Below are 57671 nucleotides of genomic sequence, written 5' to 3' on the forward strand. Positions count from 1 at the left end.
TTTCTCCTCTCGTGATTGAAACCAAGGCGGAACGCGGACAAGCCCAAGGAATGATCACGATTTCTAATACCAGTAAGACCCCTTCTCGTATTCGGATCTATGCTCAACCTTTCACCTATAGCCGCGATGCAGGATTTCAAACCTTATCCTCTAGTCCCAGTGACTTGACAAAATATCTGCAATTTTCACCGCGTGAGTTGACTGTCAAACCAGGAGAAGTTCGGCGGGTGCGCCTCATCAGTCGCTTGGCTCCCAATTTACCTGATGGGGAATATCGAGCGGTAGTCTTTAATGAAACTCTCACTGAATCAAAAGATGCTGCTGGTAATAATGTTACTTTGGTGGCACGAATTGGCGTGACATTATATGTCAGAAAAGGCAACCTTTCTCCCAAACTAGCAATTGATAGTGCCAGCTTTAATCCAGAGCAAAAACAAATTCAACTCTTAGTTCGGAATAGCGGTCAAGCAACTGTTCTCCCTAGTGTAAATTGGACTTTACGTCAAGGGCAAACTGTTGTCAAAACTGGGCGGGTAGATGCTAATGCTGTAGTGGCAAATAGCGATCGCAATTTCTTATTAAGTTACCCCAACAAAGACCAACCAGCCCTCAAACCCGGTCAATATGAGCTGAGTGGTGAATTGTTTTGGGGTGAAGACAGTAAAAAAAGTAAGTTGCCTTTCAATCTAAATATTACTATTCCTACACAAACGGCTGCGTCACAGAAAAAATAGTTTGTGTAACAATTCGTAATTCGTAATTCGTAATTAATAAATTCAAATTAAATCTGGCATCTGTAGCCTGATTTGGGAGAATTAGTCTTGCTGTAAAAGACAGCATTAATATCGATAATTTTGCCTGCTGCGTGGGAATTATATGTTTGTAGAGACATTACAATGCAATGTCTCTATTTTTATAAATAAATTTCCTAAGAAATGAAAAATTTGTGCAACTTCGGTTAGTAAATAGAGGCAAATATCTGCTAGCTGCGATCGCTCTGCTCTGTCAAATTATTATCACCCCAGCTAAGGCAGATACACCTGCGATTTCAAATTCCCAAACGCCCACAAGTACCCAATTAGCTAAGGATTCCGAATTTAAAGTTTTTCCCGTAGGATTGAATGTAGGGAACCGCAATGTCAATCCTAGCGTTTTAGTGCGTGGTCAAGAAGATGGTTCTGAAGCAATTGATTTTGCAAATTGGCTGTTACCCTATGATGCTGTAATTCAAGGGTTGAAATTAAATATTACTACTTTACCTGATGGTCAATTAGAAGTGCGATCGCCTGGTGTTGTGACTCGCATCGATCCAACGAAACTTCGTACCGATCCAGAATTAGGATTAGTCTTTACAATTCAAGAGTTACAAACTCTATTTGGCGTAACGGCAAAATTTGATATCAATGAATACGCCATTGTTTTGGATGTTCCAGTCCTAGATCAATCTACTGGCAAACTAATAGAAACAGAAACTCCAATTCAACTAGAAGGATTACCACACATTTCACCTAAAAGTTTTAGTGTCGCCGCAATTGAACAGAAGGTAAATGCTAGCGGTAGTGCTACCAGATCGACAAACTATAAAGGTGATTTTCTTGCTGTTGGGAGTGCTTTTGGTGGTTCGTGGTTCATCCGCACCGATCAACCAAATTTACAAAATCCGCAAACTTGGAATATTGCCGAAGCGCAGTTTCTCCGACAAACTAATTCAGCCGATTATTTTGTGGGTTCCCAGCCAACTTTTTGGCAAACTCAAGGAACAGGAGACTATTGGGGTTTTACATCCATTCAACGACAGGGATTTGTACCACCTCAACCCTTTGGTGGTGGTTCTTCTGATCCTCGTCAACGTTTACAAGCAGATTCGATTGGACGCACAATTTCTGGTAAGACTGAACCAGGTACATTAGCGCGATTAGTACAAGGTTTTGGCGATCGCGTGATTGCCGAAATTTTAGTTGATTCTTCTGGCATTTACCGCTTTGAAAATATTAAAAGCCAAAATCAGTTTTTAAACAACAATTATCGCGTTTTGCTTTATCCCCAAGGACGACTCACCGCCCAACCAGAAATTCAAGAGGCTACTTTTTCGACAGTCCCAGGACAATTACCAGCAGGTGCTTCAGCATTTATCGCTTCTGGTGGCTTACGACGGAATTCTTTGGGGAATCAAAGTCTGTTGGGCAACTTTTCTGACTTTCGGGGCGGAATTGCTGGGCGTTGGGGTTTATCGGAAAATCTGACAGTAGGCTTAGGTGGAGTGTACGACGAATCGCCTAGAGCCTTAGGAGAATTATTTTGGCGTCCTGGAAACTTACCTTTGCAGGTAGCAGTTTCAGCACTGACGGGTAATAAGTGGGATGTGAACACAGATATTCGCTACAATCCATCATCCAACTTGAGCGCTGCATTTACCAGCGATCGCTTGTCTAGCCGTTTTAATCTAGATTGGCGAGTTTTGCCTCAATTCACCTTATTTGCCAGTACTGACACAGCTGATGCAACATCTGGCGGAATGCAAATTAACTTGAGTGGCAAAGATGCCTTTACCTTTGCCCGTGTCAGCTTAGATACTAAAAACCGCCTGCGCTGGAATTTGCTGCAACGTCTTGGGAGACTAGAATTAACGCAACGCGGTAACGAAATTGGCAGTTTGTCGGAACTGACTTACAAATTTTCTAAAAATAGCTTTTCTAATAGTGGCAGCACACTGCTGTTAAATTATGAAACACAGAATCAAAATCGTAGCGACAGCTTGCTAAGTGTGAGTTGGCGGTATCGTTCACAACAACAGGCGATTGATGGTAGCTATCAGTGGGAAGCACAGTTGGGCTATGGTATTGGTTCTCAGGGTAGTGGACTACTAGCCACATTATCAACAACAGTTTTACCAGGTTTGCTATTACGGGCGCGTTATCAAGGAGTATCGCCGAGTTCCGATGAAGCAACTTTCAGCATAGATTTAGCTTCTAGCCTGAATCTACAAGGGGGTATTAGTCCAGGCGATCGCCGTTCTAATTACTTCCGTACACAAGGCGGACTGTTGATTAAGCCATTTTTTGACCGAAACAATAACGGCAAACAGGATGGAGGCGAAGAAGTTTATACAGATAACGCTGATTTATTGTTGACTTTGAACAATAAACCTCTGAAGTCGTTTTTACCACAAATCCAGGGCGAGCGCACTTTAGTAAGGATGTCTCCTGGCGTTTATCGCCTCGATCTCGATCCAGCAGGTTTACCTCCTGATTGGCAGGCTGCGGCGGAATCCTTAGCTGTTGATGTGATTGCTGGGAGTTATACCCCTGTGATGATTCCGCTAATTCGTTCTTACACGCGATCAGGGGTAGTCACGGATGCTCAAGGCCAAGCGATCGCAGGCGCACGGGTAGAAGCTATACAACCAGATCAAGGAACTCGGCGTTTTTCTGTTACCAACGGTGCTGGAGTCTATTATTTAGAAGGCTTACCACAGGGAAAATATACTCTACAAATCAATGGTAAATCTGCTGGTAGCTTGAAATTGGAAGAGTCTTCTGAACCATTCCAAGAGCTTAATTTGCAACATCCGTCAATCCCCTAAGAGACTTCCAAAAAATAAATTATCCCAAATTATTTGTCCATTAGGAGCGCAGCTAGCTGTGCAACCCAATCCATGCATTTCTGGAAAAGACATTGTGGCATGTGTAGTAAGAAAGCAAATATCACTTGATGCTCAATTTAGCTCAAGGGGGTCTAATGATTGATCGCTTTGTAAATCTAATTTTTATCGATTCCTTCGCTGTAGTAATTAACCTGACATTTGGTACATTACTTCGCACTAAAATCTGCAATTATTCATGGGATGGAGTTGTTAATGATGAGCTTTCAACATCAGAAAGTAGCGCTAGTTCTTCTGAATCTTCACCATCCTTAGAAGAAGTACAAACCACTCCTATTCCATGAATCCTGCCTGCTGTAGCGATTCCATTTGAATGAAAAATAGGCTTAGGGGCGTACATCTGTGCGCCTCTATGAGAATCTATGTTTATCTGTGGTTTATATCGATTGTCACAAGCAATAACTAGAATTTTAACGGTAATACGGTAAAATCCAGAGGCAATTTTATTGTTACCAACGCGGGTTAAGGATGGAAGCAAATTTTCTGACGGCTGTTTTTCTGCCCCTAGCTCTATTTATAATCATGCTAGGCATGGGTTTAACCTTGACCTTAGAAGACTTTAAGCGAGTTGTAATCTATCCCAAAGCAGTGGTGATTGGCTTGGTGGCGCAGTTGATCATGTTGCCGATTGTGGGCTTTGGCATTGCGTCGGTGTTTCCCCTTGACCCACAATTAGCAGTAGGTGTGATGATTTTAGCAGCCTGTCCCGGTGGCGCTACTTCTAATATGATTACGTTTTTGGCCGGGGGTGATGTTGCTCTTTCTGTGACGCTAACAGCTATTAGTAGTTTCATTACGGTTTTTACGATTCCTCTGGTAGTAAATTTGTCAATGCAGAGATTTTTGGGCGAAGGAACAACGCTACAGTTACCTTTCTTAAACACTGTGTTGCAGATTGCGGTGATTACACTTCTACCTATAGCAATTGGGATGATAGCCAAGCGGTATGCACCCGGATTGGCAGACAAGGCAGATAAACCTGTGAAGTGGCTGTCTTTATTTTTCCTGGCGGTGGTAATTACTGGAGTGCTGCTGCGAGAACGGAATAATTTTATTTCTTACGTAATAGATGTGGGCTGGGCAACTCTGGTTTTGAATGTGGTTGCAATGGCTTTAGGTTTTGCGATCGCTACTTTAACCCGATTAGGGGAAAAACGCGTTACGGCAATTACAGTAGAAGTAGGAATTCAAAATGGGACACTGGCGATCGCGATCGCTTCTACGCCTACACTGCTGAATACTCCCACAATGGCCATTCCTGGGGCAATTTATGGTCTGCTAATGTTTGTGACTGGTGCTGGATTTGCTTGGTGGGCTAGTCGTCGTCAAGGCTTGTTGAAAGCATAAAGATAATTTGCCTCATCGGTTAAAAGTATTTGTACAAATTCAATTATCCAATCTTGTGTTGTTGATGTTTCTCGCCTCTTCTGCTAAACCAATTAATGATAATCTTAATAGTTTTGTAGACTAATTGAGGCAATATACTTGGTAAATTAGCGATCATGAAAGCTGACATTTTTCGTGGTAAATTTTCAGTTTTGAGTGACTGTGTAGTATTGACAATACAGACTATATAGCAATTCTATTTGATTTGTGGAAATTGAAAGGCTTAAATTCCCAACTTCTCTAAGAAGTTGGGAATTTTATTACTGGTGGCAATATTACCCAAAATCAGCAAAGTAGCAGAGTTAAAAATGTTGTTCCTTACCAGCATTTGGGAATACTAGAAAGTCGGTCAAGTAATAATGATTAACAAAAATGGAATTATATTGAATAAGCTAAAACACATTTTTCTGGCTAAATTTTTAGGTCTATTTTTTAGCAATCTCTACGACAGGCTATGCCTACGCATTAATATTGAGCGCCTAAAAGCAGGGGCTGATAAGGTCAAAAATTCGTCATTATACGCCAAATCTGTTGATTTTTTGTTTTTAGCACTTAAAAAAATAGGTTAAAAATAGGTTAATAGAAATTTAACAAAATACCCTCATATCTTATTACTTTCTTCATAATCAATCTACATAAAAACCCGCATACTACTTGAAATTACAAGTATAAGGCAAACTTGCTTGAACAGGCATATTTACAGTATGCATTAGTCTATTTGTGTGTTAATAGGCTGTATTTTGGCTGCTTGTCTAGCCATCTCGCAAATACTTGTATTGATGTATTTACAAAAGTTTCAGCAAGCAGATAACCCAATCATTTCGCACACCAAAGAGGAATCAAATGCAAGTATTTGTTAGACAGTCATTAGCTATTGTCTCGACTGGATTGTTACTGAGTTTACAAAGTTATGGGGCGATCGCGCAAAATCGCTCTTTAACCGTCTCATCTGATAGCGTCAATCAGTCATACAGAACTCAACAGTTCAAGACTCTACCTGAAAAAGACCTTAAATCGCGGATGCCAAAAGATTCGGTTAAGGCTCCAGCCAACGCTGCTTTCAGCACGGGTATTATCACTGGTACACCGGGTGCAGTAAGACCTTCAGCTTCAGATACAAGTAACTCCAACACAAATGAGCAACTAGATTTACCAATAGATTCCCCATTATCTTTTGGAACTTCTAAAGTACCTTACTCTACTTCCCGTGTTTTAGGGGGCACTACCAATCCTGCCCAGACCGATACATACCGTCGAGCCGGAAAGTTATATATGGCTTTTGGGGGAACCACTTATAACAGTGTTTGTTCAGCCTCAATGATTGGGAAAAGTCTTCTGATTACGGCTGCACACTGTGTTCATGATTATGGAAAAGGAAGCAACGGCTGGGCGAAAAAGGTGAAGTTTGTTCCTGCAAAAAACAACTCTTCTGAACCCTATCTATCATTTGAAAGCACGCAGTACCTGATTCCTACCGCCTACTTTAATGGAACTGATACCTGTACACAGACTGGCGTTGTTTGCAACAATGACATTGCGCTTGTTGCACTAAACAATAATAGTTCAGGACAACAGGCAGGCAATCTTACCGGTTACTTCGGTTATGCCTGGAATGGCTACAGTTATACTGTGCCAGCCGCAGCCTATCAAGGCGTCTTCGGCAATAAACTATTTGCGTCTATCACTCAGCTCGGATATCCTGCCTCTTTTGACTCAGGTTTGAGGATGCAAATCAACACTGCCTATGGCGCATACTACGCTACCGGCAATCTAAAGAATACTTGGTTAGGTTCAGCTATGACTGGCGGATCTAGCGGTGGTCCCTGGCTTGTCAACTTTGGTGCCGATGCGGTAGGAGGAAATTATGGCTCTTCAAACGTCCGTAATACTGTTGTCGGAGTTACAAGCTATGGTAATGACGAGCAGCGAATGGGTTCGTCTTGGTTTGGACAAAACCAACAATTTCCTAACGCTGCTTATGGTACGCGTGGGGCGGGCAACATTGGAAAACTAGTTTATGACGCTTGCGATAACCCTGCATTAAGCGCTTGGAAACTTCAAAGTAAGGGGCGTTGCAGATAAGTAGTTAGGCTAACCCTCATTCAGGTAAGTAGAAAGCGAACTAAAATTGTAGCAGATAAAGCTATTTTCCTCTTGGTGTCTAAGTGGTGAAGAAATAATTTTTTTACCCTTTAGGCACAAAGGCACCAAGATAAATCGATTTCTAAAACTGTCACGTTAACCATCGAATTACCCAAAAGTCCTCCAAAACCTCACCCTGTCCTATCTTTAATCCCTCTCCTTACTAAGGATAGGGATAGATTTGACGTAGTAAAACCAGGGTGAGGTATATCAGGGGCTATGAGACTTAACCGTAAATGGACTCACCAAAGACTTTTGTATACATCGTAACCTCTGTAAGACGAGTGCGGGTTTCTAAGTTTATAAAAGAATGCCTCAGATTGCCCGTGAAAATATTAATTTCACTATAATAATGTTCATAACATTTCCTGATCCATCTAGAGTAAGCGATTACACATTATGCAAACGAAGATGGTTTCGCTCAAAGTTATCTTAATTCAGGTGGGTTTTGTTTTAAGCATTGTGGGGGTTGCCCTGACCTTCAACCTTGCTTTATTGGCCTGTACAAAGTCTTCTTCAACTCAATTACCTACTATGTCCTCCGAACGCCCTCCGCAGTCTCGTGTTGCTTTGAAAAATTCTTCTTGGCGACTTGAGCGTTGGGAGCGTAAAGGCTCTGCTGTTGCACTTGTGCCCCAAACAGAAGTGTCTCTGCATTTTGAGGACAATCAGGTGAATGGGTTTGGGGGATGTAATCGTTTCGGTGGCTCCTTTAAGCTGGTTGATGACCAACTTTCCTTAGGAACATTAGATGCAACTCAAAAGGGTTGTGATCCAGTCGTGATGAATCAAGAAGTCCAATTCTTATCCGCCCTCCAATCGGTACGTCGCATTGACTCAGATGCTTCGGGTCGTCTGGTATTGTTTTATGCATTGAATGCAGATGAGGGAGTGCTGTATTTTGTCCCTATGAAGTAGGCTCACAAACGACAGCTTAACTCGCATTTGTCACAAGTCTTGCGATGTCTGCGGCAAGCTACGCCTACGCATTCATCATAACCTCTACACATGCTAAGTTTCGGATATTTTTACGGGTAAGAATGTTGATACACTATGAAACGCCTGCATCTATAGTTCTGATCTGAAAGGCAATACTTCTCGGTTAATAACAAAAGCAGGGTAGCTCTCATTCGCTATTTACTCAGCAGCGTGGACAAATCGGGAGTATGTACTCCAATGTTTCCAACATAGTGCATCTACATGGAGATTTCGTTGATGTTTCTCGCTTCTTCTGCTAAACCAATTGATGACAATCTTAAGAATTTTGTAGACGAAATTGAAGCGCAAAGTCCTAGTTTGTCAGTTTTAGCAGCGCGTCAATTTCGCTATAGCTTACGTCAAACTCCTGTAGAAATAAATATTAAGGAACCACGCCAGTTTAACGTCCTCGAAGAATTTATCATCCGCGCTGCGATTGAATTTCAACCACCACCAACAGAGGATGAATTAGCCTCTGTACTTGGGCTTGATTCTGTATTTATTAAAACTACTACTGCAACTCTTCGTTCATTACAAACTCTATCAGCAACATCGCCAATTACAGTCACTCCTGAAGGCCGCTCATTTTATGAAAAAGGGTTTGTACCACAGCCGCCATATGCTGTACAAATTAATGCTATTACAGACCCCTTAAGCGAAAAAATCACATTTCAATCTGAATCCTTAAATGAGACAGTGATAAATTTGCCTGATTTGGCAGACTTTATAACTATTGATAATACAATTGCTGATATTGCTTCCTTACCGCTTGAGGAAATCCAAAAAAGTATTCAAACTTCAGGTTTAGCACTTCATATCCCAGAAGAGGGAAAAATTGTCACTTCCTATAAGGTACTAGCTTCGACTCAAAAAATTTGGAGAAAAATATCGCTTTTCATTATCTTCGATGCTCTTGAAGATAAATTGAGCATTCAAATAAAAAATGGAAAGCAAATTTTAGAGCCAGCATCGAATTGGTTAGAACTGTTACATGCTGAAGGTAAGATAACCTTGCAAACATTATGCAAATTGTCAACCGAAACCATCAATTTTCAACGTGAAGCCATTTTCAAGCAGAAAAATACTGAAATAGAAGCTAGACTCGAAAAGATTCGCCAAAAGGCGCTAGAAGCTGCCACAAAAGCTGGTGAAAAAGTAGATAACAAAGCGTTAGGTGAAGCTGTACAGTTACGCAATGGACAAATTAGCCTAGTTTTTTCAGAAGTTTTAAATTCAGCTAAAAGTCAGATTCTAATCTATTCTCCTTGGGTTAATCAGGCAGTTTTTAATGAAAAATTTCTAAATTTATTACAGAAATTAGCTAATCGTGGAGTTCGGATTTTAATTGGATATGGAATTGCACGGCTACAAGAAGATGAAGATAAACCAATTCCACCAGAAGTAGAGAAAAAAATTCGAGCGATCAAAACACCTCATGGTTTACCATCTGCACAGGTTTTTTGGTTGGGAGATTCCCATGTCAAAGAAGTAATAGTTGATAAAGAAATCTATATTTGCGGATCTCATAACTGGCTATCTTATCGCGGCGATTATCTACCACAAGGCGAGTCAGTTTATAAAGTTACAATTCCGCATCAAGTCCAGGAAGCTTATGAATTTCTCGCTAATCGCTTCCAAAATCATGCTCAAAAATTATGGAAAAATGCTCTAGAAAACCGCGACTCTAAACTGGCTATAGAGTCTTTATGTGTGTGGGGTGCGCTAGGTATGGAAGATATTGCACTCAAAGAAATACAGAAAAATAATTGGTTTGAGCTTCTGCCTGTATGGTTAAATGTAGCACTACAGGGATTGAAATCGAAAAACTTATCATGTGATTCAGCAAGTTTTAAAAGTGCACTTTCGTTGCTGAGTCAAGTTTCTACTGAAGAGGATTTTATTGAGTTATTGCAGCAGGGATGGTGTAAAGTTATCGGCGCGATCGCAATTAACAATCCCAAAACTGCTTTACACTTACTTAGTGATGAAGTATGGGCGCAGTTTCTACGCCTCAATATTGCCCAAAAGAGTGATTCACCTGAGAATTTTATTTCGCAATATACCTAAAAGAAAATAAACCTATTACGGAGCTTTTCAGTTTAAATTAGCTCTTTAGAATAACAAAATTTATGAACATAACATGTTGCCAAACTATACACTGCGTAAATTCAACTAGTGTATTTTTTAGCTTTAGTATTAATAATTCACCGAAAGACAGCCAATAAATTCGTCGTACCGATTTGGTATGAATTATCAATTAAATGATTCTTAACCTTTGATTGACTTAAAGATAGATCCAGAGATTCGTCTTATTCGATACAATTTATAGGTAGAGAGAGCCGAGGAGAACAAGGTGGTCTTATTAAAAGGCTTTGAGATTGAGATGTACACTGGCACACCTCAAGGTGAAATCGTCGGTCTCTCCGACAAAATCGTTGCGGCTTTGGATGGATTTATGCGAGAGCCAGATAGCCGCAACGTCGAATATATAACCCAACCATCCCATAATTACGAGAATTTATTGTGTGCCTTGCTGCGTCCCCGGCGGGAGTTGCGAAACTACCTCAATCGTTTGGGCGATTATACCTTGATACCGGGGAGTACTTTATCTTTGGGTGGAGGCGATCGCTTTCTGCGTTCCGATCCAGCAAACCCCTATCATGACTACATTGAAAACACCTACGGGACAAAAGTAGTCACCGCCAGCGTACACATCAATGTAGGCATCAGCGACCCAGAAGTATTAATGCGGGCATGTCGGGTGATCCGTATGGAAGCACCTCTATTTCTCGCCCTCAGCGCCTCATCTCCCTTCCTCGATGGCAAAGCTACTGGCTATCACTCCACCCGTTGGGGCGTATTTCCACAAACGCCTAGCCATGTACCGTTATTTGCCAGCCACGCAGATCATATCCAGTGGGTGGAAGCTCAACTCGTTGCAGGAACCATGCAAAACGTGCGGCATTTATGGGCATCAGTGCGACCAAATGGCGATCGCCGTCCCTATGACTTGAATCGCCTAGAATTGCGAATTTGCGATTTAGTCACAGATCCCATTGCCTTGCTAGCCATTACTGCCTTATTAGAAGCGCGTTTATTGCAAATAATCGAAAATCCCAGCATCGATCCATTAACTCAAAGTACTTTCTCTGCTGAAGAACTCGTTACCCTGACTGCTGACAATGAAGCTGCTGTTGCTGCTGGTAGTCTCGATGCTCATCTGAGGCATTGGCAAGATGGTAGAAGTATCCTAGCCAGAGATTGGATTTCTGAAATGTACCAAGATGTTTGGGCGATCGCTAAACAACGAGGTTTTGGCTGTTTCCTCTCCCCCTTGCACAAAATCCTCCGCGAAGGCAATGAAGCTCAACAGTGGTTGCAATTACACGCAGTCGGTTTTGACAGCCAGCGCGTTATCACTCAAGCTATTGTCGCCACTCAAGAGCGCGAAATCGAACTCGAAGACAAATTGTGTTCGTCCCTACTGGCATAGTCTTAAGGAGCAGAAAGGTAGGGGAGGGTGAAGGAGAAAAATTAATGCCCAGTCTCCGTCCCCTACCCACATCTTCCGTCTTTAGACAATTTTCTTGGAGATGCTACCACCCCTAAAAGACACATACACTTACTTTTTCTACATAAAACTTAATATTTTCCAATTTTAGCCAAATACCTTCTCAGGCATTGCTCTGGGAGGGTTTACGCTTCGTTTTAAAAATCTAATCGATGGAGGATGCTTGATTATTATTAACAAAACCTATGAATAGCCTCTACCTTTTGGTAGATTTAACATTGACAATATTTTTTTTTATACCATACGTAAATTATACGGACAATGCCTCAGGTAGTTTTAGTTAACCCGCAAATTCCTCCTAATACAGGTAATATTGCCCGTACTTGTGCAGCTACGGGTACAGAGTTGCATTTGGTGGGGCCTTTAGGATTTGAAATTAGCGATCGCTACCTCAAAAGAGCTGGCTTGGATTACTGGCCTTATGTCAAGCTACACTATCACGAATCGCTAGAAGCCTTTAAAAACTTACATCAGGAGCGTGGAGGCAGATGGTTAGGTTTTACTGTTGGTGGAAATTGTAATTATGTAAGCTTTCAGTTTCAAGCTGATGATTGGCTGCTGTTTGGTAGTGAAACCACGGGCTTACCACCAGAAATTCTGTCAGATTGCGATGCTACTCTGTATATTCCCATGAGCCAAACGGGGGTTCGCAGCTTGAATCTGTCAGTGAGTGTAGCAATTGGATTATTTGAAACCCGTCGTCAGTTAGGCTATCTACAATAGTTGTTTACCTTTATATTTATAAGTAATTATACTTATTGTATCTCTAGATATCTATTAGACGAATGATTTATGGCAGCAAAAAATTTCTTGATTACTGCAATAATATGTAAAACAATATACCTGAAATTGGTTTTTTTCCTAAATTGTAGTGGAAGATACTTACAAGGAGATGAAGGTTATTATAAGAAATTTGTATATAAAACTTGTGATATTGCCAAATTTGAATGATAGATTTTGATGAATTTGAAACATCCTAAATTGGGGGTAAAAACCGCTATAATCCTTTCATGTCATGAATCTGAGCGATTTTAACTCAATGAACTCTAGAAAGCAGCCCCAAAGTAGCCAATAGTTCATACGGTTGTTTTTTAGGGAATAATCAACGTAAAGTCTCGTGTTGAGAAGGCTGATTGGGTAGAAATATCTTGAAGATATCTACAGTAGGGGGCATCACTTTTCCAGAAGTCGCAACAATCTAATTCTCGGCAGCGACTATGGACTTGGCAAATAGTTTGTCCAGTCCCCGCGATTGACGCAAGACAAGCGCGGACAATGGTAAAGAGTAAAACGTCCTAAGTGGTGTTAGGAGTGGTTCGGACAAGTAAACACAGCAAAATTTAAGTTTTGCTAACACATGTGAACTTGTCTAAATCAGAGAAGCAGGTTAATCTTGCGTAAGCATCTCTGGTGAATGTGATCTTGATCTATCATTTGTTGTGATCTAAATCATTGACTAGTATCCAACTGAAAAATCGAGGTCAGTTAAGCGCTAGTGATCATAGGAGGTCGTCTTTGAAACGAGCATTAAAAAAGAGAGTAAAAGCTGTGTTGAACAATAACCCCAGCAGCGATGATGCCCCGGTAGAACTGCTAAATGTGATGAATCCAAAAGTTAACCGCCGGGTGCGGACAAAAGCCGCCATGATTGGCTTGGCAATCTCTATGGGAGCAACCAGCCTTTTGGTGACTCGACAAAGCGATCAAGCCCAAGCAGCGGTGCCAGTAGGCAGCCAAAAGGCAAGCTCAACGATTCCTGCTGTTCCTGACACTGAGGTGAAATTCGCCTCCACAAAGCTGGAGTCCCAAGCAGTCTCATCAGCGACCGTGCCGGAAAATCCTGTTATCGTGGAACCAACGGCAGTCTCACAAGTGCCTGGGCTTGAAGCTAAATGGCAAGTCGCGGCAAATGGAATGTCTTTGCAAGTTCCTGCATCAGAAACGTTTTCCCAAGGAACAACAGTTTATCAAAATTCTACCTACCTGAAGCCCCAATTGGCACAGGGATTGAACAATACCTTAGCTGAGACTAGTTTTCCAACAGTCAATAATCTGTCTGACTCTAGTGCTGATGGTGTTGGTATTACAAATGCATCATTAACTGCCCAGCCACAGACAGTGGCAATATCTGGCGCAGCCAACAGTGAAATAAATGCACAACTGAAGGCGCAACAAGAGTTCGCACTGAATCGCTTACAAGAAAAATCGAATCGGTTAAGAAATAGCCTGGCACAGTTGCGGTCTGGAGAGACCAAGGATTTATCCCAAGCTGATATGGGGTTGGCGCAGTCGGCTGTAGTTGAGAAGACTGTATTAGCCCAGTCGGACACTTTTGGTGATACAAGCAAAGCGAACTTGATATCGAAGTTAAAACAGAAGACACAGACGAGTGCACTGACACCAGCTACACCAACAGTTATTGCGTCCTCGACTCGAACAGATTACGAAGTTAAGCCTGGAGATACACTAGCAGCGATCGCCAGCAGATACAATACTTCAGTATCAGAAATAGTTAAGGCAAATAATCTCAATAATCCAAATGAACTGCAAATTAGTCAAAAACTAGTTATTCCTGCTGTTCAAGTTGAGGCAACTGTAGCGACTAAGCCCACTTTCGTAGAGACCAGCAAAACTCCAAAGGTGGCTACCTCCCCGGTGAACATTGGTAGTGCCAACTCATATCTACCTACTTCACAATCACCAACTATTGCCGATAACAGTAGTAGCATTACCGCCGCTACACCGGTAACTATTCAGGTTCAGGCAAATAGTGCGACCGACTTAGAAACAGCCCCCTCCACGGCTAGTTCTTATGGCGTCGGTGGTGACATTCCAGTGCCAAAAGCTTTTGCCGAAATGCAACAGCCTAAAACACCAGCAAATAGGGTAGCAAGGGGAAACAATAACAATAATGACCGCTTACGGGGCTTACAAGCGGAAATCCAGAGGTTACAGCAGAAATATCGCGCTCAACAGTCTGGTAACTTAGTTGTGTCGGCAGCAGCTACTGAAACTAATAATGCTGCGATGCTCACTCCTATTTCTACCCCCAATAATTTCACTGTACCCAACTCTGCTGCTCGACCAAATAGTGTAGCTATACCAATTCCAGTTCCTACACCGATTCAGTCTGTTCAGTCTAACTATAGCGCTCAACCAATTAAGGCCCAATTCCGTGCGACTGTACGCCCTAACGAAGCAATAAACCCAGAGTTCTTACCTAATCTAGGGTCTGCTAGCCAGTGGACTCCCTCTCGCACTCCATCTGCCACAAGGGTTGCAACCCCTCCTGGAAGAGTAAATGCTTCTGACTCCTTAGGAAAGATGCGGGGAACTACAGTTTCTCCACAGATAGTACCGCCTTTGGCAGCAGTGGATCAGTATCTGCCCAGACCCATTGACGAACTTACACCTCCTCCATCTTCCTCAACCATATCTTACACATGGCCAGCCAAAGGCACGCTCACCTCTGGCTATGGCTGGCGCTGGGGTAGAATGCACAAAGGAATTGACGTTGCTAACTCCACTGGCACGCCAGTTGTCGCCTCAGCTGAGGGGACGATAGAAAAAGCTGGTTGGAACAAAGGTGGTTACGGCAACCTTGTCGAAATCCGTCATCCTGATGGCAGCACGACTCGCTATGCTCATAACAGCAAGATTCTGGTGCAACCTGGTCAGCAGGTGAATCAAGGAGAAACAATTGCCTTAATGGGTAGCACTGGTCACAGTACTGGTCCACACACTCACTTTGAAATTCATCGATCAGGCAAGGGTGCTGTTAACCCAATTGCTATGTTACCGGATCGCATATAATTTCTTGCCTTTCTGTAACTAAATCATCGCCTTGTTTTGTTGAGGGAGTTTACCTCCCTCTTTTGCTTTCTATGACTTCAATAGGGATGAAAGCTGTAAGAAAATTGCAAAAATCCTAGTCTTGAGGAAATTTATATGCTATACTAGTTAATGACTTGAAGATATATGGCTCAGTAGCTCAGTTGGTTAGAGCACGGGACTCATAAGCCTGGGGTCGTTGGTTCAACTCCGACCTGAGCCACTTTAAAGTAATTCGTAGTTAAGAGGTTATTTTAAGACTATCTTTTAATGCCATCCTCAGTGTAGCTTGCTACACAAACGAGACGCATGACTCGGCTAAACATGACAAATTATACACTTCTGAACTTTTAAAAAACCCTATAAAATTTAGAATTACGAATTACGAATTACGAATTAGTAATTATTTTTGTATGTGGCGGATTACTTCAGAAACTGACCAAGCTTGAGCGATCGCTCCTCTGGGAGTGTGAGGTGAATCGCCATCAAAAATCTCAGAAATAGAACCAAGACCAGCGTCAAATAGGAAATGATCTAGCAGAGGTTGCCAATCAAAAGGCAGCGATTGTTGTGGATAAAAACGTTGCCAAGCCCGAATATATGGGCCAATTAGCCAAGCCCAAACAGTGCCTTGGTGATAAGCGCGATCACGCTGCTCTTGGTTGCCATCGTATTTCCCTTTGTATTCGGGATCTCCTGGATCAAGACTGCGAAGACCATAGGGGGTGAGCAAGCTAGCCGTTGCCAAATCTAATATCTGACACCCTTGCTGTAAAGAAAACCCACAATGGTGCAGCGACAGCGCCAAAACGGCATTTGGACGAATTTGGAAATTCCGGCGATCGTCCGGCTCAATAGTATCGTACAGATAACCTAACTGAGGATTCCAAAACTTTTGTAGCGAGATTTTCACGTGTTGTGCTTGTTGAGCATAACGCTGTGCTTGCTTAGTGAGACGCACTGGCTCACCAAACTTAAGCTGGCTCAATCGTTCTGCCCACTGACTCAGCCAACATAAAGCTGAATACCACAGCGCATTGATTTCCACTGGCTTACCGTAACGGGGAGTGACGGGATGTGCCCCAATTACCACATCCATCCAGGTGAGAGCTACACCACGAGCATCCCAACTAACTAGCCCATCAGTAGCATCGACCTGGATATTGAAATGTGTACCACCGACAAATGCTTTGTAGATTTGCTGTACTACGGGGAATTGCTCTGCCAAAAATTTCCAGTCTTGGGTAGCTTCTAAATAAAGCCCTAAAGTTTCAATCCACCACAACGCCGCATCAATACTGTTATAAATTGGTTCTCCATTGACATCAGGAAATCCATTAGGAATCAAACCGTGGCGACAATAAAGCCCAAAAGTCCCCAATACTCCTTTTGCTAGGTCAAAGCGCTGTGGAACTAGTGCCAACCCCGGTAAAGCGATTAATGTGTTGCGTCCCCAGTCATTAAACCAGTGATAACCAGCAATGACTGTAGAGCCTGCAATTGAGGCTCGATAGACGATAAACTGATCGCTTGCTTTGAGTAGTTGTTGCCAGATTGGGTATTGGTAATTACTCCTCTGCTCCTCTGCCTCTTTGCTTCCTTCTCTCCATTCAAAAATCTGTGAGAGCCTTTCTTGCTCTGCCTTTAGGGCTTCTGCAAAAGTTTCGGGGGTGAGAACACCTGGCATCAGGTCGGGTAAACCTACTCGTGCTTCTAGAGTCACTGTATCTCCTGGTTGGAGTGTGACTACCAAGTAACCAGGACTGTAGAGGTCTTCCTTGTCGCCTAATCCCCGTTTGGTCTCCTCAGGTAATCCATAGTGCCAATACCAAACTGCATCTGGTTGATAATTTCCTTGTGTCCAGCGCAAGTGCCAAGGTATGCCGAAATGCCCAGAATTGATTGCTTGGAGACAGACTTGTTGTTGCCCTAGCACTTGTGAGAACTGTAATTCTGGAGCAGTCTGCTGGTGATGAAAGTCACGTTCTGCTATCAACAGTCGCAACCGTAAAATCGCTGTATGACTTCCCTCGTAGCGATATTGGATTAAAATCCGATGGCAAAATTGGGCAGGGGCATTAGGCATGGAGCATGGGGCATTGCTTCTTCCTCCTTGTGTCCTTTGTTCCCAGTCCCCAGCCCTCACCAAACCATAAGGCATGACCAGTTGTCTGGTTAACTGCCAGTTATCTTGGCCCCAAATCCATTTTGGAACTGGTTTAATATCAAAACAGCGTAGCAGTTCGCAGCCTGTTGGCTCAATCTGACCGTTACCCCAAAAATTTGTCCCCAGTGCCACAACGCTCCCTAATATTTCCAAGCTAGCTTCTAAGTGCGAAAACAGCAAAGTCCGCTCAGAAGGAGGGTTTGTAGCGGCAAACAGCCAACCGTGATAAGTACGCGTGCGGACATCAGAAATTGTACCGCTGGCAAAACTTCCCAAGCCATTGGTAAGCAACCATTCTCTTGTATCTAAATCAAGCATTTGCTACTCAAAATCGTTATGAGTATGATATAGTCGTAACAGATCGTAATTAAACTGTGAGAGCGTGGATGGGTGAGTTTATACTTAACCCGAATTCCAACGCTACTAAACCGATAAAGGAGAATTAGGTTAATGTCCCTTACTTACGGAACCGAAGGAAGCCTCCGCGTTGGTCAACAAGCTCCCGATTTCACAGCAACGGCTGTGGTAGATCAGGAATTTAAGACAATCAAACTTTCCGATTATCGCGGTAAGTATGTTGTCCTATTTTTCTACCCACTAGACTTTACCTTTGTTTGTCCCACTGAAATTACAGCATTTAGCGATCGCTACGAAGAATTCAAGAAAATCAATACTGAAGTCCTTGGGGCTTCCGTTGACAGTGAATTCTCCCACCTCGCTTGGATTCAAACAGATCGTAAGTCTGGTGGCGTTGGCGACCTGAATTATCCTCTAGTCTCCGATATTAAAAAAGAGATTAGCGCCGCTTACAACGTTCTTGACCCAGCAGCAGGCATTGCCTTGCGTGGTCTGTTCCTCATCGATAAAGATGGTATCATACAGCACGCCACTATCAACAATCTAGCTTTTGGTCGCAGCGTTGATGAAACCCTGCGGACATTACAAGCAATTCAGTATGTTCAGTCTCACCCCGACGAAGTTTGCCCAGCTGGTTGGCAACCTGGTGACAAGACAATGAATCCTGACCCAGTGAAGTCTAAAGTTTACTTCTCTGCTGTCTAAATTTCGCTAGCTAGCAAACTCTAATCCATCCTGTTGGAGTTGAGATCAAAATCAATGAAAACCACAGATAAACAGAGATACACATTAAACAGTGTCAACCTCCGTATCTATCTGTGGTTTTTTCATAAAATGGTATTTAAATAATCAGGGATAAAAATATGCTTACTTCAACTGATTTTAGTGGATTATTAAATGAGCGATTCTTCCGCAACTTTTTACCAGTTCCAGCGACAAATCAACTCAGATTGGGAGTAGGAACGCCAGATTTTCAACTGCCTGATATTACCAACGGAACTTTAGTAAAATTGTCTGATTATAAAGGTAAGCAACCAGTCTTACTCGCCTTTACTCGCATCTTTACTGAAAAACAATATTGCCCCTTTTGTTTTCCTCACATCAAAGCCTTAAATGAGAAATACGAGCAATTTAAAAATCGCGGTATAGAAGTTTTAATGATTACTAGTACCGATGAACGGCAGAGTCAAATTGTTGTGAAGGATTTAGGCTTACAAATGCCATTATTGAGTGATCCTAGTTGTCGAGTGTTTCGTACCTATCAAGTAGGGCAAGCGCTGGGAGCACCTTTACCAGCCCAGTTCGTATTAGATAAAGAAGGAAAACTCCGCTACTGGCATTTATTTTCTTTTTTGGATCACAATGCTAGCGTTGAGACCTTGCTAGAACAATTCAATTGAGTGGAAGGTGTAAAATTGGCAATGCCCACCCTACTTATAAAAGTATGAGGTTTTATGGTGCTGACCCTTTATCATTCGCCTATTTCTCCCAACTCCCGCCGCGTCTGGATTACTCTGCTGGAAAAAGGACTTGAGTTTGAATTAGTAGAGATAAAACTAGATGGGGAGCAGTTTAAACCAGAGTTTTTGGCAATTAGCCCCTTCCATCACATTCCGGCTTTGGTGGATGATGGCTTTAATGTAGTGGAATCTTTGGCAATTCTGGACTATTTAGAGGCAAAATATCCCACACCTGCAATGTTGCCTAAAGATGCCAAGGATTTAGCGATCGCACGCATGGTACAACTGGTAACTGTGAATGAGCTTTTGCCAGCAACCACCACATTTTTACCTCAGATATTAGGCTTACCTGGGGAAGATCCAGAAAAAATCGAGCAGGCGAAGCAGAAAATTTCAACAGTGCTGAAGCTTTTTGAGAGTTTAATTGACGATCGCCCTTATTTTGGTAGTCAAAACCTAACTCTCGCGGAGGTTGTAGCTGGAACTGTAGTAATATGGCTGCCGGAAGTAGGGATTTCCTTAAGTGACTATCCCAAACTGAATGCTTGGTACAAGCGGTTAGCTGCACGCACAACATGGCAAGCTACCGAGGCTACACCGGAGGCAATGGAAGCGTTTAAGTCGATCATAGTAGCGAGAAATAGGCAGTAAATTCATACTTAAATGTAGAGACGGTAAATTTACCGTCTCTACAAAGCTAAATTTTCACAGCTTAACTTGCTGCAAATGACTGCGGGGATTATAAGTACGTATAGCCCGGATTTTTTCATAATATTCCCGCTCTTGCTGGCTAAGGTCTTTTGGTGGTGCGATCGCTACCTTCACCAACTGATCGCCACGTCCACCCTTGGCGAGGGGCCAACCTTTGCCACGTAAACGCAGCGATTGACCAGAACGCACTCCTGCTGGTAGCTTGACATTAACTGAACCATCAGGAGTGGGTACATCAATAGACGCTCCCAAGGTAGCTTCATCTGGCGTGATTGGCACTTCGCACACCAAGTTATCGCCTTCCATTTGGAAGAACGAGTGCGGCTGAAGTTCGACTTTTAAGTACAAATCCCCTCGTTGCTGAGTCATCGGGTTGATTTGACCTTTACCCCGCACGCGCAGGCGAGTACCAGGTTTAGCCCCAGATGGAATACGAACATCAATTGTTTCGTTACCTAAACTGAAGCGTTTTTGTACACCGTTGAATGCTTCAGCAAAAGTTAGAGTGATTGCTGCTTCTGTGTCCTGGGAAGTACTCGCACCTGCATCACCAAACCCATAATCGTTAAAGCCGCTAAAACCACTCGGCGCACCTGTGGAAGTGCGGTAAGAGTAATTTTGTGAGTAACTTTGTCGACCACCGCGAGGGCTAGCACCGCCAAAGCGTCCTAGTAACTCATTGATGAACTCATCAAAATTTCCGTATTGACTGAAGTCAAAGCCACCCATATCAGCACCAACACCGCCAGATGGGAAACCTTCACCAGCTTGTTTCCAATATTGACCGAATTGGTCGTATTTTTTGCGTTTATCTGGGTCTGACACAACTTCGTAGGCTTCGCTAACTTCTTTGAAGCGTGCTTCTGCCTGTTTGTTATTTGGGTTGACATCAGGGTGATATTTGCGGGCTAGTTTACGAAAGGCTTGTTTAATCTCCTCTGGAGTGGCAGTCTTACTAACTCCCAAAATTGCGTAATAGTCTTTGAAGTCGGTTGCAGCCATCTACCAGCCTCCTATAGAAATTCCCGTTATGTTTTTTTTTAAGATGAGAGATATTTAATTTGCTAGGTATAGTGCCAAGCAAAAGAATATGATTTTAAATTAACAAAGAATATAGAAAATCAAGTGTGGTTCTCGCTCAAGGAGCGATCGCAATTTCCGTACTCTAATTTTTCTGATAAGCGGATCAGCTTGTCTAGTCCCTCTTCCAGGCTTGGGGGGGCATCCCGGAGTTGACGGTGCATCCGCAAAATAATTTCTTCAGGAACCTGACGCGATCGCCTTTTATTCCGTGCTAAACACAACCAAACTGGCGTATCCACCCAAATCCCCGTAATGTGGGTAAAACCCAAGTCATGGGCTAAAGCAATAACTTCACGGCGATGGCGGCGCTGGGCATTGGTGGCATCGAAAATAGCTGTATTTTCTGTAGAAATAGCTTGCTGAAATTGCCGTCCTACTTCCCGCCAAATTACCAGCCACGGGCCCTGAATGGCTGGGGAACCGAACAGCTGCCCCCTGATGATATCTGTAGAAATCAGCGGCATCTGGGGGCATTCTGTCAGTAATTGTTTTGCCAAAGTTGACTTACCGCTACCTGGAAGACCAATCAGTAAAATGAGTTTAGTCATTAGTCCTTTGTCCTTTGTCACTTGTAACTATTAACCAATGACTAATGACTAATAACTAATGACTAAATGATCGTTCCATCGGGAATTACAGCATTTTTCAGCACTACGACAATACCACTGCGGATATAGAAACCTTGACCTTCCCGTTCAGCTTCTTGCACATTATCTTTATTGATAATTTTGACATCATGACCGATGCGGGCATTTTTATCGATGATGGCACCGCGAATGTGCGTATCTGTACCGATACCTACGGGAATGTCATTTTCTACTAAGCTACATTGGCGTTCCACAGAAGCTTGGTAAAAATCTGCACCCATGAGCAAAGATTCTTCGATGACGCAGCCAGATTCAATCCGCGATCGCACTCCCAAAACTGAATGTTGAATGCGGCAATTTTTCAAAATGCAACCTTCGCCAATAATTGATTCTGTGATCTGGCAATCTAAAAGTTTAGTCGGAGGTAAGTAACGAGCACGGGTATAAATTGGTGCGTGTTCATCGTAAAAACTAAAGGGTGGCTGGGGCTGCTGAGTCAGTGCTAAGTTTGCATGATAAAATGCCTCGATTGTCCCAATATCTTCCCAGTAGTCATCAAATAAGTAGGCTTGAACGTTGTAATCTTTCGATGCATCAGGAATAATTTCTTTGCCGAAATCAGTCCTTTCTACAGCCTCTCTTAACAATTTGAACAGAACATCTTTTTTAAAGACGTAAATTCCCATTGAGGCGATGTAGGGCTGTTGTAGGGCTTGTTCTTTTGTTAATCCCAGTACACTTGTATCAACGCGCATTTGGGTTAAAGCTTCACCTTTGGGTTTTTCGCTAAAGTCAATGATCCTACCGGAGTCATCGATTTTCATCAAACCAAAATCTGAGGCGCGGCGCTCGTCTATGGGGATAACTGAGAGAGTAATATCAGCACCCGTTTCTCTATGGCGCTGGATAAACTGGCGATAATCCATGCGGTAGAGGTGATCTCCAGAGAGGATGAGATATTCGTCTACATCCCATTCTTCCATTAACCATAGGTACTGACGTACAGCATCCGCAGTTCCTTGGAACCAATTAGGGTTTTCTGGTGTTTGCTGTGCTGCTAGCACTTCCACAAACCCCTCATTGAAGCCAGTAAAGTTGTAGGTACGGGCGATGTGACGATTCAGAGAAGCTGAGTTGAATTGTGTCAGAACGTAGATTTTGAATATTTCGGAATTTATGCAGTTACTGACAGGGATATCGATTAAGCGGTACTTTCCCGCCACTGGTACTGCTGGTTTAGCGCGTAGTTTAGTTAACGGGTAAAGCCGAGTACCCGCGCCACCGCCAAGGATGATTGATAATACTTTTTTCACAAAATTTCTCCCAGCTGCCTTTCAACTCTCATCTTCAGTTTAGGACTGTATGTGGCAGCTGGTAAGGGGGGATCAAATATTCTAAAGATAGAATTTTAGAAAATACTACTAGTGATGGATAATGCTGCTAAAAAACAATTTATTAGAACATTTGTATTATTTGGTGTGAAAGTTGGGGAGCGATCGCTATACCTGTTATCTCAACAGAAATCTCTCAAACTAACTCTACAAGCAGCAACCTTGAGTAAATGACACCAATTATATCAAACACCTAAAATGCCCATACCTATTCTCTTATTAACCAAACGTAATTGCTGCGATCGCTTCAAATACTTCACCCAAGGTTGCTCTGACAACTGGGAAATGGCATTTGGTGAGAGTGTTGCCGTGAAAATATCTTTACCACTGGTTACATCATTGACACCTAAACTTTTTAAAACAGTAGTTGCGGTAGAGTCTAGAATTGGTTCAGTATGGATAAAAACCGCCAAACTCGGTTTCTCTAGATTTTGAACATCATTCAGCGCTGTAGCAAGGGCAGCATCTAGCTTTTGATAATTCATCAGCAATTCCTTGGTAAAAAGGACGGGCAATTTTTAGCCGTTCTTAAAACCAATTTATCAAATTTATGATTTTTCATTGCCTATCTTTGTATAGACTTAATGCACAAATTTCGTATCCGCTCGATAAATGGGGTGACAAAAAAAGAAGATCGTGCTATTGAGGCAAAAGTCTCTGAGTTGCTTTTGGTTTTAGAACATTCAGAATTACCATACTAGGGCGTGTCATAAATTAAGCCAGATAACGGCAGCAGCAAGATAAATTGCGCCCAGAAAGTTCCTTGCTCGCTTATCGTAACGTGTTGCGATCGCTCGATATTGCTTAGGGCGTGTCATCAAATAGATGTCAATCTATTTGATGACACGCCCTAGACATCTCCGAAAAAGAAAGTAATGTAGAGACGTAGCAATGCTATGTCTCTACAAAGGTTCTGGATAACAGATATTTAATTTCTGGAGATGTCTACTGTCTTAACTGTCTATATATATATTTAATTTAATTCTTAAGTGTCTTAACTGTCCTTGCATTTTCATAATGAATGTAACATTATCATTATGTAGATATGAGGCTACTAACTTCCACTCAAACAGTTGTCAAACTAGATACATCAAGCCTAAAACAGTTCAGTAAAAAATAGTTGTAGGTTGGGTTAAGCGGAGCGCAACCCAACAAAACCTAACCTACATAGCTTTATGTTTTGTGCTGTAACTGAACAGTATTGACATAAAGCCAACAACTTATAACTGCTGTAATAGTATACCACCCCAGACTAACGTCTTGTGGTGTATTGTGCTGAGTTGTCTATGCGTTGACAAAAAGTGGAAAAGCCGGACTCATGTTCAAAATCTAGTAGTTTTACACTTAGGAAACAAAAGAATGGATTTCCAGAACCTTTTAGTCGTAGACCAACGCATTGGAATGGTTACTTCTTTAGACGCAGATCGCGCAAGTAATACTTGGCATCAGGTGAAATTTGATGTGCCTTTTGCTGAAGACAAGAAAGTGGTAGTTCTACCAATGACCCAAACTTACAATGGAGCTTCTACACCTAACTTAAGAATCCAAAATGTAACTCGTTTAGGTTTTGAGATCCGTATAGACGAACTCATTGGTCATAATGTTGATACAAGTCTAGCTGATGGCGCACATGCCTCTGAGGTAGTCGGCTGGGTTGCGTATGGATTTCATCCGACATCTGATTCTACATCTAATATACCTACCCCAGGAAAAGATTACTACTTAATTGCCAAGAATAGTGGCAAAGCCCTACAGGTAAATGGTGGCAACAAAGATGATGGTGCCAATGTCGATCAATGGACAAAGCAAAACGTTGATCACCACAAATGGCAGTTAAAAGATGCAGGAGATGGCTATTTCAACTTAATCGCCAAGCATAGTGGCAAAGCGTTAGCTGTGACAGGTGGTAGTACTGCCGATGGAGCCAATGTCTTGCAATGGACACTCCAACAAGTCGACCACTTCAAATTCAAGTTAGAAAATACAGGTGATGGTTATTTCTACTTAATTGCCAAGCATAGCGGTAAAGCTGTAGCTGTGACAGGTGGTAGTACTGCCGATGGAGCCAATGTCTTGCAATGGACACTCCAACAACTCGACCACTTCAAATGGAAATTTGAAGCTGTGTAGTTAAACCCTCAACAAGTCCTCTAGAGACGCGATATATTTATCGTGTTTAATATATCGCGTCTCTCAGTCTAATTACAGATTTAAGGCGTTAATCACTCCATAACCCCATTTGTCATCAAATGTGCCTGCGGGTTTTCCAGGAATAGCACTATTTTTACGTAGCAAGTCTTTCACAGCAACCGGATCAAGTTTCGGATCTCGCTGCAACAGCAGTGCCACTAACCCACTAACAAAGGGTGTGGCCATACTTGTACCAGCCATTACCACAAACTTAGAATTAATCATCGATGAGCGGTCAAAACTGGCATCGGCGGAAAGCGTGGAAACAATCATTGCTCCTGGTGCTGCTACATCAGGCTTGTGCCCATCAGTGCGTAGAGGCCCTTCACTACTGAATTCCGAAACAGTATGCAATTCTAAGCCCATTTCTCGCACTTGGTTATCAATATCTGTGTACTTAGTTCTAGTAGTATAGGCGGCAACTGTAATTGCACTACTGGCGGCTCCTGGCGAACCAATTTTTACCGCATCCTTGACACTTTTACCTGTGAAAAACACTGAGGAACTGTCATCTAGTGTCCAGACATCTAAACGTGTGTCAGTTGAAGAAGTGTTGCGGACTCGTAGCTGCCAAACACCTCCCATTACTTGTGAGGGCCCGATACCACGGATTTGCACAAAGAAATTATGGTCGCTATTGGCTTGGTCTGGCCCTGGTGTCGCTAATTGCACCCGTGCATCTGGTAACTGGTAATCTTGTGCGGGATTGTCGTCAGTAATTATTTTTTGGAAGGGGGTGACAAAACCGTTAGGACTCCGCACAGATACTTCCAATTCGCTGTCTTTGGAATACCAAGCGTTTAACCAAACTATGCCTACTTGATTCAAAGGAACATTAAAGCGCATACCACGAGTGCGTCCGCTGGGTATCGTCGCTTGACCATGAATATTGGCGTTCCCTTCGTTACCCGCAGCACAGCAAACAATTCTTCCAGGGCCAGTTTCGGCGTCGATAACTTTGGATAAAGAATCGCTACCATCATGGGCATCAGCATGTCCACCCAAGCTGAGATTCACCACTGCTGGTCGTCCCAACTCTCTAGCAATTCGGAAAATGTAACGGACACCATCAGCAATGTGGGCATCCTGTAAATCTGACCTGATAACAACTAATTCCGCTTCTGGTGCAACACCGCCATAGCTAGCATCGTCACCGACCGCAATTCCCGCAACGTGAGTACCATGACCACTAGTATCTTGAGAAACTGTTAGTTGCGCTCCCGTAAATTCAGCCCCATAGCCGCCTTCCGCCACTCCTGGCCCTGGTAGTGTTTGATCCCAAATGCGTAAAATTCGTCCAGCAAAGGCGGGATGTTTCGGATCAATACCACTGTCTATAATGCCGATAATTACTCCTTTACCAGTCAATCCGGTTTGGTTCTTGAACTCCGGTAGTTTGACTGTTCCCAGTGCAGTGTCCATCCTCAAATGAAGTTTGCGTGATGGCTTAATTCGTTGAATCACATCTTCTTCAGATAAGACATCTAAACTATCTAATGGTAAGAAAGCCGTCCGCACACTCCCAGAGTTTTGATTGACTTCAATATTATATTGTGAGAGATAACTCAAGTCTGCATCAGGATCGCAGTAGATAAAAACGACGCTCTTAGTTGGCTTTACTGGGCTTTTGTGGGCAATGATACCAAGCGATCGCTTGTGTGTAACTAAAGCTTGATCTCCTTCATGTTGATAGTCTTGAAATGCCAAAAGTAGTCCGGGAGAAAGTTTTTCGTGTCTCATTTTTACCTCAAATTAAATTTATTGGCTGAAAGGAAAGTAGCGATTATAAGTGGATAAGCCGCTCTGGAATTAACTCAAACTATGTATTTTTTCGCTTTGATTATTTGATGCGACTATAGTTATCTATCTTTTAAATAGATAACATCAAATAAGCTTAGGGGGCGGTAATTTATTCCTAAGACAATTGCTAATTCATAACTCATATTCTTGAATTATGTCTCCCTCATAGTGATTTTCTGTGGCTCATGAGACATCTTTGAGCAGCCGCATCTCAGAATTAACCAAGACTGGGGTCATTGGGTAATTTTATGAAGCTATTAAACTAATCCAGTATCTGCCTAAATCATTACGGAAAAAGATCAGAAAATAAAATTAAGAATAATTAAGTAATAAATAAAAAAGATAAATTTAATCAATATTAAATACTCAAATAATTTGTAGCCAAAATAGTTAAGACTGATAACATTTGCGTATAAAGTAGCAGGAGACAGACTAAATCGCTAATGACTACTGGCAAATGACAGATTCTCTATCATAAGTAAGAGCCATAAAGAAGCTAATATTTGCAACGATCGCTTCTGAAGGCACAAAAAGTTATTCATGCAAATTCAAACACCAGACTGGGTAAAGCACGCTGTTTTCTACCAAATCTTTCCAGACCGCTTTGCCAGAAGCAAAAAGCCACGCAAACGGCTGTTGCACGAAGCTCGTTGGGAAGATTGGGACGCTATGCCAACACTCCAGGGTTATAAAGGCGGCGATTTATGGGGCATCATGGAGGGTTTAGACTACATCCAGGATTTGGGGATTAACGCGATTTATTTCACACCCATCTTTCAATCCGCCAGTAATCACCGCTATCATACCCACGATTATTACCAAGTTGACCCGATGTTAGGGGGCAACGAGGCCTTTAAGGAATTGCTAGATGCAGCCCATCAACGGAATATCAAAGTTGTTCTGGATGGGGTGTTTAACCATTCCAGCCGTGGTTTTTTCTTTTTCCACGACGTTTTAGAAAATGGCCCCCATTCGCCTTGGGTAAATTGGTTCAAAATAGAAGGCTGGCCGCTTTCACCATACAATGGGGAATTCCCCGCCAACTATGTGGGTTGGGGGGGAAATCGCGCCTTGCCAGAATTTAACCACGACAATCCAGAAGTACGAGAATACATTATGGAAATTGCCGAATATTGGCTTAAATTAGGCATTGACGGTTGGCGATTAGATGTACCATTTGAAATAAAAACTCCTGGCTTTTGGCAGGAATTCCGCGATCGCACTAAAGCCATCAATCCCGAAGCTTACATTGTGGGCGAAGTGTGGGGAGATTCGCGCGAGTGGTTGGATGGAACGCAATTTGACGGGGTGATGAATTATCTATTTGCTGGGCCAACAATTGCCTTTGCGGCTGGCGATCGCGTAGTCTTAGAACAAGTCCAAAGCCGTGACTATCAACCCTACCCACCCTTATTTGCTGCCGAGTACGCCACCAAAATTCAAGAAGTACTGCAACTTTACCCTTGGGAAATTCAGCTAACTCAACTCAATTTGCTAGCAAGTCACGATACCGCCAGATTAATGACCATTGCAGGCGGCGATATAGCCAGTGTAGAATTGTCAACTCTACTGCTACTAACCTTTCCCGGTGCCCCCAGCATTTACTATGGTGATGAAGTTGGCTTACTTGGTGCTATAGATCCAGACTCACGTCGTGGCTTTCCCTTAGAAGCGAACTGGGATCAAGAAATTTTCAATACTCACCGTCAATTAATTGCCCTGCGCCAAACTTACCCAGCCTTACGCACAGGTGATTACAAAGTCCTCCATGCTCAAGGACAACTTTACATCTTTGCGCGAACCTTGGGGACAGAAGAATTGATAATTGCCGTCAACGCTGGCACAAGTTCGGCAACAGCGAATGCAGATGTCGTAAGTTTGCGTACTCAACCCAACAAGTTGTTATATGGCACTGCTGAAGTTGAGTGGAATGGTGAAGGAGAAACTCACCAGTTGTCATTAACTCTTCCCTCACGCAGTGGCTGCATCCTGGGAGTGGGGAGATGAGGGAGATGAGGGGGATGAGGATAATAACCAATGCCCAATGCCCAATGCCCCATCCCCCATGCATTACCTTCCCGCCACCATTGCAGGCATCAACACCGCATCAATAATATGGATCACGCCATTGTCTGTCAAAATATCTGTTTTGATGACATTGGCGTTATTCACCTTAATTTTGCCGTCGACAGACTCAATCGCTACAATTGATCCCTCAAACGTCTCTGCCTCATTAATCTGTACCAAATCATCAGACCGAACATCCCCACTAGCGACATGATACGCTACAATTTTCTGGAGCTTGGGGATGTCTTGTAGTAGAGAATCTAAAGTTCCCTCTGGCAGATTGGCAAAGGCTTCGTCAGTTGGTGCAAATAGGGTGAAAGAACCAGGACTCTTTAGAGTTTCTATGAGATTTGCAGCTTTAGCAGCCTTCACCAGGGTATTGAAGTTTCCCGCATTGATAGCAGTTTCTACAAGGTCAGCCATAAGGGTGTGTAACTTTAGTCAGGTAATATTATAAGTAACTTATATTGACTAAAACACTCTCAACCTCTATCAAGAGAGAGGTTGCTAGCGATTAAATACACAGCGGCAGATTTATCAGTACTGCTACACTGGGGAATGACCCCAAGAACCACTGATTATGCTAAAGCGTTCTAAGTTCGAGACAACTCAGTCTCAGATTATGCACCGTGCTGAGGATCTGATTAGTGCAGCCTCAAATCGTTACCGCATTACGGTTCAGGTGGCAAATCGTGCTAAACGTCGGCGTTATGAAGACTTTGAAAGTAACGAAGATGCAATGATGAAGCCAGTACTAAGGGCAATTATCGAAATGTCCGATGAATTAACTCAGCCAGAAATTATTGGCGAACTATAAGAAAAGGCTTTAGAGAAGGTAGGATGAGCAAAAATTTATCGTTCATTCAACCCCTACTCAAACCCTGGCAGACACTCACTGCCTTAATGGTGGTGGGTGTAATTATTTTGGGTTCAGGGGTGAGCAAATCAATACATACAAGTTTATTTAGCATCCAACCTGCATACGCTCAAAGAATCACTCCTAGCGATGTTTGGCAGGTTGTATATCAGCAGTTGCCAGATTTACCACGAGAAAATCAGTATATCAGCAAAGAAAATGGGAAAGTTGCCGAAAACAACACCCTAGTAAATCGCCTGATTAGATATCACATTTATACCAAAGGGCGGGCCCCAATTTATCGCTTCGATTGGAAGCTGACTTTAGCTGATTACCTAGGTGCGAATGAAATTATGTATGATACTCCCTATCCAGGGTATGATACACTATGGGAAAATCCGATGGAAGGCGATCGCAAAGCCATCACCCGTCTCACCCGCAGTCAACGAGATGCCTTAGTGCAAGTCTTAGTCAATATATTTAATCCGAGTTCCCAAAATACCCTATCCCCTAACCCCAATACTGCACCCAATCCTAATACATCAACTACCCCACAGCCACCTCAACGAGGAGGTGCTGAACTACTGAAATGACCAAACCCAGAGTCCAAAATCTTCTTTTATGTTCCTCTGTGTTAAACCTCTGCGTTTAAAAAACTAAGCTATGGAACGCGTTGTAAAAACCGGATTTGGCTGGCGTATTGGCTGGAACCCTGATGCACCTGAGTTTAAAGGTTTAGTGGGTACAGATGATTGGGCAATTGAGTTAACCGAAGCCGAGTTGAATGATTTTTGCCGTCTACTGGCACAGCTAGCAGATACCATGAAGCAACTCGCAACTGAATTAATGGAGGAGGAAAAAATTGCTTGTGAAGCCGAAAGCGATTTATTATGGATGGAGGTAGAAGGCTATCCTAATGATTACAGTCTGCGCTTAATCTTGAATACAGGGCGATGTGTAGAGGGTAAATGGGATGCTTCTGCTATTCCAGATTTGCTGCAAGCTACTGGGATGCTTAAGGTTTTTTAAATTTACCTCTTGATTATCCTAAAGTTTTGCTATATGATAGTAATTCTGACCGGGGCGTAGCGCAGCTTGGTAGCGCGCCACTTTGGGGTAGTGGAGGTCGTGGGTTCGAATCCCGCCGCTCCGATTGATGATAAGCCATGCCTGCTAGTCTTTTTAAAAGATTGGCAGGTTTTTCAATGATGTATGTAAGACGATACCAGATCCTGAGCACAAAATTATTCCAAAACTTCACTACAAATAATAATTGGAATTGGCACAGATAGTGTAGATAAACTATTATTCAGCCATTTGTGCATATTATTTTGTCGGTAAATTTGCACTAATTGATTAAACAATTACTGAACGATGAAATCATTAAGTCTCAGTATATTTAACTCTTGTTTGATTACTTGAGTCATAGAACTGCGAAATGCTTTTTCTAAAATCAGGAATTACGCAAAAACCCTCTACAACTCTTATTACTTGGCGCACTTGGCGGTTCGTTTTTTCATGATTTTGCGTAACTCCTATAAAATATTGACTTCACCTTTTAGTTTTTCGTCTGTGATTGATTTAAAAAATATTCTCTTATTCGCACCACCAAATATTAATAACAAAGGTTTATCCGTCAGTTCATTAGCAACTGCATCAGTCAATTTTCGGCGAGAAAGTTCTTTATTCACTCGTTCTTAGTTCAATTGACTCCAAAACAATTTTTTAAGAGAGGTCAGAGTGTATTGCATACAAAGGAGAAACGCTATAGGTAAGCTTGTAACGGGAAGGGAGTAATAATAAAATTGCGTTCAGTCGGTGAATGCCCTAAAAAATTTGGTATGTTACTCATGCTCAGACGCTTACGCAGCCGTAAAATTTCCTCAGTGGCTATGCTTGCGCTTGTTATATGCTTTACTCTTGTAAGTGTGCGTTCATTTGGGCAAACAATTATGACATCAGCACCCCAACTGCTCACCGACCCATTTTTGCAACTGCCAACTGCAACCTCAGTGCGAGTAGTTTGGTTTACTGAGTTTGCTGGTGTTAATCACACAGTAACCTACGGTGAAAATCTTAAACAAACTGCTAAGGCAAATACTACCAAACTTACTCGCACTCGTGAAGACCAGGAGTCAAGAGTTGCAAACCAAACCAAAGACGGACAAGTTTATCAAAAACCAGTTCAGCGTAAAATTTGGCGACATGAGGCTGAAGTGACTGGGTTAACTCCTGGCTTGCGGATAAACTATCGTGTCACGAGTGTGCGAGAAGACAACGAAACTGTTAGCAGTGATGTTTTTACCCTCGCAGCTACTCCCAAACCAGATACACCACTAAAAATTTTACTTACCTCTGACCATCAATTAAAGCCGATGACGGCGGCAAATCTGCAAAAGGTGGTAGAAACAGTTGGACGAGTCGATGGGGTGTGGTTTGCTGGTGATTTGGTAAATGTTAGCGATCGCGCCTCAGAATGGTTTGATGATAATAATGGTGGTGCATTGTTTCCTGGTTTACAAGGTCGTGCTCAATATGACATGATGCACGACAGTGTTAAGACAACCTATACTGGTGGACAAATAATTCAACACGCACCCATGTTTACTTGCATTGGTAATCATGAGGTGATGGGGCGATTTGCCAGGACAGGAAGTTTAAATGATGAATTTGATGATACAATCCCCCGTGTTGTTGCTCAAAAAATCTACCGGGACAAGTCTTTAATAGATAATTCTTTTAATACTAATACCTACGAAGAGATTTTCTCTTTACCAAAAAGTAAAGAGGGTGGAAAAAGGTATTATGCAGTCAGTTTTGGTGATGTACGTTTGGTAGTACTGTACGCTACGAATATGTGGCGGACTCCTAACTTAAGTGGAAAGGGTAGGGGTAGATATCGAGAAGCCGAAAAGGATTTAAATAATCCTGAAAATTGGGGTTATGGACAGTTGATTTATGAGCCAATTGCTAAAGGCAGCAAGCAGTATAATTGGCTAGAGGCAGAACTCAACAGCCCTGAGTTTAAACAAGCAAAATACAAAGTTGTGATGTTCCATCATCCACCCCACACTCTGGGCGATAATATAGTTCCTGCTTATACAGAACCAGTTCAAGTAATTGAACGGGATGATAATAATATCAAAGCAGTGCGTTATGAGTACCCGAAAGACGCAGATTATATTATCCGCGATGTTGTCCCAATACTTGAAGCATCTGATGTGCAATTGGTATTCTATGGGCATTCTCATTTGTGGAACCGCTTTGTTAGTTCCAGTGGAATGCACTTTCTGGAAACATCTAATGTGGGCAATACTTACGGTGCTGCTTGGGGTGACAGAAAGCGAGAAGTGCCAATTGGATATAAAGAGAATTATGTTAAGCTTGGTGATCCTAATGGGTTAGAACCGATAGTACCAACAATTGCCCCTTTGCTGGGCGATGATGGGAAGCCGATGCCTTATATTGCGAGTAATGATATTACGGTTTTTAGTATCTTTGATACAGGGACGGGTACGATAAGTAGTTATCGTTTTGACACCCGCAAGCCTGATTCAGAAGTATTGAAGTTTGATGAATTTAAGTTGAATTCATAACCAAGTCAGATAAGTACCAAAAGGGTCTCAGAGAGCATAGGCTAGGAATAGCCAGGAGACTTTTGGAAAATAAGCAACTTTCCAATTATTTAGTTTGGTTTTTATTTTTAATCTGTCTGTAGATAGATGCAATGTTGCGGGCATCATCAATGCCACGATGGTGTGTGCCTTTTAATTCTATCCCCAACTGATCAAGAGCCTGTGCCATGCCAAATTTTTTAGACACGCCAAGATATTCTGAAAATTCTTCTTTGATATTTATGTGTTTTGAAGTAAAAGGATAAGGGAAATTATGAAACGCACAATCTTGAATAAATTGCTTCTTGTCGTAATTGCCCCAAGAACAAAAAATATAATTGGGAAATAAATCAATCCATTCTTTGAAGCGAGAAATTACCTCTAGAAATTTTGGTGCTTTGTCAACATCTTGTTGCCGAATACTAGTTAATTCGGTGCAAAAGCCTGTCAGTTGCGGATGTCTCACAGGTTGAATGAATTGCTGAAATTCTGAATCAATTACCCACGTTGTTCGATTTAGCATCACCGCGCCAATTTCGATGATTTCCATTTCATGACGGGGAATAGTCTTATTGTCACAGCAAGTAGCCTCCAGATCGACTATCAGATAATAGTGGGCTATTTTAGTTTCCATATTAAATATTAATGATAAATCATATCTACATTTAGAGAGATATGAATTTAGATTGATGAAAAAGGTTTAACCCAACGGAGTTGAATCGCAATATCAAGAGCGATCGCAGCAAACGCAAACCATAACAAACTTTCTCCCGCCAACACCAAAAAGGGCCAAATTGTGCTATCAGAATTCAACCCAAGTTCTATCTGAGTTAATCCGCGCACCAAGCCAAAGGCCAGCACACCACCAGCTTTGAGTTGGGGATTTTTATCTGAGCGGATGATATAGCGGTAGGTAACACCAAATAGTAAACCAGTAAAAGTTGCGATTGCACCACTCACCCACAAGTGCCGGTCAACCTCACTTTGCAGACATGCGAGTGTCTGAAAATACTTTGCTAGTACTAAAGTATTCAACAGACTAGCGATCGCAAAACTGAAACACACAGACAAACCCCCAATTATTCCAGCTTTCAGGGATTCTATACGTTCTGTCATTAATTGAGGATCTAAAGTTGGGTTCACTCTATATAGAAATTAGGGATTAGGTATTGGGAAATTTTTCCTTACTCTTCAGTATGATAAATGGTAGAGCAGTTGTGTAATTAATTAAATACTACTCTCATGTGGGAATTTTGATAATAAACTCAGTTCCCATACCTGATTGAGAATTGACTTCTAATACACCTTCGTGTTTGTCTACAACTATTTGATATGCAATAGACAAGCCAAGTCCAGTACCTTTTCCAACATTTTTTGTGGTAAATAACGGCTCAAACAAGCGTTTTTTAAGCCGTTCAGGAATACCAATACCATTGTCAGCAATCCGAATTACAACCAATTGTTCAGAATCTATTTCTGTTGCAATTTGAATCTGAGGAATTATATTACTCATTTTGCCTTGGATTATAGCTTCATCAAGGGCATCAATTGCATTTGCTATAATGTTCATAAATACTTGATTCATCTGTCCTAAATAGCAGTTTACCTCTGGTAATACTCCATAACTTTTAATAACTTCAATGCCGGGACGATCGCCATTAGCCTTGAGGCGGTGTTGCAAAATCATTAGTGTACTATCTAGTCCTTGATGCAAATCAGCAGGTATTTTTGTATCACTATCCGAGCGAGAGAAGTTGCGGAGTGAATTAGAAAGGTCTTGAATTCGTTCACTTCCTAGCTGGAGTGAGTTCAAAATTTTTCCCATATCTTCGAGAACGAAGTTCAAATCCAATTTGTCAATAGCAGCGGTAATTTTAGCTGTTGGGTTTGGATACTCTTGTTTATACAGTAGGAGCAATTTGGATACTCCTGCAATGTATTCTTCCAAAGGTGGAATATTGCTGGAAATAAAGTTGATGGGGTTATTGATTTCATGGCCAATACCAGCGATTAACTCTCCGAGTGTTGATAGTTTCTCTTGCTGCACCAGTTTGACTTGCGCTTGTTGCAAAGCCTTGGTGCGATCGCTAACTTGTTGTTCCAAAGATTCAGTCAATTGTTTGAGTTGTAAATGCACGCGCACTCTAGCAATGACTTCCTCTTGTGCAAACGGTTTAGGGATATAGTCTACTGCACCAAGGGAAAAACCTTTCGTTTTGCTTTCCGTATCCGCTAAAGCAGTGGTGAAAATAATCGGAATGTTTTGGGTAACAGGATTGGCTTTGAGGCGGCGACAAGTTTCAAATCCGTCAATACCGGGCATTTGTACATCCAGCAAAATTAACTCTGGTTGATTGCGTAGGGCTTGAGCGATCGCAGTTTCTCCATCGACTGCAACACGGAAACGAAAACCCTCACTATTGAGTGCTGCACACAGAACAGATAAATTTGTTGGATTATCATCCACAATCAAAATAAATCCGTTATTTTGAGTTTTGCTCATAATGAATTTAAAATTTAAATTTAACTCAAATTAATTGATATATTGTTGAATAAAAGTTTCCAAACGTTTGAGTTGGAAATTACTAGCAAGCTGGACGAGTTGCTGGACAAAAACAGTTAACTGTTCATCAGATGTAGAAAGTTCCTCACCCAGTTCCAAAATTTTTTGAATATCGCCGTCTTGTGTCAGATCGAGTAACTGTTGTAAAATCTCTTTGGCAGGATAAATCATCTCATCTGTTTGCTCCAAACCACCTGTATAAGTTTTTTTGATTGCGTCTATCTTACCGTCGAAAATCCATTCCAATTGCAAAAATTGCCGTAGTATTTCCAGCAGTGTTTCAGCTTCTACAGGCTTTGGTAGAAATGCATCTGCACCTACATCAATACTCTTGTGTTGGTCGATTGCAAATACGCTGGCTGACGAAGCGATGACAGCAATCTCTTTAAATGGCCCAGACTGACGCAAACGTTCGATCAACTCAAATCCATTCAATATAGGCATCACTAGGTCAGTGATAATCATGTCTGGTTTGTAGAGTAGAGCCTGTTCCCATGCTTCCTGACCATGACTAGCTTCTACAACAGTAAACCCAACAGGCTCTAGTAAATTTACAATTACTGAGCGGTTTTCCCATTTGTCATCCGCAATCAAAATGGTGCGCCTTTGTCCTTGATAAGCAATAATTGTTCCCTGCTCAACCACTCTGGAAACCTTTGCCCAGTCTTTAGATTCTGGTAGTTTTGCCTCAAACCAGAAAGTGCTACCTTTGCCAAATTCACTTTGCACCTGAATTTGACCACCCATTAACAAAACAATTTTTTGGCTGATTGCTAATCCTAAACCTGTACCTTCAGATTGTCGTTTCTGATTTCCTACTTGCTCAAAGGGCTGGAAGATTTTCTCAGCTTGCTCAGGGGTTATACCTGTGCCAGTATCTATTACCTGAAAGCGAATTTTGTAGTTAGTTTTTCCATTGGTATTTGATTCTTGACCAATGACCTGAACTTTAAAGGTAACACTGCCTTGATTAGTAAATTTAATCGCATTACTAAGCAAGTTAATCAGTACTTGCCGCAAGCGTTTTTCATCAGCATGAATGCCCGTTGGTAAATCAGGATCGAGTTCAACGTGAAATGCGATGACCTTTTGTTCTGCCCGGATGCGGCAAATTTCAGTTACGCTATCAATAAAGGCAGGCAAGTAGAAATCAACAGGATACAATACTAGTTTTCTGGCTTCTATTTTGGAGAGATCCAGAACATCATTAATTAGAGTTAAAAGATGAGAACCACATTGATAAATGATGCTGACTCCTTTGCGTCCTTTCTCGCTCAAAGATTCTGTGCGTTGGAGAATTTGTGTATAACCCAAAATACCGTTCAGAGGTGTGCGTAATTCATGACTCATATTGGCGAGAAATTCACTCTTGGCTTGGCTGGAGTTTTGAGTGATTTCCTGTGCAAGGCGTAGTTCTTTTTCAATGCGCTTACGCTCTACAATTTCAGTTGAAAGTGCTTGATTGATAGCTTCTAACTGGGCTGGGCTGGGTAGTGTCAGAGCTTGAGGCATGAGATAAAATAACGCAAATGCCGTATATATCGAAATAATGGCAGTTAAAGCTTTTAAACCACCTGCAATCCAATAGTCTGGATGCCAAAGCGTCCAAATATCTATCAAGTGTCCAGTACCGCAGGCAATGATAAAAGCACTAAATAACAAAAAGACTCCATTGAAAGGAACGTCTTTGCGCTTGGAAATAAAGTAAATCAGTAGGAACGGAATAGAATAATAAGCAAGAGCGATCGTGGCATCAGAAATAATGTGGAGCCAAACTAATCCAGTTTGCCAGAGATAACAATGTCCGTGGGGAATAAAACCATCAGAGTGGAAAGGATATTTGAAAAATGTCAGCATGATACTAGGGGTTTCTGGATTGGAAAGATATACCCGTAACCCTAGTATTCCCAAACCATCAAGTGGGAAAGCGCGATCGCTAATTTTTTATATTGGTTTTCATGATTGCGTCAAGTACTAGCGTACCAAGAAAATATTGTGTCTCCTTTGCGTAGGCGTAGCCCGTCGTAGACATCGCACGCCAAAGTTACAATGTCATTTATAAAAAAATCTCAGCCTGCCCAATCCCTGTATGATAAATATTAGAAACCTTTTGTAATTATTTGAAAAGCGGGACTATGGAGATTTTGACACTAGGTTGGGTATCACTGTTAGTTGTGTTCACTTGGTCAATTGCAATGGTAGTTTGGGGACGTAACGGACTGTAGAGGCATTGTGGAAAGTCCATTTTTGAGTATTTTAGCTTTAGTTGCCGTAGTGCTGCTCGTAGTAGTCACCGGTGGTATTGGTTATTTAACCCTGGCAGATTGGCGCGATCGCCGTCGCCGAGATGAAGAAAAACGCACCAGCCGCAGCGCCACTCCCAAGCGGCGATAATTTTCTCGTGGTTGAAAAATGTTCTTGTAGGGACGCGATATTATCGTGTCCCTATACTGTTTTTTGGCATTCTAAGGAAATAATTGTTACCTTTGCGATCGCAAAGGGAATTATGAGATAGAAGACTTTCAATATTTAAAGTCCCACTGGGAATGGAAAACTCCTCTACTACTCAACCCATACCACCAAATTCAGAACAGCAAGAATCTCATTCAGATGTGACATCCTGCTTACTTCAGAATGAGCAACAAAAAGCCTTGTCTGGAGTTATTGCCCGCATTCGCGAGTCTCTAGATATAGACGTGATCTTCAAAATTACAGTCACTGAAGTCCGCCAACTTCTGAAAACTGATCGGGTTGGCGTGTTTCGTTTTTATCCTGATTTGGCATGGGAAGGGGAATTTATCTATGAAGATGTGGCAACAGGATGGGATTCGGCACTAGCAGCTAAACTGCGCGACCACTGCTTTAGTGAGGAATTTGCAGGACTATATCAGCAAGGTCGGATTAGAGCAATAACTGATATTTATCAAGTTAATACCAGTGATTGCTACGTCCAGATTCTAGAAAGATTTCAGGTACGTGCCAATATAACTGCCCCCTTGATGAAAGGTAAAGATTTATGGGGATTGCTGTGTATTCATCAGTGTAGTAGTCCTCGGCAATGGGAAGCATCAGAAATTGAGTTTGTGCAATTAATCGCCGAACATCTAGGAGTTGCTTTACAGCAAGCAGATTACCTGGAACAAGTAAAACTACAATCGGCAGAACTAGCAAAAGCAAAAGCTAGAGAAAAAGCAGCCCAATGGCAAAGAACTATAGCCATAACCATTGAGAAAATTCGCCAATTCCTAGACTTGGAAAGCATTTTCCGCACAAGCACCGCAGAACTTAGACAGTTGCTAAATGCTGACCGCGTGGCTATCTATCGCTTCAATCCAGATTGGAGTGGTGAATTCGTGTTTGAATCAGTGGCAGAGGGTTGGAATTCCCTCATCCATGAGCAATTACAGCGGCCGGAATTGAGTAAAAACGTCAGTGAATGTAGTGCCAAAGATTTAGCTAAACCTCCAGTCGCTGACACCTACTTACAAGATACAGAGGGTGGTAACTTCAGTCGCTGTGAAGTGTACCGTGTTTGTAATGATATTTACAATTCAGGCTTTAGCGACTGCTACATTAAAATCTTAGAAATTTATCAAGCAAGAGCTTATGTGATCATTGCCATTTATCACGGTCAGAAACTCTGGGGCTTGCTAGCAGTGTACCAAAATGCTGGAACCCGTGATTGGCAAAAAGATGAGGTTTACTTGCTTACCCAAGTAGGTACACAACTAGGCGTGGCTTTGCAGCAAGCGGAATTTATCCAACAAATGCAAATCCAAGCAGCAGAGATCAGTAAGGCTGCTGAAAGGCAAAGAGCGTTGGCGAACACCGTAGAAAAAATTCGTCAGTCTCTGGAAATTGAAGCCATCTTTAAAACCACAACTCAAGAAGTCCGTCGGCTATTAGAAGTGGAACGAGTCGCAATTTACCGCTTCTATCCTGATTGGAGTGGCGAATTTGTCGCTGATTCTATTGTTGATGGCTGGACACCAATCGTTAAGCCGCAGCCTGTGACAGAAGGCGTTCTTGTGCAAAAAAAGCAAGCGGGTAAGTATGCACGCAATGAAGTTTTTGTCCCAATTTCTCAGGGCGAGAAGTTGTGGGGATTGTTAGTAGCTTATCAAAACTCCCAGCCCCGTTATTGGCAAGATGAGGAAATCAACTTGCTAGCACAAGTTGGCGTTCAATTGGGGGTAGCATTACAGCAAGCTGAAACTTTGAAACAGATGCAAGTGCAAGCCCAAAAACTGGCTAAAGCCGCCGAACGAGAACGGAAAGCGGCCGAAAGAGAGAAGGCCTTAGCCGCAACAGTAGAGAAAATTCGCCAGTCTCTTGATATTGACACCATCTTTGCCACCAGTACAGAAGAAGTCCGGCGGTTATTGGAAGTTGAGAGAGTGACAATCTATCGATTCCGGGCTGATTGGAGTGGCGAATTTGTTGCTGAGTCTTTAGCCCAAGATTGGACACCTATAAGGGAAATTGTACCTGCGATGTCTACGACGGGCTACGCCTACGCAGATGATTACTTGCAAGAAACCCAAGGCAGAAACTTTGCTAATGGTAAAAGTATTGTCATTAAAGATATTTACAGCGCTAATTATTCTATCTGTCATATTGCCCTGCTGGAGTTAATGAAGGCTAGGGCATATATAATTGTGCCGATTTTTCAGGGTGAGATACTTTGGGGATTACTAGCAGCTTATCAAAATATAAAACCCCGTGATTGGCAAGAAGATGAGGTAGATTTGTTGATGCAGATTGGTACTCAGTTAGGAGTAGGACTTCAGCAAGCGGAATTACTTGAACAAACTCAACGTCAAACAGAAGAAATTACCAAGACTCTTAAAGAATTACAGAACACTCAGAGCCAGTTAATTCAAAGTGAAAAAATGGCAGGCTTAGGGCAGTTGGTTGCTGGTATAGCACACGAAATTAATAACCCTATTAGTTTCATTTACGGCAATATCACTTATGTTACGGAACATGCCGAAAATTTATTTAAATTACTACGCATTTATCAGAAACAGTATCCTAAGGTAACAGGAGAAATTCAAAAACAAGCAGCAGCACTGGATTTAGATTTCATTAGTGATGACTTGCCCAAAATCCTTACTTCAATGAAAATGGGCGCAGATCGGATCTCTCAATTAGTTTTGTCGTTACGAAGTTTTTCTCGACTTGATGAAACAGGAATGAAGCCCGTTGATCTCCATGAAGGCATTGACAGTACTTTGTTAATTTTACAACATCGACTGCAACCACAGACTGATTCTTTTGCGATTGAGGTAGTTAAACAATATGGTGAATTGCCTTCAGTAGTCTGCTATGCAGCCCAGATGAATCAGGTTTTTATGAATATTCTCAACAATGCGATCGATGCACTGGAAAACTCAGAGAAAGCTGGAAAAATAATTGACAATCCTAAAATTTTTATTCGTACAGAAGTCATCGAAGGGAATACTATTCTGATTTGCATTGCTGACAATGGTTGTGGGATTCCAGAGATGATGCGATCGCGCATTTTTGAACCTTTCTTTACCACCAAACAACCTGGACAAGGTACTGGCTTAGGGTTATCTATCAGCTACCAAATTATTGTGGAAAAACACGGTGGTAATATCAAGTGTGTTTCTGAAGCGGGTAATGGCTGTGAGTTCTGGATAGAAATTCCAATGAAACGGACAGTTAACTAAGAAAAAGCAATGCCTTCTCTACGAGATGCTACGCGAAGGCCTACGCACTGTGGAGGTTTTTTAGGCGATCGCTTATTATAATTTCACTAGCATTAGTAATATAAGTTGCTCTATAAATTAATATGGAAACTAAAGAAATTCTCCAAGCACTTCCAAACCTGAGCATAAGCGATCGCCTGAAGATAGCTGAGTCAGCCCTGCAATTGGTTCTTCAAGAAAAAAACTCACTTACCAAAGATGAGCAAAAACGCCAATTAACACTAGCAGCAGTGACAGCTATTGCAGATTATGCACCTGGTAGTGAATTAGATATATTCTCTGACTTAGGGGGAGAAAACTTTTGCCATTATCCATCAGATAAAGACTTCTACAACTCAGAGAATTAGGAGACAACAAATGACCATACAGTTGCAATTGAAACCAGAAATAGAGGCTCGTCTCATTGCTGAAGCTGCTGCACAAGGTTTATCGGTAGAAGCTTATCTTGCATCTCTGATTGAAAACAGTTTAACCAGCCATGAAGAAAGTTTTTTTTATCAAGTATCAACTCAGGAAGAATGGGAAGCTATATTAACAGATTTAATAAATAGTCCTGCTTTTTTTTTAGCGCCAGCACTTTCAGATGCAGCGATTAGCCGAGAGAGTATTTACACCAGAGAAGATGAAATGTTATGAGCTATTTGGTGGATACTAATATTTTGCTGCGTTTGGTGCAGAAGAATAGCCCAATGCACTTTGATACTCAAAGATCCATCTTGATGCTCAAGAGACAAGGAGAATTATTATATATAATTCCACAGAATATCATTGAGTTTTGGGCTGTCGCTACAAGACCAATTAATAGTAACGGTTTAGGTTTATCAACGGCTCAAGCAGTAGAAGAAACTGATAAACTCAAGAAAATATTTATACTACACCTTGATACACCTGCAATTTTTGGTGAGTGGGAATCTCTAGTTGTTAAATACCAAGTTATGGGAAAACAGGTGCATGATGCACGTTTAGTTGCAGCTATGATAACACATCACATTACACATCTACTTACATTTAATATTGATGACTTTAAACGTTTTTCTGAAATTGTAGTTGTTGATCCGCGCAGTGTTACACCGCAGTCTTAATTATATTGCCAGAGCGATCGCACGCTGAAGATTTTGCAGGCGATCGCTCTTTTTAACGAACCATAGAGGCGCAGAGAACACAGAGGAAAAAGAGAGCGATCGCCTTTTTTAAACGAGCCACAAACTACGCAAATAATGGTTTTTCCGCTATTTTAGTAGCAATTGATCTACCAATATTATGGAAATATTCACTTGTTACACCTATAGATACAGGATGTTTAGTTATGACAAACACAGTCTGACTATTTCTACAAATTAAGAAACCTTCTGAAGTTCGTGAAAATTCAACATCCTTTATTTTTTCGGTTATTCTTCTCCAAGAAGGCTCATATCCCACACCGTAGAAAACAACCGCTTTAGGTTGATGTTCTTTTATTCTTTGACTAATATGATTTATTCGCTTTTCAAGACAATAATTTTCATAAGTATCTCTATTAGATAAAAAAGTAAGCTTAGAATATTCACCATATATCCAATGTTTAAGAGATGGTGAGGGTAAAGGTAATAATTCTAACAAACAAGTCTCTTTATCTTTTCTACCTAGTTCCTCTATTTGATATTTACGAATATCTTCTAGGTCAATATTATCTTTTCCTTTAGCACTCAATATAATACGAATTAATGTCCTCCAGACTGGCACATCCAATTTTGCACCTAGTTTAAAACTCGCCCCATATCCGATAGCTTCATGATATTCTGCAATATCTTCTATTTCCTTCTGTTCTCTCTCTGACCATTTCTTTATTCTGTTATTAATTTCGTTAAAATCTCCTCCTGCTTCTTCCATACCAATAAACCAATAATTCCCTTGATAATTACCATATCCATAAAATGCATCAACTATTTTTTCTAGAAGCTCATCATTAAAAAATCTTGACTGAACATAACTCTATTATTTTAATTATAAAATCAAAACTTGTTCATCAAAAATAATTGAGCATACATAGAATGTCAAGTTAAATAACTAAAGTGAAAATTTTCGGACATTATCAAGTCATAAATAAACTTTCTATTCTTTACGCCTTTGCATGAGGCAATTTTCCCACAAAAAACTTGCCTCAGAAGCATCACACCCCCAAGGCAAGCCAACTCTCTAATTCTTTCTTTACTTCGCGCCCTTAGCGCCTTTGCGGTTCGTTTCTCTTAAAGCTGCTTCACTTCCGAAACCAACTTCGCCACCATATCCTTCGCACTACCAAAAAGCATCGTCGTTTTATCCTTGTAGAACAACTCATTATCTACACCGGCAAAACCCGTACTCATCCCGCGCTTAATTACAATCGTCTGCTTCGCCCGATCTACTTCCAAAATCGGCATACCATAAATCGGGCTATTTTTATCACTCCGCGCCGCCGGATTTACCACATCATTTGCCCCAATTATTAAAGCCACATCCGCTTGCTCAAACTGGGGATTAATATCATCCATGTCGTACAACTGGGTATAAGGCACATTTGCCTCCGCCAACAACACATTCATGTGCCCCGGCATTCTACCAGCAACGGGGTGAATGGCATACTTGACATCAACGCCCATTTTTTCCAACTGATCTGACAGTTCCCGGACGCTATGTTGCGCTTGGGCAACTGCCATACCATAACCAGGAACAATTACCACAGAACGGGCATAACCCAACATCATCGCCCCTTCTTCAGGATCGATACTGCGGACGCTTTGATCAGTTGCGCCACCACTTGCAGCACCACCACCAGAACTAGAACCTGTACCAAAAGCGCTGAACAGCACACTAAATAAGGAGCGGTTCATCGCCTTACACATAATCTCGGTGAGGATTAAGCCAGATGCTCCCACCAAAGCACCAGCGATGATTAACATGTTGTTCATCACCACGAACCCAGCCGCCGCCGCCGCCACACCTGACAACGAGTTCAACAGCGAGATTACCACTGGCATATCGCCGCCACCAATGGGGATGACGAACATTATACCCAGCACCAATGAAACACCAACCACTCCCAAGAATATGGGTAAGCTATCTGGTGTGATAATTAAGTAGGCACTACCTACTATATAAGCACCTAGAAGCAAGAGGTTAAATGGTTGCTGAAATGGAAATGTAATCGGGGAACCGCTAATTAAACCTTGCAATTTGGCAAAGGCTAGAAAACTACCTGTGAAGGTAACACCACCGATTAACACGTCCAACAACATGGAAATATTGACATCTAGCGGTATCGCCTGAGAACTATCCAATAACCGCCAAAATTCGGCAACGGCTACTAGTGCGGAAGCCGCGCCGCCCAAACCGTTGAGTAAACCCACCATTTGGGGCATTTCAGTCATTTGGACTTTGTAGGCAACGATCGCACCAATTCCCGATCCAATCGCCAAGCCCAACAATATCATCTCGTAATTCAATACATGCTGATCCAGCATTGTTGCTGCGATCGCTAGCAGCATCCCCACAGCCGCTACAATATTACCGTTTCTCGCTGTAGCAGGTGATCCCAGCTTTTTCAAGCCCAGAATGAATAACGATGCAGCGACTAAGTACGTCAGCTGAATGCCAGTTGGTAAAAAGTCGCTCACGCCTTAATCTCCTTCTTCTTGAACATTTGCAACATTCTGTCTGTCACTAAAAAACCGCCTACAACGTTGATTGTCGCCAGTATTACAGCAATCAAACCGAGAATTACTGACACGCTTGTGTCTCTAGCACCAGCAGCAACTATTGCTCCAAGTACCGCAATCCCAGAAATCGCGTTTGAGCCTGACATTAAGGGCGTGTGTAGAGTCGGTGGTATTTTGTTGATGACTTCAAAGCCGATAAAAGATGCCAAAACAAATACAAACAAAGCAGCAAGTAATGCCTCTGTCATGAAATCAAAACTCCTTATGGTAATTTGGCTACTAACCTGCTCCAACACCGCTCAAAGCTTGTAGCGCATCCCGCACTCGTTGATTGCGAATTTCACCAGCGTGGGTAACGCAAGCCGCGTCAACAATGTCGTCGCTAAAGTCCACCTGCAAAGCTTTGTCTTTAATTAGCAGTTGCATCAACGATGTTACGTTCTTGGCATACAATTGGCTGGCGTGAATTGGCATCGATGATGGGAGATTGATGGGGCCGATAATTGTTACGCCGTTCCACACAATATCTTTACCAGGTTCGGTACAGGCGCAGTTACCACCCTGTTCAGCCGCCAAATCCACAATCACTGAACCTGGTTTCATCTGTGCCACCATTTCTTCTGTAACTAGTCGTGGTGCTTGTCTCCCAGGAACTTGGGCGGTAGTGATTACGACATCAGAATTTTTAATGTGTTCGGCGACAACTTCTTGGGTACGTTGTTTGCTAGCCTCAGATATTTCCTTGGCGTAACCGCCAGCAGCAACGGTTTCTTCGTCTAATTTGACTTCAACGAATTTTGCCCCTAAGCTTTGCACTTCTTCTTTGACGGCGGGACGGATATCAAAGGCTTCTACCACTGCTCCCAAGCGTCTAGCGGTGGCGATCGCTTGCAAACCGGCTACACCAGCGCCCATAATAAATACTTTCGCTGGTGCGATCGTTCCTGCGGCTGTTGTCAGCATCGGGAAATATTTCGGTAATGCAGCTGCGGCAATCAATACTGCTTTGTAACCTGCTAATGAAGCTTGCGAGGACAAAGCATCCATACTTTGCGCCCTGGTAGTACGGGGAATCATCTCCATACTCAAGGCTGTGACTTTCCGATTTGCTAGTTGCTGTGCTACAACAGGATTTCCCAAAGGATTGAGGAAACTGACTAATACAGCCCCTTCCTTTAAAAAATCAATTTCTGAGCGTCCATCTTCTCGTTCTTGTGGTGGGCTAACTTTCAGTAAAATATCTGTTTCGCCCCATAATTTGGCACTATCGCTAATTATTGTCGCTCCTGCTGCTTCATAGTCAGGATCGCTGAAAAAAGATCGCTCTCCTGCACCTGCTTCTACCCACACTTCCAAACCTTGTTTTACCAATCGGGCAACGGTGTCAGGAATTAATGCCACACGACGTTCACAAACTTCAATTTCTTTAGCAACTGCTATTCTCATGAAATCTCCTGAAGATAAATACCTAATCTCTGCCAAGTAAGCGATTGTCTAGATGAGCGATATCCCGCACTCATAATACTTAGGCGGCAAAATCAGCCATGACTTTTACTTGATAGATTGAACCTTGAAACTTTCCTCTCCCACTCTTAGCTATCCAGGCAAAGCCTGACTTTGCCGCTCGCAGATGTCATATTTTCAGATAGTTGCAAACAGGGTTACGTATTGCACATCCTAAATTGATTCCCAAATTTTGCATCTTTATCTTCAGCTTGTTTTCGGGATTGAGAAATTTTGGTATTCCTTTCTTATAGAGTAATATTGACCAAATTTTGAAAGCTTTATAATTTCCCAATCAAATTTTAATGATTACTGACTTTGGATTCCAACTTATTTTAATCAATTTAGCCCAAGTTAACAGGCGATCGCTGATGCCACGCCTCAATTTTTATAACAAAATTCTCAAATTTAGATACACTTATACATATTTAGAAACACAATCCAATGCCAACTGTGTTTCTATTTAGTTCCAAATTTGACCAATCTAGTCATCAAATCAGCACCCTGTAAGGGTCATGAAGTAAATTGATTGCGTGTTGAATTTATACTAAGTAATTTTGCTGTCGCCCAAACATCAGGGAAGATGGCACTTTTTGTTGTTACTCGACGTCAATTGTCAGGAAGTGAGTAGTAAACTTTAGTAACGAATACTAACACACGGTTATTTAGATAACAGATTTATATTTTGGTAGAGGAAGCCCAATTATGCGACGTTTACTTTCCGCTTTAGCCGTGACTAGCTGTTTAGTGACTGTATTTCCAGCCCTGACTTGGGCACAAAGTTTACCTGGATTTACGCTATTTAGCGGCATTAAAAGCGAAAATCAACTACCCTTCCGGTTAGATTTTGGTGGACAAGCTAATGGTTGGGATAGATACATATTGAGGATTCCAGCCCAAAGAATGAAATTGGCAGTTGGTCAATTTGCCATTACTTACCCTGATTATTACAAAGGAACTTTTGACCAGAAAAACATTGAAGTCCGAGTCAAAGGCAAAGCTGTTCCGCTTTCTGAGGTGAAGTGGGACAAAGAAGGTAAGCTGATTAATATTTTCCCCCAAGAGCCGGTGCCAGCAGGTAGCGCAGTTGAGGTAGTCTTATCTAACGTGAAAAACCCAGCCTTCGGCGGAATTTACTATTTTAACTGTCAAGTACTCTCCCCTGGTGATGTACCACTATTGCGCTACATGGGAACATGGATCTTGAGCATCAATTAAAAGTGGAGAAATGGGGACAGAGGGTGATGGGGGTGTAACCAATTTCCAATGCCCAATTCCCGATTTCCAATTCCTTATTAAAGTGATACAATTGGAGATTGTGAGTTTTTATAAAAATCACCTAAGAGGAGAAGAGTATGAAAAGAACACTAGGCGGCACTAGCCGTAAGAGAAAAAGAACCTCTGGTTTTCGCGCCAGAATGCGGACACCAGACGGCAGAAACGTGATTAGTGCCAGGAGAAGAAAGGGTCGTCACCGTCTAAGCGTTTAGGGCGTATGTAAGCTAAAAGAGCATCTGTGGCTTTGCCTAAAGCAAATCGGCTAAAATCCCGCAAGGATTTCCAGGCAGTTTTCCGGGAAGGGATTCGGCGTCATGGCTCTTATTTAACATTGAGAGCTTTAAAGCCGTTATGTTCAACAAAACCTTCTTTGGACACTGCCACCCAAACTACACAAGCAAGTGACTCAGCACATCTTGCCAGCACGCGGATTGGTATTTCCATAAGCACAAAAGTAAGCAAAAGGGCAGTGGTTCGCAACCGAATCAAACGGCAAATTACTTCTGCTTTATATAACTTGCTGCCCAAATTATCACCAGGATGGCGGCTAGTGTTCATTGTCAAACCTACAGCAGCAGAATCTAAGTGCGTAAGCCCACAATTTCTGCAAGAATTAGAGCAGTTGTTGGCACAAGCTGAGGTGTTCGATGGGAATTCGTGAAGATGTTTATTATGAAGGTGGCCCCCATACTGGGGATTTAATTGTCAACCTGTTGATTGGGCTAACCATTGTCGGGATACCATTAACAGTTGGGGCAATTGTCAGAGCATTGTGGCTGCGTTTCCGCATCACCGATCGCCGGATTACCGTGACAGGAGGTTGGCAGGGACGCGATCGCACTGACATAATTTACTCAGAAATTGTCAAAGTCGTTACAGTCCCTCGTGGCATTGGCTTATGGGGAGATATGGTACTAACCCTAAGAAACGGCAGTCGTCTTGAATTGCGGGCAATTCCTAAGTTTCGGGAAGTTTATGACTACATCAACGAAAGAATTGCTGCGAAAAATCCTGAATATAGCGCCGCTGCTAACAAGTGATGAGAGTAGGGACTAGGAAGTAGGGAATGCAAAATTTACTCAGATAAAATCCAAAGTTAAGAACTTCCCACTTACCAAAAACTACATACCACTCCTAATTCCCTACTCCCTATTCCCCACTTCTTTTTTTGGGATGTGCGGCTATCCGTAGCGAAGGGTAGTCGCACATAATTTATGATTTAGATAAATTAGATTCAGTCAGTTTACAGTACCTCAGGTTGAATTCAGAATAATGGATTTTGGTATCGGCTTTCTCTCGAACAACGTGATGCTGCCAATCATAGATTTTTTCTATGGGATTGTGCCTAGCTACGGATTGGCGATCGTTGCTTTGACCCTGATAGTCCGCTTCGCGCTCTATCCCCTGAGTGCTGGCTCAATTCGCAACATGCGGAAGATGCGAATTGTACAACCTCTGATGCAGAAGCGGATGGCAGAAATCAAAGAGCGGTATAAGGATGAACCGCAAAAGCAGCAGGAGGAAATGGTCAATGTTCAAAAAGAATTTGGCAACCCCTTAGCAGGCTGTTTTCCATTACTAGTACAAATGCCGGTCTTATTAGCGCTGTTTGCCACTTTGCGGGGTTCGCCTTTTGCAGGTGCGAACTATAGCGTTAACCTACAAATCCTTCCCGCAGAACAAATCGAACAAATTCAACCGCAAGCCTTTGCTACTGCTCCTCAAAATATTTACATTGCTGATGGAGAACACGTTAAAGTAGCTGCCATCCTTCCTAGTGGTAACAAACTAGCGGTGGGAGAACAAACTAAGATCCAATATCAGACTACTGAGGGCAAACCATTTCAGGTACTCTTAGCAGAACACCCAGAAAATAACCTCATTCCTGATTGGAAAGTCACTAAAGGTGAAGATAGGGTAAAAATTGATGCCGAGGGTAATGTAGAAGCCTTGCAGCCTGGAGAAGTCACTATTCAAGGAACAATTCCTGGACTAGCAGCAGAAAAAGGCTTTCTATTTATTGATGCCTTAGGCAGAGTTGGCGCAACTGATCCAGATGGCACAATCCACTGGGATATCGTCGCCATGATCGTCTCCTTTGGAATCAGCCTTTATGTTAGCCAAATGCTTTCTGGACAAAACTCCAGTGGTGGCAATCCGCAGCAGGATACAGTTAACAAAATCACTCCAGTTATTTTTTCTGGGATGTTTTTGTTCTTCCCCTTACCAGCTGGGGTGCTGATGTATATGGTGATTGGTAATATTTTCCAAACCGCACAAACTTATCTTCTCTCCCGCGAACCTCTACCAGAAGAACTGCAAAAAATCGTAGAAACTCAAGAAAAAGAAGCAGTAGTTGCAGAACAAAAGGCATTGCCATTTGAACCAAAAAGCGCCAAGAAAAAGGCGACAGGGGGATCATGAGCAACATTTCGATGGAGCGAGGTCAGCAGTGGTTGAAAACCTTGCTAGAACTCACTGGAATACCTACTGAGATTCAAGGTCATTTAGAAACTGCCCAATCTCAAGATAGCGATTCCCCAGAACCAGACAACTACTGGTTGACAATTGACCAAACTAATTTAACGTCAGAGCAAATCCAGGTCTTAATTGGTGCTGATGGCTCTGTGCTAGATGCGATTCAGTATCTAGCAAATTCGGTTTTAAACTTAAGCCAACCCCCTGAAGAACAAGCTTCTTACACCATTGAGTTGAATGGCTACCGCGTCAAAAGAGAAGCCGAAATTCGCGCATTAGCAGAAGCAGCAGCCGATGAAGTGCGCTTTTCTGGTAGAGAAGTGGAAATCAAATCCCTCAGTTCTGCTGAACGGCGGCAAATTCATACATTCTTGAAGGAATTTGGAGATTTAGAAACCTTCAGTCGCGGTAAAGAACCACATCGTCATTTGGTTGTCCGTCCAGCTTCTTTGGAAGAAGTTAGGAGTTAGGAGTTGTTCAATTTTGGATTTTAGATTTTAGATTCAATCCAAAATCCAAAATATAAAATTGGCAGAGCTAGGAGTTTATTGAAGTTCATAACTATATAATTTCAAAATTCCTCTTGTTCCTAAAAGCTAAAATAAAGATGTAGCATCAGTATAATTGCTGGTAATCAAGATAATTTTTTAGTGAGAATGTCTCACAAATCCTATGGACGCTATTTATATTCCGCAGCTAGCTAAAGCCCCGGAGCGGACAGAGGAAGTTCAGGTTCAGGAATTTCTGCCTGGTCTGGAAACATTGACACCAGTTCGCGGTCATGTACGCGTGCAGCATCATGGCAATTACTTGGAAGTGTCCGGTCAGGCAGAAACAATTATTACTTGTACCTGCAACCGCTGTTTGCAGCAATACAATCGACGTTTAGGGCTTGATACAAAGGAAATCATCTGGTTAGACGAAACTGCAAATCAGCCAAAAGACTTGCCCTTAGAAAGGGAAGTAGTTATGGAAGATTTACTTGAAACCCTACCACCCGATGGTTATTTTTATGCCAACGAATGGCTGTATGAGCAGATGTGCTTGGCAGTACCCCAGCGTCAGCTGTGCGATCGCAATTGTCCAGGTATTCCTGCAATTACTGCTGAGAGTTCTGAGAGTTCTGATAGTCCTGAAACTCCAGTTGATAACCGTTGGGCTTCTCTGGAAGCACTGAAAAAGCAACTTCCGGGGTAGATATAGCACTTCCCACTCAGATCCGGTACAACATTATATCGCCAAGTGTAGGGGCACGGGCAGTGCCGTGCCCCACGGGTGTACCTCATGTAAACGAGAACCGCTGTAGTTAATGCGCCGTAATACAGGAAACGGCGCATTAACTATCTATTTCTGAGTATGAATTGCCTAGAGTACCTAACGCACTCTATAAACTCTACTAATTTTATAACCACATTCTCTAGCTAATTCTGATGCCATTTACTTTAGTAAAAACTGTATCTTGTGGAATATCTTTGAAGTAATTTTCCATAACATCTTCAACTTGCTTAAGCTCTCATAAATTTGCTTATCATTTATGACCTTAAATAGACAACTTAAGGAGTTATGAATTTGATGTAAGTTATTCTCTCGAAGTTGTATAACTTTGAAAACTTCATCTCTAGAGAGATTAATATTAACAGATTTCTCTATAATTTTTTGACCTATAACATCAAAAGAATAGAATTATTGATATTCTTTCCCTATGTAACTATCTGATAGTAATACTATAAATTTAAAGGTACTAAAAAGCTCGATATAAGCATACAGTATTTTTTCACTAGGATTGCCTACAACAAATAAAGTATGTAAAACTTCTATATTTTATGAATTGGAATTAGTAATATTTTCTGGCAATAGTTTGTAAAAAAGCGAAAAAATGAAGTAGTTTTAAGCACCTGATTATCCTGACAGGTGATTCAACTTTACTCACCACAAAAGAGCGATCGCCTTTAAAAAATATTTCACATAGAGCGTTTGCTCGTGCGATCGCTATGAACTGGTAGATGTTGGTTTTTTGGTTGTGAGAGGCGATACAAACCTGAACAATGAGAGAAGAACTAATAATCACAGCTAAATATGAACTTCCGTGAAGAGTTTAAACTGCTGCTACGCGCCCGTTACCCGTTGATTTATATTCCCACCTATGAGGAGGAACGGGTAGAAGCAGCTATTCGGGAAGAAGCAACTAACCAGGGTAATCGCCCTGTTTATACTTGGGATTTTGTCGATGGCTATCAAGGAAACCCCAATGATGTTGGGTTTGGGCGACGTAACCCCCTACAAGCTTTGGAATTCATCGAAAAATTACCAGCTTCTGCACCTGCGGTATTGATTCTCCGAGATTATCATCGCTTTTTAGATGATGTAGCGATCGCTCGCAAACTCCGCAATCTGTCCAGACTCCTCAAGTCGCAACCAAAAAATATTGTCTTACTGTCGCCACGCATCGCCATCCCTGACGATTTAACAGAGGTGCTGACAGTCGTCGAGTTCCCCTTACCCGCCGCCCCAGAAATTAAAACTGAGATAGATCGTTTGTTACAAAGTACTGGTAACTCACTTTCTGGCAAAGTTTTAGATGACTTGGTGCTATCTTGCCAAGGGCTTTCGATGGAACGGATTCGCCGAGTTTTGGCAAAAGCGATCGCTACCCACGGAGAATTGCGACCAGAAGATGTGGATCTGGTTTTGGAAGAAAAGCGCCAAACAATCCGCCAAACCCAAATCTTGGACTTTTACCCCGCCACTGAGCAAATTTCTGATATTGGCGGACTGGATAACTTGAAAGACTGGTTGATTCGGCGGGGAGGTTCATTTACCGATCGAGCGCGACAGTACGGATTACCGCACCCCCGTGGTTTAATGTTGGTGGGTATTCAAGGAACTGGTAAATCGTTAACAGCAAAAGCGATCGCTCATCACTGGCATTTACCTTTGCTACGTCTGGATGTGGGAAGGTTATTTGGTGGTTTAGTGGGTGAATCAGAATCTCGGACTCGCCAAATGATCCAAGTAGCTGAAGCCCTCGCCCCGTGTATTTTGTGGATTGATGAAATAGATAAAGCCTTTGCCGGGCTTGGTAGCAAAGGTGATGCCGGAACAGCCAGCCGTGTATTTGGGACTTTTATTAACTGGCTAGCCGAAAAAAGCTCACCCGTGTTTGTCGTCGCCACCGCTAACGACATCCAAGCCTTACCGCCAGAAATGCTTCGTAAGGGGCGATTTGATGAAATTTTCTTTGTGGGATTGCCCACCCAAGAAGAGAGAAAAGCAATTTATGATGTTCATTTATCCCGATTGCGCCCCCATAACTTAAAAAGTTATGACATCGAAAGGTTAGCATACGAAACGCCTGATTTTTCTGGGGCAGAGATTGAGCAAACTTTAATTGAAGCGATGCACATTGGATTTAGCCAAAACCGCGACTTTGCTACCGATGACATTTTAGAAGCAGCCAGCCAGATCATCCCCTTGGCACGAACTGCTGTAGAGCAAATTCAGCAACTCCAAGAATGGGCTGCTGCTGGGAGAGCGCGTTTAGCATCTAAACATAGTCCTTTGAGCGAACGCCTCCGGCGCACTACGTGAACCCATTCAACAGTAGCTACAATAATTGATTAGTTAATAATTGCTAGTCAATAGTCAACAGTTAATCATGAATTACTATTGACTATTGACTATTTACCACTGGTGATCAGGTTTTAACTATGTTGTCTGGCTTAACAAAATTTATACTTGGGTTTTTCTTAGCGATCGCTGTCTTAATAGGTGGCGGCGCTGCAATTGCACTCTATTTCATGAATCGCACCGGCATACCCCCTGCCAAACCCGTTTATTCCAACGATAGCCCCTCGGTGAAAGCCCAAGCTCCCAAAGCAACTACACCTGGGACTCAGGCTCAATCGTCTCCAAGCTCAACCTCTACTCCCACAGAATCGCCAAAGGCTACCCCATCAGCAAAACCATTGCCATCGGGAGCTTACCGAGGGCGTGTTAGTTGGGCTGAAGGCTTGAGTTTGCGATCGCAACCAAATCAAGAAGCTGAACGGATTGGTGGGGTTGCTTTTAATCAAAAAATTATTGTCTTGGAAGAAAGCGGGGATAAAGGCTGGCAAAAGATTCGTTTAGAAGGTAGCGAACAAGAAGGTTGGGTGAAAGCAGGTAATACTGAAAAAGTTGATGAATAATATGCATGGGGAATGGGGCATTGGGCAAAACAGTTCCGAGCCAAGAAGCGAGATTTTTCACTCAGCACGGGCTAAATTCCCCGCTATCGCTAACAGGACTCAGCACTACTACTCCCCACTCCCCAAGATATTTACTTGTAAAGAATCATACGAAAAGTAATTATTACACAGAGAAAGTAGTATACTTGTTTATAGTCATCAATTTAAAAAAAGCAAGTGAAAACAGGGGTAGATAGCTATTTAATCAAGCTCGCCTCAGTCTACGAGGCATCCGAAAGCATCAAGGTTGTTCCTATCGTAGTTAATTTCAAATTTTTAAATTGGAAAAAGTTATCTACTAGTGCTGCAATAAGTCTTCTATATGTAGCACTGATTACGGGGCTTCTGAGTATCGCTGGGCAAGCTTTAGCACTTCAGAAAATAGGAAGTAATGGGGCTGAAGTTAGCAGTAGCCAGAGGTGTTTAAAAAAGTTAGGCTACTTTAACGGCCCAGTGACAGGTAAGTTTGCTAGCTTGACTCAAAATGCTGTGATCAAATTCCAGCAAGCCAACAGAATACCTGCTGATGGAGTTGTGGGTATTAATACGCAACGATCCTTACAACGAGCATGTCAGGCTAGAACTTCTAATAGGAATACCAGTGGCGCATTGCCTAGGCGCAGCCTGCCGCAGGCATCGCCAAGTGGTCAATATCCTACTCTGTCTCAAGGCAACACTGGTGCAGCAGTTACAAGATTGCAACAGCGTCTACGACAGTTAGGCTATTTTAATGCTAATCCCACTGGGAATTTTGGACAAATTACTAAAGATGCTGTAATTTCATTCCAGCGAAAGTATCGCATATCTGCTAACGGAATTGTGAATCGACAAACTTGGAACGCACTACTGGGTTCCTCTCCAACTCCAGCCAGATCAAGTCTCTCTACTCAACAAGTGAGAGAACTACAAGTGCGTTTGCAGCAGCTCGGTTTTTTTAATACTAATCCCACTGGGAATATTGGCCCAATGACTAGAGAAGCTGTCATCCAATTCCAGCGAAATTATCGCCTACCTGTTGATGGCATCGCCAATGCTCAAGTTTTGCAGGCAGTGCGTAGAGCCTCCACAGGTGGATATGCTACTCAACAACCAAGCAGAAATTATCTGACTGTAGGTGATCGAGGAGAGAATGTCAGATTAGTTCAAGAGCGTTTATCGCAGTTGGGTTTCTCTAATATCAATCCTGATGGCTTTTTCAACGATTACACCAGAGAATCCGTAATTGCATTCCAGCAATATTCTCGGCTTAATTCTACTGGAAATGTAGATTGGCAAACTTGGCAAGCATTAGGGTTGAATAGCTTAACTGAGGGCAATTCTGTTGAGGCTAATGGTTATGTCTTAGCTGAGACTAATGACTATGTAGCACCTCAAACTCGCTATTTACCTCCTACTAATAACGTAGTGCCTGTTACCAATGGCAACACATTAGTTGCTAATAATCCCTACAGAGTAATAGTGCCAATTTCCAATAATGATACTCTGAGTAAAGTGCAACAATATATACCCAGTGCGGTCACAGAGCAATCCAATTTAGGGGATTATGTGAATGCTGGAGCATTTAGCGATCGCGCACAAGCAGAAACGCTAACGAAAATGCTCCGCTCTTATGGGCTTGATGCACGGGTAAAATTCAATTAACTAATTCGTAATTCGTAATTCGTAATTAAATTGACAAACTCAACTGCGAACCTTCTTGAGTTTTATTCACTTCAATGCGGGCTTGGAAAGCTTCTTTGAGATGGGGCATATGGGTGACAGTGAGAATGCAGGCGAAATCGGAAGCGATCGCATTAATCGCTGCAATTAAGCGATCGCATCCTTCGGCATCCTGTGTACCAAAACCTTCATCCACAATCAACAATTGCAACGCCGCCCCCGCCCGTTGTGCTAATAATTTCGCCAGGGCTAAACGGATGGCAAAGTTAATCCTAAAAGCTTCTCCACCAGAGTAAGTTTCATAAGCTCGCGTTCCTCTAGAATCGGCGATTAAAATATCTAGGGTGTCTATCAGCTTGGCATTTTTCTTAGTTGATTTAGCACTCCTTCCAGCTTTTTGGGTAATAAATTGTACATGAAACTGATTACCACTCAGTCGCGAAAGTAGTTGGTTTGTCTCAGCTTCCAGTTGCGGTAACACATTCTCAATCATCAGTGCTTGGATGCCATTTTTACCAAAAGCTTGCGCTAATTCCTGATAAACACGATATTCTTGCTTGCAAGATTGTAGTTGCTGCTGCTGTTGTTCATACTGAATTTGCAGCGTTTCTAATTGATGCGCCAGCTGTTCTAAACGCCCCAACTTTGCTATTTGTTCATCGAGTTGCCGTCTGCGTATTGCTAACTGCTGCTCTAAAGCTTG

At 42.2% G+C, this 57671-nt stretch carries 53 protein-coding genes, 2 tRNA genes and 1 pseudogene (2 of these 56 running past the window's edge); 38 read left to right on the forward strand and 18 right to left on the reverse strand.

Features of this window, described 5'->3' with window-relative positions:
• From H6G92_RS00470 to H6G92_RS00520, 11 genes are all read left to right on the forward strand, one after another.
• Positions 1 to 734, forward strand: partial view of a P pilus assembly protein, chaperone PapD gene (locus H6G92_RS00470; protein WP_190889689.1) — the 3' portion only. It extends 94 nt beyond the left edge of the window; 734 of the gene's 828 nt are visible here — the last part of the coding sequence; its start codon lies off the left edge, out of view; it ends in the stop codon at positions 732 to 734.
• 212 nt (positions 735 to 946) lie between these two features.
• Positions 947 to 3583 carry a carboxypeptidase-like regulatory domain-containing protein gene (locus H6G92_RS00475; RefSeq protein ID WP_190889692.1) on the forward strand — a complete coding sequence of 879 codons (2637 nt, stop codon included), beginning with the start codon at positions 947 to 949 and terminating at the stop codon, positions 3581 to 3583.
• Positions 3584 to 3738: 155 nt separating this feature from the next.
• Positions 3739 to 3945, forward strand: coding sequence for a hypothetical protein (locus H6G92_RS00480; RefSeq protein ID WP_190889694.1), 207 nt, complete (start codon positions 3739 to 3741; stop codon positions 3943 to 3945).
• 184 nt (positions 3946 to 4129) lie between these two features.
• Positions 4130 to 5008 carry a bile acid:sodium symporter family protein gene (locus H6G92_RS00485; protein ID WP_190889697.1) on the forward strand — a complete coding sequence of 293 codons (879 nt, stop codon included), beginning with the start codon at positions 4130 to 4132 and terminating at the stop codon, positions 5006 to 5008.
• 882 nt (positions 5009 to 5890) lie between these two features.
• A complete protein-coding gene (locus H6G92_RS00490) occupies positions 5891 to 7129 on the forward strand; it encodes a trypsin-like serine peptidase (protein WP_190889699.1) in 1239 nt (412 codons plus the stop codon).
• A gap of 459 nt (positions 7130 to 7588) precedes the next feature.
• On the forward strand, positions 7589 to 8107 hold the full coding sequence (locus H6G92_RS00495; protein ID WP_190889702.1) for an META domain-containing protein: 519 nt from the start codon (positions 7589 to 7591) through the stop codon (positions 8105 to 8107).
• 297 nt (positions 8108 to 8404) lie between these two features.
• Entirely contained in the window at positions 8405 to 10234 is a 1830-nt protein-coding gene (locus H6G92_RS00500; protein WP_190889704.1) for a phospholipase D-like domain-containing protein, read from the forward strand.
• 286 nt (positions 10235 to 10520) lie between these two features.
• On the forward strand, positions 10521 to 11660 hold the full coding sequence (gene gshA / locus H6G92_RS00505) for a glutamate--cysteine ligase (RefSeq protein ID WP_190889705.1): 1140 nt from the start codon (positions 10521 to 10523) through the stop codon (positions 11658 to 11660).
• Between the two features lie 339 nt (positions 11661 to 11999).
• A complete protein-coding gene (locus H6G92_RS00510; RefSeq protein ID WP_190889706.1) occupies positions 12000 to 12461 on the forward strand; it encodes a tRNA (cytidine(34)-2'-O)-methyltransferase in 462 nt (153 codons plus the stop codon).
• Positions 12462 to 13253: 792 nt separating this feature from the next.
• Positions 13254 to 15551 (forward strand): peptidoglycan DD-metalloendopeptidase family protein, encoded by a 2298-nt coding sequence (locus H6G92_RS00515; protein WP_190889707.1) that lies wholly within the window; start codon positions 13254 to 13256, stop codon positions 15549 to 15551.
• A gap of 167 nt (positions 15552 to 15718) precedes the next feature.
• A tRNA-Met gene (locus tag H6G92_RS00520) sits at positions 15719 to 15792 on the forward strand.
• A gap of 180 nt (positions 15793 to 15972) precedes the next feature.
• Here H6G92_RS00520 and H6G92_RS00525 read toward each other — a convergent pair.
• Complete coding sequence (locus H6G92_RS00525; protein WP_190889708.1) at positions 15973 to 18054, reverse strand: amylo-alpha-1,6-glucosidase; 2082 nt, start codon at positions 18052 to 18054, stop codon at positions 15973 to 15975.
• 132 nt (positions 18055 to 18186) lie between these two features.
• Between H6G92_RS00525 and H6G92_RS00530 the strand changes: the two genes are divergently transcribed.
• From H6G92_RS00530 to H6G92_RS00540, 3 genes are all read left to right on the forward strand, one after another.
• Complete coding sequence (locus tag H6G92_RS00530; RefSeq protein ID WP_012412312.1) at positions 18187 to 18798, forward strand: peroxiredoxin; 612 nt, start codon at positions 18187 to 18189, stop codon at positions 18796 to 18798.
• A 158-nt stretch (positions 18799 to 18956) separates the two neighbouring features.
• Positions 18957 to 19493, forward strand: coding sequence for a peroxiredoxin family protein (locus H6G92_RS00535; protein ID WP_190889709.1), 537 nt, complete (start codon positions 18957 to 18959; stop codon positions 19491 to 19493).
• 57 nt (positions 19494 to 19550) lie between these two features.
• Positions 19551 to 20204, forward strand: a complete 654-nt coding sequence (locus tag H6G92_RS00540) for a glutathione S-transferase family protein (RefSeq protein WP_190890101.1) — start codon at positions 19551 to 19553, stop codon at positions 20202 to 20204.
• 54 nt (positions 20205 to 20258) lie between these two features.
• On the opposite strand, the gene H6G92_RS00545 is transcribed toward H6G92_RS00540, so the two are convergent.
• The 3 genes from H6G92_RS00545 to H6G92_RS00555 form a co-directional block, all read right to left on the reverse strand.
• Entirely contained in the window at positions 20259 to 21266 is a 1008-nt protein-coding gene (locus tag H6G92_RS00545) for a DnaJ C-terminal domain-containing protein (RefSeq protein WP_190889710.1), read from the reverse strand.
• A 119-nt stretch (positions 21267 to 21385) separates the two neighbouring features.
• A complete protein-coding gene (locus H6G92_RS00550; RefSeq protein ID WP_190889711.1) occupies positions 21386 to 21895 on the reverse strand; it encodes an AAA family ATPase in 510 nt (169 codons plus the stop codon).
• A 62-nt stretch (positions 21896 to 21957) separates the two neighbouring features.
• Complete coding sequence (locus tag H6G92_RS00555; protein WP_190889712.1) at positions 21958 to 23247, reverse strand: glucose-1-phosphate adenylyltransferase; 1290 nt, start codon at positions 23245 to 23247, stop codon at positions 21958 to 21960.
• A gap of 111 nt (positions 23248 to 23358) precedes the next feature.
• On the opposite strand from H6G92_RS00555, the gene H6G92_RS00560 reads away from it, so the two are divergent.
• Positions 23359 to 23499 (forward strand): hypothetical protein, encoded by a 141-nt coding sequence (locus H6G92_RS00560; protein ID WP_190889713.1) that lies wholly within the window; start codon positions 23359 to 23361, stop codon positions 23497 to 23499.
• Positions 23500 to 23510: 11 nt separating this feature from the next.
• On the opposite strand, the gene H6G92_RS00565 is transcribed toward H6G92_RS00560, so the two are convergent.
• Entirely contained in the window at positions 23511 to 23810 is a 300-nt protein-coding gene (locus H6G92_RS00565; protein ID WP_190889714.1) for a hypothetical protein, read from the reverse strand.
• 222 nt (positions 23811 to 24032) lie between these two features.
• Positions 24033 to 24131 (reverse strand): annotated as a pseudogene (locus H6G92_RS00570) (IS5/IS1182 family transposase); the annotation flags it as partial.
• A 553-nt stretch (positions 24132 to 24684) separates the two neighbouring features.
• Here H6G92_RS00570 and H6G92_RS00575 point away from each other — a divergent pair.
• The gene (locus H6G92_RS00575; protein WP_190889715.1) at positions 24685 to 25455 is read left to right on the forward strand and encodes an RICIN domain-containing protein; all 771 of its coding nucleotides are present in this window, start codon (positions 24685 to 24687) and stop codon (positions 25453 to 25455) included.
• Positions 25456 to 25527: 72 nt separating this feature from the next.
• Here H6G92_RS00575 and H6G92_RS00580 read toward each other — a convergent pair whose 3' ends face one another.
• The gene (locus H6G92_RS00580; protein WP_190889716.1) at positions 25528 to 27255 is read right to left on the reverse strand and encodes a S8 family peptidase; all 1728 of its coding nucleotides are present in this window, start codon (positions 27253 to 27255) and stop codon (positions 25528 to 25530) included.
• Positions 27256 to 27855: 600 nt separating this feature from the next.
• On the opposite strand from H6G92_RS00580, the gene H6G92_RS00585 reads away from it, so the two are divergent.
• Entirely contained in the window at positions 27856 to 29322 is a 1467-nt protein-coding gene (locus H6G92_RS00585; protein ID WP_190889718.1) for a glycoside hydrolase family 13 protein, read from the forward strand.
• A gap of 63 nt (positions 29323 to 29385) precedes the next feature.
• Here the strand turns inward: H6G92_RS00585 and H6G92_RS00590 are convergent, their stop codons facing one another.
• Complete coding sequence (locus H6G92_RS00590) at positions 29386 to 29805, reverse strand: fasciclin domain-containing protein (RefSeq protein ID WP_190889720.1); 420 nt, start codon at positions 29803 to 29805, stop codon at positions 29386 to 29388.
• A 157-nt stretch (positions 29806 to 29962) separates the two neighbouring features.
• Here H6G92_RS00590 and H6G92_RS00595 point away from each other — a divergent pair, with 157 nt between their 5' ends.
• The 4 genes from H6G92_RS00595 to H6G92_RS00610 all read left to right on the forward strand — a co-directional run bounded on the left by H6G92_RS00595 (position 29963) and on the right by H6G92_RS00610 (position 31391).
• On the forward strand, positions 29963 to 30199 hold the full coding sequence (locus H6G92_RS00595) for a DNA-directed RNA polymerase subunit omega (protein WP_094351515.1): 237 nt from the start codon (positions 29963 to 29965) through the stop codon (positions 30197 to 30199).
• 23 nt (positions 30200 to 30222) lie between these two features.
• Positions 30223 to 30831 (forward strand): hypothetical protein, encoded by a 609-nt coding sequence (locus H6G92_RS00600; RefSeq protein WP_190889723.1) that lies wholly within the window; start codon positions 30223 to 30225, stop codon positions 30829 to 30831.
• A 70-nt stretch (positions 30832 to 30901) separates the two neighbouring features.
• Positions 30902 to 31267: a DUF1818 family protein gene (locus tag H6G92_RS00605; protein WP_190889725.1), complete on the forward strand. Its 366-nt coding sequence runs from the start codon at positions 30902 to 30904 to the stop codon at positions 31265 to 31267.
• A 50-nt stretch (positions 31268 to 31317) separates the two neighbouring features.
• Positions 31318 to 31391, forward strand: a tRNA-Pro gene (locus H6G92_RS00610).
• A gap of 382 nt (positions 31392 to 31773) precedes the next feature.
• Here H6G92_RS00610 and H6G92_RS00615 read toward each other — a convergent pair.
• On the reverse strand, positions 31774 to 31929 hold the full coding sequence (locus H6G92_RS00615) for a hypothetical protein (RefSeq protein WP_190889728.1): 156 nt from the start codon (positions 31927 to 31929) through the stop codon (positions 31774 to 31776).
• A gap of 261 nt (positions 31930 to 32190) precedes the next feature.
• Between H6G92_RS00615 and H6G92_RS00620 the strand changes: the two genes are divergently transcribed.
• Positions 32191 to 33834: a purple acid phosphatase family protein gene (locus H6G92_RS00620; RefSeq protein ID WP_190889730.1), complete on the forward strand. Its 1644-nt coding sequence runs from the start codon at positions 32191 to 32193 to the stop codon at positions 33832 to 33834.
• Between the two features lie 85 nt (positions 33835 to 33919).
• Here the strand turns inward: H6G92_RS00620 and H6G92_RS00625 are convergent, their stop codons facing one another.
• The 4 genes from H6G92_RS00625 to H6G92_RS00640 form a co-directional block, all read right to left on the reverse strand.
• Positions 33920 to 34486 (reverse strand): 3'-5' exonuclease, encoded by a 567-nt coding sequence (locus H6G92_RS00625; protein ID WP_190889731.1) that lies wholly within the window; start codon positions 34484 to 34486, stop codon positions 33920 to 33922.
• Positions 34487 to 34533: 47 nt separating this feature from the next.
• Positions 34534 to 34968: a hypothetical protein gene (locus tag H6G92_RS00630; RefSeq protein WP_190889733.1), complete on the reverse strand. Its 435-nt coding sequence runs from the start codon at positions 34966 to 34968 to the stop codon at positions 34534 to 34536.
• 124 nt (positions 34969 to 35092) lie between these two features.
• The gene (locus tag H6G92_RS00635; RefSeq protein WP_190889735.1) at positions 35093 to 36355 is read right to left on the reverse strand and encodes a sensor histidine kinase; all 1263 of its coding nucleotides are present in this window, start codon (positions 36353 to 36355) and stop codon (positions 35093 to 35095) included.
• Between the two features lie 30 nt (positions 36356 to 36385).
• The gene (locus H6G92_RS00640; protein ID WP_190889736.1) at positions 36386 to 38272 is read right to left on the reverse strand and encodes an ATP-binding protein; all 1887 of its coding nucleotides are present in this window, start codon (positions 38270 to 38272) and stop codon (positions 36386 to 36388) included.
• Positions 38273 to 38550: 278 nt separating this feature from the next.
• On the opposite strand from H6G92_RS00640, the gene petN reads away from it, so the two are divergent.
• The 6 genes from petN to H6G92_RS00670 all read left to right on the forward strand — a co-directional run bounded on the left by petN (position 38551) and on the right by H6G92_RS00670 (position 43232).
• Entirely contained in the window at positions 38551 to 38640 is a 90-nt protein-coding gene (gene petN, locus H6G92_RS00645; protein ID WP_012408302.1) for a cytochrome b6-f complex subunit PetN, read from the forward strand.
• Positions 38641 to 38647: 7 nt separating this feature from the next.
• Positions 38648 to 38809, forward strand: a complete 162-nt coding sequence (locus H6G92_RS00650) for a hypothetical protein (RefSeq protein ID WP_190889737.1) — start codon at positions 38648 to 38650, stop codon at positions 38807 to 38809.
• Between the two features lie 152 nt (positions 38810 to 38961).
• On the forward strand, positions 38962 to 42111 hold the full coding sequence (locus H6G92_RS00655; protein WP_190889738.1) for a GAF domain-containing protein: 3150 nt from the start codon (positions 38962 to 38964) through the stop codon (positions 42109 to 42111).
• 122 nt (positions 42112 to 42233) lie between these two features.
• Complete coding sequence (locus H6G92_RS00660; RefSeq protein ID WP_190889739.1) at positions 42234 to 42497, forward strand: hypothetical protein; 264 nt, start codon at positions 42234 to 42236, stop codon at positions 42495 to 42497.
• 10 nt (positions 42498 to 42507) lie between these two features.
• Positions 42508 to 42786: a hypothetical protein gene (locus H6G92_RS00665; protein ID WP_190889740.1), complete on the forward strand. Its 279-nt coding sequence runs from the start codon at positions 42508 to 42510 to the stop codon at positions 42784 to 42786.
• Positions 42783 to 43232 (forward strand): type II toxin-antitoxin system VapC family toxin, encoded by a 450-nt coding sequence (locus tag H6G92_RS00670; protein ID WP_190889741.1) that lies wholly within the window; start codon positions 42783 to 42785, stop codon positions 43230 to 43232. Before H6G92_RS00665 ends, H6G92_RS00670 begins: the two co-directional genes overlap by 4 nt.
• Before the next feature lie 124 nt (positions 43233 to 43356).
• Here the strand turns inward: H6G92_RS00670 and H6G92_RS00675 are convergent, their stop codons facing one another.
• The 4 genes from H6G92_RS00675 to H6G92_RS00690 all read right to left on the reverse strand — a co-directional run bounded on the left by H6G92_RS00675 (position 43357) and on the right by H6G92_RS00690 (position 47270).
• Complete coding sequence (locus tag H6G92_RS00675) at positions 43357 to 44019, reverse strand: hypothetical protein (protein WP_199344635.1); 663 nt, start codon at positions 44017 to 44019, stop codon at positions 43357 to 43359.
• Positions 44020 to 44375: 356 nt separating this feature from the next.
• On the reverse strand, positions 44376 to 45782 hold the full coding sequence (locus H6G92_RS00680; protein WP_190889743.1) for an NAD(P)(+) transhydrogenase (Re/Si-specific) subunit beta: 1407 nt from the start codon (positions 45780 to 45782) through the stop codon (positions 44376 to 44378).
• Positions 45779 to 46072 carry an NAD(P) transhydrogenase subunit alpha gene (locus tag H6G92_RS00685; protein ID WP_190889745.1) on the reverse strand — a complete coding sequence of 98 codons (294 nt, stop codon included), beginning with the start codon at positions 46070 to 46072 and terminating at the stop codon, positions 45779 to 45781. Before H6G92_RS00685 ends, H6G92_RS00680 begins: the two co-directional genes overlap by 4 nt.
• Before the next feature lie 31 nt (positions 46073 to 46103).
• Positions 46104 to 47270, reverse strand: a complete 1167-nt coding sequence (locus tag H6G92_RS00690) for a Re/Si-specific NAD(P)(+) transhydrogenase subunit alpha (RefSeq protein ID WP_190889747.1) — start codon at positions 47268 to 47270, stop codon at positions 46104 to 46106.
• A gap of 762 nt (positions 47271 to 48032) precedes the next feature.
• On the opposite strand from H6G92_RS00690, the gene H6G92_RS00695 reads away from it, so the two are divergent.
• From H6G92_RS00695 to H6G92_RS00740, 10 genes are all read left to right on the forward strand, one after another.
• Entirely contained in the window at positions 48033 to 48545 is a 513-nt protein-coding gene (locus H6G92_RS00695; protein WP_190889749.1) for a DUF2808 domain-containing protein, read from the forward strand.
• Positions 48546 to 48682: 137 nt separating this feature from the next.
• The gene (gene rpmH, locus H6G92_RS00700; RefSeq protein ID WP_094327629.1) at positions 48683 to 48817 is read left to right on the forward strand and encodes a 50S ribosomal protein L34; all 135 of its coding nucleotides are present in this window, start codon (positions 48683 to 48685) and stop codon (positions 48815 to 48817) included.
• A 26-nt stretch (positions 48818 to 48843) separates the two neighbouring features.
• Entirely contained in the window at positions 48844 to 49266 is a 423-nt protein-coding gene (rnpA, locus tag H6G92_RS00705; RefSeq protein WP_190889751.1) for a ribonuclease P protein component, read from the forward strand.
• Entirely contained in the window at positions 49253 to 49645 is a 393-nt protein-coding gene (locus H6G92_RS00710; protein WP_190889754.1) for a PH domain-containing protein, read from the forward strand. The genes rnpA and H6G92_RS00710 overlap by 14 nt, the downstream gene beginning before the upstream one ends.
• Positions 49646 to 49877: 232 nt before the next feature.
• On the forward strand, positions 49878 to 51029 hold the full coding sequence (gene yidC / locus H6G92_RS00715) for a membrane protein insertase YidC (protein ID WP_190889756.1): 1152 nt from the start codon (positions 49878 to 49880) through the stop codon (positions 51027 to 51029).
• Positions 51026 to 51553 (forward strand): Jag family protein, encoded by a 528-nt coding sequence (locus H6G92_RS00720; RefSeq protein WP_190889758.1) that lies wholly within the window; start codon positions 51026 to 51028, stop codon positions 51551 to 51553. The genes yidC and H6G92_RS00720 overlap by 4 nt, the downstream gene beginning before the upstream one ends.
• Before the next feature lie 202 nt (positions 51554 to 51755).
• The gene (locus tag H6G92_RS00725) at positions 51756 to 52280 is read left to right on the forward strand and encodes a YceD family protein (protein WP_190889760.1); all 525 of its coding nucleotides are present in this window, start codon (positions 51756 to 51758) and stop codon (positions 52278 to 52280) included.
• 879 nt (positions 52281 to 53159) lie between these two features.
• A complete protein-coding gene (locus tag H6G92_RS00730) occupies positions 53160 to 54671 on the forward strand; it encodes an AAA family ATPase (protein WP_190889762.1) in 1512 nt (503 codons plus the stop codon).
• Between the two features lie 119 nt (positions 54672 to 54790).
• Positions 54791 to 55270 carry an SH3 domain-containing protein gene (locus tag H6G92_RS00735; protein WP_190889763.1) on the forward strand — a complete coding sequence of 160 codons (480 nt, stop codon included), beginning with the start codon at positions 54791 to 54793 and terminating at the stop codon, positions 55268 to 55270.
• Between the two features lie 216 nt (positions 55271 to 55486).
• Positions 55487 to 56950 (forward strand): peptidoglycan-binding domain-containing protein, encoded by a 1464-nt coding sequence (locus tag H6G92_RS00740; protein WP_313889924.1) that lies wholly within the window; start codon positions 55487 to 55489, stop codon positions 56948 to 56950.
• A 25-nt stretch (positions 56951 to 56975) separates the two neighbouring features.
• Here the strand turns inward: H6G92_RS00740 and sbcC are convergent, their stop codons facing one another.
• Positions 56976 to 57671, reverse strand: partial view of an exonuclease subunit SbcC gene (gene sbcC, locus H6G92_RS00745; protein WP_190889764.1) — the end only. The gene runs 2331 nt beyond the window's last position; the window shows 696 of its 3027 coding nt (coding positions 2332-3027); the start codon falls outside the window, past its right edge; the stop codon is at positions 56976 to 56978.

This window comes from Nostoc foliaceum FACHB-393, assembly GCF_014698505.1.
In the GTDB taxonomy this organism is placed as follows: Bacteria; Cyanobacteriota; Cyanobacteriia; order Cyanobacteriales; family Nostocaceae; genus Nostoc; species Nostoc foliaceum_A.

What these genes read in the sequence shown, in the direction of transcription:
- H6G92_RS00480 (WP_190889694.1), top strand. Translation starts at nt 3,739, where the DNA reads ATGATTGATCGCTTTGTAAATCTAATTTTTATCGATTCCTTCGCTGTA.
- H6G92_RS00485 (WP_190889697.1), top strand. Translation starts at nt 4,130, where the DNA reads ATGGAAGCAAATTTTCTGACGGCTGTTTTTCTGCCCCTAGCTCTATTT.
- H6G92_RS00490 (WP_190889699.1), top strand. Translation starts at nt 5,891, where the DNA reads ATGCAAGTATTTGTTAGACAGTCATTAGCTATTGTCTCGACTGGATTG.
- H6G92_RS00495 (WP_190889702.1), top strand. Translation starts at nt 7,589, where the DNA reads ATGCAAACGAAGATGGTTTCGCTCAAAGTTATCTTAATTCAGGTGGGT.
- H6G92_RS00500 (WP_190889704.1), top strand. Translation starts at nt 8,405, where the DNA reads ATGTTTCTCGCTTCTTCTGCTAAACCAATTGATGACAATCTTAAGAAT.
- H6G92_RS00510 (WP_190889706.1), top strand. Translation starts at nt 12,000, where the DNA reads ATGCCTCAGGTAGTTTTAGTTAACCCGCAAATTCCTCCTAATACAGGT.
- H6G92_RS00525 (WP_190889708.1), bottom strand. Translation starts at nt 18,054, where the DNA reads ATGCTTGATTTAGATACAAGAGAATGGTTGCTTACCAATGGCTTGGGA.
- H6G92_RS00530 (WP_012412312.1), top strand. Translation starts at nt 18,187, where the DNA reads ATGTCCCTTACTTACGGAACCGAAGGAAGCCTCCGCGTTGGTCAACAA.
- H6G92_RS00535 (WP_190889709.1), top strand. Translation starts at nt 18,957, where the DNA reads ATGCTTACTTCAACTGATTTTAGTGGATTATTAAATGAGCGATTCTTC.
- H6G92_RS00545 (WP_190889710.1), bottom strand. Translation starts at nt 21,266, where the DNA reads ATGGCTGCAACCGACTTCAAAGACTATTACGCAATTTTGGGAGTTAGT.
- H6G92_RS00550 (WP_190889711.1), bottom strand. Translation starts at nt 21,895, where the DNA reads ATGACTAAACTCATTTTACTGATTGGTCTTCCAGGTAGCGGTAAGTCA.
- H6G92_RS00565 (WP_190889714.1), bottom strand. Translation starts at nt 23,810, where the DNA reads ATGAATTATCAAAAGCTAGATGCTGCCCTTGCTACAGCGCTGAATGAT.
- H6G92_RS00575 (WP_190889715.1), top strand. Translation starts at nt 24,685, where the DNA reads ATGGATTTCCAGAACCTTTTAGTCGTAGACCAACGCATTGGAATGGTT.
- H6G92_RS00580 (WP_190889716.1), bottom strand. Translation starts at nt 27,255, where the DNA reads ATGAGACACGAAAAACTTTCTCCCGGACTACTTTTGGCATTTCAAGAC.
- H6G92_RS00585 (WP_190889718.1), top strand. Translation starts at nt 27,856, where the DNA reads ATGCAAATTCAAACACCAGACTGGGTAAAGCACGCTGTTTTCTACCAA.
- H6G92_RS00590 (WP_190889720.1), bottom strand. Translation starts at nt 29,805, where the DNA reads ATGGCTGACCTTGTAGAAACTGCTATCAATGCGGGAAACTTCAATACC.
- H6G92_RS00595 (WP_094351515.1), top strand. Translation starts at nt 29,963, where the DNA reads ATGCTAAAGCGTTCTAAGTTCGAGACAACTCAGTCTCAGATTATGCAC.
- H6G92_RS00600 (WP_190889723.1), top strand. Translation starts at nt 30,223, where the DNA reads ATGAGCAAAAATTTATCGTTCATTCAACCCCTACTCAAACCCTGGCAG.
- H6G92_RS00605 (WP_190889725.1), top strand. Translation starts at nt 30,902, where the DNA reads ATGGAACGCGTTGTAAAAACCGGATTTGGCTGGCGTATTGGCTGGAAC.
- H6G92_RS00620 (WP_190889730.1), top strand. Translation starts at nt 32,191, where the DNA reads ATGACATCAGCACCCCAACTGCTCACCGACCCATTTTTGCAACTGCCA.
- H6G92_RS00625 (WP_190889731.1), bottom strand. Translation starts at nt 34,486, where the DNA reads ATGGAAACTAAAATAGCCCACTATTATCTGATAGTCGATCTGGAGGCT.
- H6G92_RS00630 (WP_190889733.1), bottom strand. Translation starts at nt 34,968, where the DNA reads ATGACAGAACGTATAGAATCCCTGAAAGCTGGAATAATTGGGGGTTTG.
- H6G92_RS00635 (WP_190889735.1), bottom strand. Translation starts at nt 36,355, where the DNA reads ATGAGCAAAACTCAAAATAACGGATTTATTTTGATTGTGGATGATAAT.
- H6G92_RS00640 (WP_190889736.1), bottom strand. Translation starts at nt 38,272, where the DNA reads ATGCTGACATTTTTCAAATATCCTTTCCACTCTGATGGTTTTATTCCC.
- petN (WP_012408302.1), top strand. Translation starts at nt 38,551, where the DNA reads ATGGAGATTTTGACACTAGGTTGGGTATCACTGTTAGTTGTGTTCACT.
- H6G92_RS00655 (WP_190889738.1), top strand. Translation starts at nt 38,962, where the DNA reads ATGGAAAACTCCTCTACTACTCAACCCATACCACCAAATTCAGAACAG.
- H6G92_RS00660 (WP_190889739.1), top strand. Translation starts at nt 42,234, where the DNA reads ATGGAAACTAAAGAAATTCTCCAAGCACTTCCAAACCTGAGCATAAGC.
- H6G92_RS00665 (WP_190889740.1), top strand. Translation starts at nt 42,508, where the DNA reads ATGACCATACAGTTGCAATTGAAACCAGAAATAGAGGCTCGTCTCATT.
- H6G92_RS00670 (WP_190889741.1), top strand. Translation starts at nt 42,783, where the DNA reads ATGAGCTATTTGGTGGATACTAATATTTTGCTGCGTTTGGTGCAGAAG.
- H6G92_RS00675 (WP_199344635.1), bottom strand. Translation starts at nt 44,019, where the DNA reads ATGGAAGAAGCAGGAGGAGATTTTAACGAAATTAATAACAGAATAAAG.
- H6G92_RS00685 (WP_190889745.1), bottom strand. Translation starts at nt 46,072, where the DNA reads ATGACAGAGGCATTACTTGCTGCTTTGTTTGTATTTGTTTTGGCATCT.
- H6G92_RS00690 (WP_190889747.1), bottom strand. Translation starts at nt 47,270, where the DNA reads ATGAGAATAGCAGTTGCTAAAGAAATTGAAGTTTGTGAACGTCGTGTG.
- H6G92_RS00695 (WP_190889749.1), top strand. Translation starts at nt 48,033, where the DNA reads ATGCGACGTTTACTTTCCGCTTTAGCCGTGACTAGCTGTTTAGTGACT.
- rpmH (WP_094327629.1), top strand. Translation starts at nt 48,683, where the DNA reads ATGAAAAGAACACTAGGCGGCACTAGCCGTAAGAGAAAAAGAACCTCT.
- H6G92_RS00710 (WP_190889754.1), top strand. Translation starts at nt 49,253, where the DNA reads ATGGGAATTCGTGAAGATGTTTATTATGAAGGTGGCCCCCATACTGGG.
- yidC (WP_190889756.1), top strand. Translation starts at nt 49,878, where the DNA reads ATGGATTTTGGTATCGGCTTTCTCTCGAACAACGTGATGCTGCCAATC.
- H6G92_RS00720 (WP_190889758.1), top strand. Translation starts at nt 51,026, where the DNA reads ATGAGCAACATTTCGATGGAGCGAGGTCAGCAGTGGTTGAAAACCTTG.
- H6G92_RS00725 (WP_190889760.1), top strand. Translation starts at nt 51,756, where the DNA reads ATGGACGCTATTTATATTCCGCAGCTAGCTAAAGCCCCGGAGCGGACA.
- H6G92_RS00730 (WP_190889762.1), top strand. Translation starts at nt 53,160, where the DNA reads ATGAACTTCCGTGAAGAGTTTAAACTGCTGCTACGCGCCCGTTACCCG.
- H6G92_RS00735 (WP_190889763.1), top strand. Translation starts at nt 54,791, where the DNA reads ATGTTGTCTGGCTTAACAAAATTTATACTTGGGTTTTTCTTAGCGATC.